The organism is Bradyrhizobium sp. Pha-3 (genome assembly GCF_042258325.1).
Taxonomy (GTDB): domain Bacteria; phylum Pseudomonadota; class Alphaproteobacteria; order Rhizobiales; family Xanthobacteraceae; genus Bradyrhizobium; species Bradyrhizobium elkanii.
In genome coordinates, this window is record NZ_CP170151.1 from 9,195,542 (window position 1) to 9,252,625 (window position 57,084).

A 57,084-nucleotide genomic window follows, 5' to 3' on the forward strand; every position below is an offset into this window, starting at 1 on the left:
TCCCGCCGCAATATTCGGCGATCAAGGTGCAGGGCGAGCGCGCCTATGACCTGGCGCGCGACGGCGAGACCGTGGAACTGAAGCCCCGCCCGGTCGAGATCCATGAATTAACCCTTCTGGAACATGGAGATAACGGCCAGTCCGTGTTCGAGGCCGAGTGCGGCAAGGGAACCTATGTCCGGGCGCTGGCCCGCGATATGGGCCGGATTCTGGGCTGCTTCGGCCACATCTGCGCCCTGCGGCGGACCCTTGTCGGTCCGTTTACCGAACGGGACATGATTCCGCTGGAACAGTTGGAGGCTTTATGCAATAGAGCCGCGTCTGGCGAGGGCAGCCTCGCCGACGCGCTTTTGCCCGTTGAGACCGCGCTGGACGACATCCCGGCACTGGCCGTCACACGGGCTGATGCGGCAAGGCTCCACAGGGGCCAGGCCGTTTTGTTGCGCGGACGGGATGCGCCCAATACCAGCGGCACAGTCTATGTCACGGTGGCAGGCCGGCTTCTCGCGCTTGCCGAAATTGGCAATGGCGAACTCATCCCCAAGCGCGTGTTCAACCTGAACGGACTGACTGCCGGTCCGGCTCGCAACAATGAAAGTAACTGACGATGTCGATTACCGCCGAACGCAAAGCGGAAGTCATCAAGACGAATGCCAACAAAGCCGGCGACACCGGCTCGCCCGAGGTTCAGGTCGCGATCCTGTCGGAACGCATCAATAACCTCACCGAGCACTTCAAGAGCCATGTGAAGGACAACCATTCCCGCCGCGGCCTCCTGAAGCTCGTGTCGACGCGTCGCTCCCTGCTTGACTACATCAAGCGCAAGGACGAGGCGCGCTACAAGGCGCTGCTCGAAAAGCACAACATCCGTCGTTGATTTGAGAAGCACGCGCGCGAGGGTTCGCGCGCGTTTTCGCATGGTCGTCCGCGAACTCGGACTTTCGAATTGCCGAAAGATGATCATGCGCAGCATGGCAATAGTGCCATGCCAACTAGCGTCCAGCAGCAATCCGGCCGCTGGACCGGGCAAGATGCCCAGATGACCGAAAGGATGGACGCCATCCGAAATCCAGGGACCATGGCAGGATCGCCGGATACTGATCGCAACCGCGTGTCAGTGTCTCGCCGTCTTGGCATGGTCTTTGTGTTTCAGGGCGCCATGCTTTCGTGAAACCATGAAAGAAGACCGAAATGTTCAACACGCATTCCGTCGAGATCGACTGGGGTGGACGTCCCCTCAAACTTGAAACCGGCAAGATCGCCCGCCAGGCCGACGGCGCCGTGATGGCGACCTACGGCGAGACCGTAGTGCTTGCCACCGTCGTCGCGGCGAAGGCACCGCGCGAAGGCGTCGACTTCCTGCCGCTCACGGTCGACTACCAGGAGAAGACCTACGCTGCCGGCCGCATTCCCGGCGGCTATTTCAAGCGCGAAGGCCGGCCGACCGAGAAGGAGACGCTGGTCTCCCGCCTGATCGACCGCCCGATCCGTCCGCTGTTCGTCGACGGCTGGCGCAACGAGACCCAGGTGATCGTCACCGTCCTGTCGCACGACATGGAGAACGATCCGGACATCGTCTCGCTGGTCGCCGCCTCCGCCGCCCTGACCCTGTCGGGCGCGCCGTTCAAGGGCCCGATCGGCGCTGCGCGCGTCGGCTTTGCCAATGACGAATACGTGCTCAACCCGACGCTCGACGAGATGACCGAGACCCAGCTCGATCTCGTCGTCGCCGGCACCGCCGACGCCGTGCTGATGGTGGAATCGGAAGCCAAGGAGCTCAACGAAGACGTGATGCTCGGCGCGGTCATGTTCGGCCACCGCCACTTCCAGCCCGTCATCAACGCGATCATCGAGCTCGCCGAGAAGGCCGCCAAGGAGCCGCGCGAAGTCACCACGATCGACAATTCGGAGATCGAGAAGGAGATGCTCGGCATCGCCGAGCAGGAGCTCCGCAATGCCTACGCGATCCCGGTCAAGCAGGAACGCTATGCCGCGGTCGGCGCCGTCAAGGAGAAGGTGCTCGCGCACTTCTTCCCGGAAGGCCAGGAGCCGAAATACGACAAGCTGCGCGTCGCCGGCGTATTCAAGGAACTGGAAGCCAAGATCGTTCGCTGGAACATCCTCGACACCGGCAAGCGCATCGACGGCCGCGACGCCAAGACCGTGCGCAACATCATCGCCGAAGCCGGCGTGCTGCCGCGCGCCCACGGCTCGGCGCTGTTCACCCGCGGTGAAACCCAGGCGATGGTCGTGACCACGCTCGGCACCGGCGAGGACGAGCAGTACATCGATGCACTGTCGGGGACCTACAAGGAAACGTTCCTGCTGCACTACAACTTCCCGCCCTACTCGGTCGGCGAGACCGGCCGCCTCGGCGGCACCAAGCGTCGCGAGATCGGCCACGGCAAGCTCGCCTGGCGCGCGATCCACCCGGTGCTGCCGCCGCACCACGAGTTCCCGTACACGATCCGCGTGGTCTCCGAGATCACCGAGTCGAACGGCTCGTCCTCGATGGCTTCGGTCTGCGGCGCCTCGCTGTCGCTGATGGACGCCGGCGTGCCGCTGAAGCGGCCGACCGCCGGTATCGCCATGGGCCTGATCCTCGAAGGTCAGCGTTTCGCGGTGCTGTCGGACATCCTCGGTGACGAGGATCATCTCGGCGACATGGACTTCAAGGTCGCCGGCACCGACCAGGGCATCACCTCGCTCCAGATGGACATCAAGATCGAGGGTATCACCGAGGAGATCATGAAGGTTGCGCTTGGCCAGGCCAAGGAAGGGCGCATCCACATCCTCGGCGAGATGGCCAAGGCGCTGACCGCGGCGCGCGCCGAGCTCGGCGAATACGCACCGCGCATCGAGACCTTCAAGATCGCCACCGACAAGATCCGCGAAGTGATCGGCACCGGCGGCAAGGTGATCCGCGAGATCGTCGAGAAGACCGGCGCCAAGGTCAACATCGAGGACGACGGCACCGTGAAGGTCGCCTCCAACGATGGCGAGGCGATGAAGGCTGCGATCAAGTGGATCAAGTCGATCGCCTCCGATCCGGAGGTCGGCCAGATCTACGAGGGCACCGTCGTCAAGGTGATGGAGTTCGGCGCGTTCGTGAACTTCTTCGGCGCCAAGGACGGCCTCGTCCACATCAGCCAGCTCGCGGCCAACCGCGTGCAGAAGACCTCCGACGTCGTCAAGGAAGGCGACAAGGTCAAGGTCAAGCTGCTCGGCTTCGACGATCGCGGCAAGACCCGCCTGTCGATGAAGGCCGTCGATCAGACGACCGGCGAGGACCTCGAGGCCACGCAGAAGACCGAGGCTTCGGCGCCGCGCGAAGCTGCCGGCGAGTAAGTCCAGGCCAATCGACTGGCAAATCGACTGTTACGAAAAGGGCGGCCCTGGGGCCGTCCTTTTTGGTTTGCCGAGGTCGGACGCAAATCAATCTCCGCTGATCGGCATGCGCGGTTTTGACCCGGCATTGTGATCGGGATTTGTTGGAACCCGTTCACAACTCGGGCCTAACATCAGGATGCTTTCCTAGCACGGAGAACCACGATGTCCTCGATGTCCCGACGCCATTTGATCATCGCAGCAGGCGGCATCGCTGCGGCCGCCGCCTCGTCGCGCGCTGCGTTCGCGCAGGCCACGGCGCAGGCCCCGGCCGGACCATTCAAGATCGATCCGCTGACCTATCCCACCAATGCGCTGGAGCCGCATATCGATGCCAAGACGATGGAGATCCATCACGACCGGCATCATCAGGCCTACGTCACCAATCTCAACAATTTCGCCAAGGACAATCCGCAGATCGCCGAGAAGCCGGTGGTGGAAGTGCTCGCCAATCTCGGCAGCGTGCCGGACGCGATCCGCACCGGCGTGCGCAACAACATGGGCGGCCACGCCAACCACACCATGTTCTGGCAGATCATGGGACCGAACGGCGGCAAGGCGGACGGCGAGGTGCTCGCCGCGATCGATCGCGACCTCGGCGGCATGGAGAAATTCCAGACCGATTTCAACGCCGCCGGCGGGCGCGTGTTTGGCTCCGGCTGGGTGTTCGTCACCGTCACCAAGGATGGCAATCTCGCGATCGAGACGCGGCCGAACCAGGACAATCCGATCATGGACGGCAAGCGCGCGCTGCTCGGCAACGATGTCTGGGAGCACGCCTATTATCTGACCTACCAGAACCGCCGCCCCGACTATCTCAAGGCGTGGTGGAATACGGTGAACTGGAAGGCCGTGGCCGAGCGCTATGCGGCGGCGAAGGCCGGGACGCTCGGCGTGTGAACCGCCGGGCTCGCCGGTCGCGAGGAACTGCGTTACCTTCGAAAGCTCCGCGATCGCTTCGTGGGGCTTTCACCTTTATGTATCCACAGCGTCGCACCGCCGGTGTCGAACGCCATGAGGATCGACGATGACGCCGCCGACCATCCGCGCCGCACGCTCCGACGAACATGATGCGATCGCGCGCGCCTGGATGGCGAGCTGGGCCTCGACCGGGCTCTCGCAAGCCAGCGACAGTCTGTTGAACGATCTGCGTGGCCGCCTGCCGCGCGAGATCGCGGGTGGCTGGAGCCTGTTCGTCGCCGACGATCGCGGCAGCATCGCCGCCATGCTGGCGCTGCACCTGCCGACCTTGCTGCTCGACCAGCTGATGGTCGTCCCCGCCTATCAGGGCCGGAGCCTGGGACGTCACCTGCTTGCCTTCACGCGCCGGCAGATGCCCGACGAGATCCGGCTGAAATGCGTCCGCGAGAACGAGAAGGCCTGGCGCTGGTACGAGCGCGAAGGCTTTGTGTTCGAGAAGGAAGCGCCCAATCCGGTCACCGGCTTCATGATGAAGCACTATCGGTGGACGAGAACAAACCGCATATTTTAGGCTAAGCCATGATCAAGCTGTACTGGTCGCCGCGCTCGCGCTCGTTCTCCGCCATCTGGCTGCTGGAGGAATCCGGCCTGCCATACGAGCGGGTGCTGACCGACATCAGCACCGGCGCGCAGAAATCGCCGGAGTTTCTCAAGATCAACCCGATGGGCAAGGTGCCGGCGTTGACCGACGGCGACGCGCAGCTCGCCGAGGCCGCCGCGATCTGCGCCTATGTCGCCGACCGCTATCCCGAGACCAAACTCGCGCCGGCAGCGACGGACCCGAAGCGGGCGCGCTATCTGCAGTGGCTGTTCTTCTCGCCGAGCTGCATCGAGCCGGCGCTGATCCAGCTCTTCACCAAGCTCGAGGTGCCGACCAGCACCGCTGCATGGGGCAGCGCCGCGCAGGTGTTCGACGTGCTCGACGCCGAATTGCAGAAGGGGCCGTGGATCCTCGGCGATCAATTCTCCGCCGCCGACATCGCGATCGGCGCGGGACTGAACTTTGCGGTGCGCGTGTTCAAGATGGTGCCGCAGCGGCCATCGTTCGAGGCCTATATCGACCGCTGCGTGGCCCGGCCCGCGTTCCAGCGCGCAGAGAAGATCGCGGCGGGGTGAGCGTCGGATCTTGTAGCCCGGATGGAGCGAAGAGAAATCCGGGAAAAGTCGCTGACGTAGAAAGAGCTCTCCCGGATTACGCTTCGCTCCATCCGGGCTACTAACCTCCACTTGGAAAGGGGAGGTCGCTTTGCTCGCCAGGGCAAAGCGGGTGGGGATCATCTCTCTCCGCTAGCTAGCGGCATCGCCTGCGGCTGACCCCTATCCCGACCTTCCCCCTTTCAGGGGGAAGGAGAAGGCCGGTCTGTAACCGCTCACGCAGTTTTCCGAACGGCTTAACCCGGCACGACGCGGGGATCGACGTCCTGTGTGTAGTCGACGCCGTCGATGCCGAAGCCGAACAGGCGCAAAAACTGGCTCTTGTACTCGCCGAGATCGGCCAGTTCGCCGAGCGTCTCGGTGGTGAGCAGCGGCCAGCGCCGCGACACTTCCGTCTGCACTTCGGGCGAAAGCTCCCAGTCGTCGACCCTGACGCGCTGCGCGTCATCGAGCGCGACGCCCTTACCGAGCTTCGTCCGGAACAGGCGGTCGATCTGCTCGATGCAGCCTTCATGGAGACCGAGCTGCTTCATCACCTTGAACAGCACGGTGCCATAGAGCGGCACCACCGGAATGGCCGAGCTCGCCTGGGTGACCACGGCCTTCAGCGCGACGACGCGCGCCGCGTCAGGTCCGAGCCGGCCGCGGATCGCTTCTGCCTTGCTGTCGAGATCGACCTTGGCGCGGCCGAGCGTGCCGTTCCAGTAGATCGGCCAGGTCAGCTCGCTGCCGATATAGGTGTAGTTGAGCGTCTGGAAGCCCGGCGCCAAAACGCCGGCATCCGCGAGTTGATCGATCCAGCGCTTCCAGTCGTCGCCGCCCATCACCGCGACGGTGGCCGCAGTTTGTTCCTCGCTCGCCGGCTCGAGCGTCGTCTGGAACACCTCACCGGTCTCGGTGTCGAGCGTCTTGATCTCGACCGGGGCGCCCAGCGGCTTGATCACCGAACGATAGGTCTTGCCGGTGTCGGGATCGGTCCGGACCGGAGCCGCCATGCTGTAGACCAGCAGATCGAGCTGTCCGAATTTCTCACGCACGCGCTCGATGAAGGTCGCCTTCAGCTCGTCGGAGAAGGCGTCGCCTTCGAGCGTGAGCGGCGAGCGTCCGATCTTCTGGGCCTCGATCTCGAAGGCGCGGTTGTTGTACCAGCCGGCGCTGGCGCTTCTCTTTTCCGACGGCTCGCGCTCCAGCGACACTCCGATGGTGTCAGCGCCGCCGGCGAAGGTCGCGACGATGCGGCTCGCGAGGCCATACCCCGTCGAGCAGCCGAGCACGGCAACCCGTTTCGGGCAGTCGGCGACCGGGCCCTGCTTCAGAACATAGGCGATCTGTTCGCGGACATTCGTGGCGCAGCCGACGGGATGTGCCGTCGTGCAGATGAAGCCTCGCACGCGCGGTTCAATAATCATTCCCACCCCATTCCGGATCGTTGCACTGTTCCCATTCGCTGCCTGCGGACCTCCCTCGGCAAGCGAGGAGAGGCGAAATCACGCGTCAAGCCGCCTGAACACCAGCGTGGCGTTGGTGCCGCCGAAGCCGAACGAGTTCGACAGCACGGTGTTGAGCTTGACGTTGTCGATGCGCTTGCGCACGATCGGCATGTCGGCAAACACCGGATCGAGTTCGGTGATATGCGCGCTCTCGCAGATGAAGCCGTTGTTCAGCATCAGCAGCGAATAGATCGCTTCCTGCACGCCGGTGGCGCCGAGCGAGTGGCCGGTCAGCGCCTTGGTGGCCGAGATCGGCGGGCACTTGTCGCCGGTGCCGAACACCTTGCGGATCGCCTCGATCTCCGGCGGATCGCCGGCGGGCGTCGAAGTGGCATGCGGATTGATGTAATCGACCGGCGTGTTCACCGTCGACATCGCCATGCGCATGCAGCGCTCGGCGCCCTCGCCCGACGGCGCCACCATGTCGTAGCCGTCGGAGGTCGCGCCGTAGCCGACGACCTCGGCATAGATCCTGGCGCCGCGCGCCTTGGCGCGCTCGAGCTCTTCCAGCACCACGACACCCGCGCCGCCGGCGATGACGAAGCCGTCGCGGTTGAGATCGTAGGGACGCGAGGCTGTGGCGGGCGTGTCGTTGTATTTCGAGGACATCGCGCCCATGGCGTCGAACAGCACCGACAGCGTCCAGTCGAGTTCCTCGCAGCCGCCGGCGAAGATGACATCCTGCTTGCCGATCTGGATCGTCTCATAGGCGTTGCCGATGCAGTGGTTCGACGTCGCGCAGGCCGACGAGATCGAATAGTTCACGCCCTTGATCTTGAACCAGGTCGCGAGCGTCGCCGACGCGGTCGAGGACATGCCCTTCGGCACCGCGAACGGACCGACGCGCTTCGGGCCCTTGGCGCGCGCGATGTCGGCGGCCTCCACCAGCGTGCGCGTCGACGGTCCACCGGATCCCATGATGATGCCGGTGCGGATGTTGGAAACTTCATTCTCCTCGAGGCCGGAGTCGCGGATCGCCTGTTCCATCGCAACGTGATTCCACGCCGCACCTTCGGCAAGGAACCGCATCGCGCGGCGATCGATCACCTCGGCAGGATTGAGTGTCGGCGCACCGTGCACCTGCGAACGGAAGCCGAGTTCGGCGGCCTTCTCCGCGCGCGAAATGCCCGACTTCGCCTCGTAGAGGCTCGCAAGCACTTCCTGGGTGTTGTTACCGATGGACGAGACAATTCCCATCCCCGTGATGACAACCCGCCTCATGTTCGCCTCGCCCTGCCTTTATGTTGCCGCATGATGATCCTGCTCAAGATGGCGCCGTGCCCTGCTTGAACAAACCGACCTTCAAGTCCTTGGCGCGATAGATAATCTCGTCGTCCATGGAAAGCCACCCATCGGCAATTCCAAGCACGAGCTTTGACCGCATCACGCGCTTGATATCGATGTTGTACACAACCTTGCGCGCGTGCGGCAGGACCTGTCCGGAGAACTTCAGCTCGCCGAGGCCGAGCGCGCGGCCACGACCTTCGCCACCGATCCAGCCGAGGTAAAAGCCGACCATTTGCCACATGGCATCGAGGCCGAGGCAGCCCGGCATCACCGGATCGTTCTTGAAATGACAGCCGAAGAACCAGAGATCCGGCTTCACTTCGAGCTCGGCGCGCACCAGCCCCTTGCCGTACTCGCCGCTATTTTCCGAAATCTCGCTGATGCGATCGAACATCAGCATCGGCGGCAGCGGCAACTGGGCGTTGCCGGGACCGAAAAGCTCGCCCCGCCCGCAAGCCAGCAAATCCTCGTATTCGTAACCGCCGCGCCGATCCAGCATCCTCTTTCCACCTCTGATGTCCCGATGAAGCGCTTTGCTTGGTCGGACCTTGATCTACCCACGGGAACCGGAATAACCCGTCCCGCATCTTGGCGCTACCTGGGTACGCTACGGCCTGTTATCTCTGCCGAAAGCGCATATGTGGTCCGCGCGCTCTCTAACATACGGCTAACTGGGCGGCAAAGCGGCATTCCGATGATAAATGACCGCTTCTCCTTGGGTTTCTACCGCAGCTTGGATTCGTTCTAGTTGCGAAAAACTTGCATCTGATAGGCATCCTTTTTATATTTATGAGGAATATTGCCTGAGTTGGGTGCATAGAGTGGATATGAACGAGGAAGTACCGGCTGTGAATGATGATGCCGTGCACCCGGCTGCCCGGGGCGCTGGGCACCACCCTGCCCTGACCGGCTGTCCGTGGCATGACGTCAACGAAATGTTGCAGTCTGCCGGTCTGCGGCCGACCCGCCAGCGCATGGCGCTGGGCTGGCTGCTGTTCGGTAAGGGTGCCCGCCACCTGACCGCTGAAATGCTGTACGAGGAAGCCACGCTGGCCAAGGTTCCGGTGTCGCTGGCGACCGTCTACAACACCCTGAACCAGTTGACCGATGCCGGCCTGCTGCGCCAGGTCAGCGTCGACGGCACGAAAACCTATTTCGACACCAACGTGTCGACGCATCACCACTTCTATCTCGAGCACAACCACGAGCTGGTCGACATTCCCGACCCGAACCTCGTGCTGTCGAAAATGCCCGACGTGCCCGAAGGCTACGAGATCTCCCGCGTCGACATGGTTGTGCGGTTGCGCAAGAAGCGCTGAGTTCTGTCGTCCCTGCGAAAGCAGGGACCCATAACCACAAATCTTGGTTGCTGGCTAAAGGCGTCTCCTACCGCGCGCCAACGATAAATCACGCGGTATGGGTCCCTGCTTTCGCAGGGACGACAAACCTCAGTCCACCTTCTCGTCGGCGTAGACACCCCAGAGGCGCTGCTGCTCGATCCAGCCGTCGAACCCGTTGCCGGTGACCCGGCACCAGTTGTTGGCGCATTTCTTCACCTGCGCGACGACGCCGGCCTGCAGGCGCGCCGCGACGGCGCTGGTGGCATCGGGACGATCGTACAGTGAGGCCAGATCGTCCTTGTTCTTCATGGTGACGACGGCGGTGCGGCGGCCGGACAGCAGGGAATGATAGACCCAGCCTTCGGCGCCCTCGGAATCGCGCACCCGGCGCCAGTTCTCGAACTCGGCGGTGATTTCGACCGGCAGCCCCGACCGCGTGTAGACCCAGGCGACGTCATTGTCCTTGGTCGGGCCGGCCCGGACGTTCACGTGATCCGACTTCAGGCTGACATAGCGCGGGATCGGCAGGCCGCTGGTGGTGGGGCTCAAATCCTTGGCGGAATGTCCGGGCATGACCGACGCACTCAGCATGCTTCCGACCAGCGCCACCAATGAACTGAAACGCCAGAACGCCACCATCAACTCGTCTCCTGCCGAGATGCCCAACCCGCATTCGGCGAACTGCAACCCCAACCACGCCCGAAGGCCCCCTGCGCCTGCGCCCGTTCGCTCCCGCACTGCAAGTCCGGGGGGTTCTTGTCTTGGCCCGGCCTTCTGCTAGAGAGGACGGAACGCCTGAGAGCCAGAACACCCGAATTTCCCGTTGTTTCGCCTTGGCGAAAAGCCGGGGCAAGTATCGGGGAACCCTAGGAAACGCGAAGGAAACGCCGGGACAGCGCGGCTATCAGCAGTGTCGAACAACCGGGTTAATGAGGCCTGAACGGTTTGTTTTTTGGCACGCCGCGCGCCCCATGAAAGTAGGACATGTCGGTGAAGAAAAAGCCTCTCGTCGTCGTCACCCGCAAGCTGCCGGACTCGATCGAGACCCGGATGCGCGAGCTGTTCGACGCCAGATTGAATCTCGACGACACGCCGATGACGCCGGAGCAGATCGCCGAGGCGGCACGAACCGCCGACGTGCTGGTGCCGACCGTGACCGACATGGTCCGCGAGGACGTGATCAATCAGCCCGACTGCAAGCTGAAGATGATCGCCAATTTCGGCAACGGCGTCGACAATATCGACGTCGCCGCGGCGCATGCGCGCGGCATCACGGTGACCAACACCCCGAAGGTGCTGACCGAGGACACCGCCGACATGACCATGGCGCTGATCCTTGCGGTGCCGCGCCGCATGATCGAGGGCGCCTCGATCCTGACCGAAGGCAAGCAGCACTGGGCGGGCTGGTCGCCGACCTGGATGCTCGGCCACCGCATCGGTGGAAAGAGGCTCGGCATCGTCGGCATGGGCCGCATCGGCCAGGCCGTGGCGCGCCGTGCCCGCGCCTTCGGCCTGCAGATCCACTATCACAACCGCCGCCCGGTGGCGCCTATGATCGCCGAAGAGCTCGGGGCGACCTATTGGGAAAGCCTCGACCAGATGCTGGCGCGGATGGACATCATCTCGGTGAACTGCCCGCACACGCCGGCGACCTATCATCTGCTCTCGGCGCGGCGGCTCAAGCTGATCCGCAAGGAGGCCTATGTCGTCAACACCGCGCGCGGCGAGGTGATCGACGAGGACACGTTGATCAAGCTGATCGAAGCCGGCGAGATCGGCGGCGCAGCCCTCGACGTCTATGAGCACGAGCCCGCGGTGAACCCAAAGCTGGTGCGGCTCGCCCGGGCCGGCAAGGTCACGCTGCTGCCCCACATGGGCTCGGCCACCATCGAGGGCCGCGTCGAGATGGGCGAGAAGGTGATCATCAACATCCGAACCTTCCTCGACGCCCACAAGCCGCCGGATCGCGTGCTGCCGAGCATGCTGTAAGTGCTCGTAGCCGGGATTACGCCGCGCTCCATCTACGCCACGCAGCTCCAACCTCCCCCTTGAAAAGGGGAGGTCGCTTTGCTCGCCAGAGCAAAGCGAGTGGGGATCATCTCTCTCCACGAGCGACGGTGCGTGTGGCCGACCCCCATCCCGACCTTCCCCCTTTCAGGGGGAAGGGGAAGAGAGACCTGTAGCCCGGATGGAGCGCAGCGCAATCCGGGACAGCATCACCGCGTCAAGACCGCCCCGGATTATGCTTCGCTCCATCCGGGCTACGGCACCGCCAAAATATCGAAAACAACCCCATGCAAAGTAGCCGGAGCGACCGGCGCTCGACCAGGCAACTTCACGCGTCGGGCCACGGGATTGCCGAGCATGCTCTGAGACCAACATTCGGTGTCGTCCCTGCGAAAGCAGGGACCCATAACCACCGCTGTTCATGGTTGCGCTGAGCTGGAGCTCCAGCCTTCGTCATTGTGAGAGCTGTGATTATGGGTCCCGGCTCAAGGCCGGGACGACGATGTGGTGAGAGCTCGACCTATCTCTTCCGCCGCGCCTGCTTGCGCCAGTCGGCGACGAACGACACGAACGCGGCGAGCGCGGGCGGCGGCTGGCGACGGCTCGGATAATAGAGGAACGGTCCGTCGAACGGCGGGCACCAGTCGTCGAGCACGCTGACCAGCGCGCCGGATTTGACGCCGTAGCGGACATAACCCTCGAACGTCGCCCAGTAGCCGACGCCGTCATGGACCGCGCGCAACGCAAGGCCGAGATGGGTCGCGGTCAGCTTGGCCGGCGGCGAAATCTTCACCACGCGGCCGTTCTTCTCGAACTCCCAATCGAACATCACGCCGTTGCTGGAGCGGCTGCGGATGCAGGGGTGCGCCAGCAGATCCTTCGGATGCATCGGCCGGCCGTGCTTTGCGACATACTCACTGGACGCCACGATCGCGTAACGCTGCGGCGCGCCGAGCGGGACCGCGACCATGTCCTGTGCCAGGTGCTCGCCGTAACGCACGCCGGCGTCAAAGCCCTGCGCGACGATGTCGACGAACGCACTCTCCGCGACGACGTCGAGATCGACCCGCGGATATCTGGCAAGGAACGGCGCGATCATCGGCGCCAGCACGAGATCGACCGCAGGCGGCGGCGCGTTGATGCGCAACCGCCCCGACGGCTCGGCGCGCAGGCCGCGCACCTCGGTGATCGCATCGGCGACGTTGACCATGGCCGGCGCGACGCGGGCGAGCAGCAGTTCGCCGGCTTCCGTTAGCGCGACGCTGCGGGTGGTGCGGTTCATCAGGCGGACGCCGAGCCGCTCCTCCATGTCGCGCAGGCGCTGGCTGAGGCTGGAGACCGAGACGCGCTGCTCGAGCGCGGCACGCCGGAAATTGCGCGTGCGCGCCACCGCCACGAAGGCGTCGAGGTCGCGAAGGTCGAAATCCTGCATTGTTCGATATAGTGAACAAGCCATTCGCGATTGTCCAGCTTATCGCCCGAACCCGACCGGCCCATATCACCTCGGCATTTGGCGACGGATTTTCCGCCGCAAACGTTCGAGGAACATCCACATGGACACACGCAAACTCGGCTCAACGGGGCCCGCCGTCTCGGCCCTCGGCCTCGGCTGCATGGGCATGTCCGAGGTCTATGGCCCGGCCGATCGCGGCGAGAGCATCGCCACGGTGCACGCGGCGCTCGATGCCGGCATCACGCTGCTGGATACTGGCGACTTCTACGCCATGGGCCACAACGAGATGCTGGTGCGCGAAGCCCTGAAGGACGTCGCGCGCGACCGGCTGCAGATCAGCGTCAAGTTCGGCGCGCTGCGCGGCCCGGCGGGTGAATTCGCCGGAATGGACACCCGGCCGGCCGCGACGAAGAATTTCCTCGCCTATTCGCTGCAACGTCTCGGCACCGACTACATCGACATCTACCGCCCGGCACGTCTCGATCCCAACGTTCCGATCGAGGAGACGATCGGCGGCCTCGCCGATCTGGTGAAGTCCGGCTACATCAGACATATCGGCCTGTCCGAGGTCGGCCCCGACACCATCCGCCGTGCGCATGCCGTGCATCCGATCGTCGATCTCCAGATCGAATACTCGCTGATCGAGCGTGGCATCGAGCGCGACATCCTGGCGACCTGCCGCGAGCTTGGCATCGGCATCACAGCCTACGGCGTGCTGGCGCGCGGACTGATCAGCGGCCACTGGTCGAAGGAGTCCGGCAAGGTCGGCAGGGATTACCGGCTGATGACGCCGCGCTTCCAGGGCGCGAACCTCGATGCCAATCTCGCGCTGGTGGAGCAGTTGCGCGCCATTGCCGCCGAGATCGGAGCAACGCCGGCGCAGGTCGCGATCGCCTGGGTCGCGGCGCAGGGCAAGGAGATCGTGCCGCTGGTCGGCGCCCGCACCCCCAACCGTCTCACCGAAGCGCTCGGCGCGACCGGGCTGACGCTGACGCAAGCTCATCTCGCGGCACTGGCGAAAGCCTTCCCGCCGGATATCGCGGCCGGCACGCGCTATACGGCCGAGCAGATGGCGCATCTCGACAGCGAGAAGCCGGCCACCAGGTAACGGGGGCAATCAGGTGCGATGGGCGCCGAGGTCGGCGATGACAGGCCCATCGCCATTGAGCGGGTTCTGCGGATCGCGCGCGTAGCGCAGGGTTTCGAACCGCATCGCGCGCGCATCCACCATCAGGAGCCGGCCGACCAGGCCCTCGCCGAAGCCGACGATCTCGCGGATCGCCTCCAGCGCCATCATCGATCCCAGGACGCCGGCGAGCGCGCCCATCACGCCGGCCTCGGCGCAGGCCGGCACCGTGCCCGGCGGCGGCGCCTCCGGAAACAGGCAGCGATAGGTCGGATTGAACAGGCCGTCCGCATTCTTCTCGTGCGCGCGGATCGTGGTCAGCGAACCATCGAACTGGCCCAGCGCCGCCGTGATCAGCGGCCGCTTCGCGAGGAAGCAGGCATCGGCGACGAGATAGCGGGTCTCGAAATTGTCGGAGCCGTCGAGCACGAGATCGTAACGCGCGATCAGCGCCATCGCATTGTCGGCGGTGAGCCGCATCGGATGCGCCTCGAACGTCACATGCGGATTGAGCGCATGGATCTGCGCCGCCGCGCTGTCGACCTTGCGCTTGCCGATGTCAGACGTCGCATGGATGATCTGGCGCTGCAGGTTGGAGAGCGAGACGATATCGTCATCGATCACGCCGAGCCGGCCCACGCCGGCGGCGGCCAGATACATCAGCACCGGCGCGCCGAGGCCGCCGGCGCCGATCACCAGCACCGACGCTTCTTTCAGCGCATTCTGGCCGGGGCCGCCCACCTCGCGCAGCACGATGTGGCGGGCATAGCGTTCAAGTTCGTCGGCACTCAGCATTGTTTCATCTATCCTACCCGTGACCCTCATGGTGAGGAGCGCGGCACGCGCGTCTCGAACCATGAGGCCCGGTCCGTGGCCTCATCCTTCGAGACGCGGCTCTCGCCGCTCCTCAGGATGAGGGTTGACGCGCTCCCTGAACCGGAGCGCGGTTGTTGCCGACCAAGCAGATGTGCTTAATTGCCTGGACGTCAATGGTGTCAGTCATTCCCCCCGGATTTGTCATGAGATCGGTGCTTTCGGCAACATTGATGGCCGCTGCCACGGGCATGGCGCAGGCCCAGATGACGCCGCCCTCGACGGCCGGGACCAAGCCGAAGACCGTGACGACGGTGCCGATCCGCCCCGCGCTGCAGAAGCCGAAGGATACCGCTGGCGCGATGGCGCAGGCCGAGCGGCTGGCGCTGCAATCCGACCTCGCCTGGGTCGGCGAATATAACGGCGCCATTACGGGCGACGTCAGCGAGCGCATGGTCGATGCGATCAAGGAATTCCAGAAGAAGCGCGGCGGCAAGCCGACCGGCGTGCTGAACCCGCAGGAGCGCGGCGTGCTCGCCGACACTGCGCGGCGGAAGCAGGAAAGTGTCGGCTGGCGGATCGTCACCGAGCCGGCCACCGGGGCGCGGCTCGGCATTCCCACCAAGCTGGTACCGCAGCTCTCCAGCGACGCTTCCGGGGCCAAATGGACCTCGCCGACCGGCACCGTCCAGGTGCTGCTGACCCGCCGCAAGGAAGCAAGTCCGACCACCGCAAAGCTTGCCGAGCAGGAAAAGAAGGAGCCGGCCGGCCGCACCATCGACTACACCGTGGTGAAGCCGGATTTCTTCGTGCTGTCGGGCATGCAGGGGCTGAAGAAGTTCTATCTGCGCGGCACCTTGAAGGGCGACGAGGTCCGCATCCTCACCATCCTCTATGACCAGGCGATGCAGACCACCATCGAGCCGGTGGTGATCGCGATGTCGAGTGCCTTCAATGCATTTCCGGCCGCCGTGCAGGCCGGTCCGCCGCCGCGCAAGACCGTCGAATATGCCACCGGCGTCGTGGTCAGCGACGACGGCGCCACCGTGACCGATCGCGTGGCGACCGACGACTGCATCGCGCTGACGATCCCGGGCTACGGCAATGCCGATCGGGTCGCCGAGGACAGGGATCACGATCTCGCGCTGCTGCGCATCTATGGTGCGCGGGGGCTGAAGCCACTCAACATCGCAGGCCAGGCGACGCAGACCGCGCTCGACATCACCGGCATCGCCGATCCGCAGAACCAGGGCGGCGGCGCGGCCGCGAGCAGCGTGAAGGCTTCGGTCGCATAGATCGGCGGCGGCGATCAGGCGCTGTCACCGGCGCCTGCGCTCGGGTTCTCCGGCGCAGCGGCGACCGATAGTGGCGGCAGGTTTGCCGGCATCGCGACGCTGAAACCCGTCATCGTTGCAGGCCCCGCAAACGCGGCGCCGCCGGCGCAAGCCGCGCTGGTGCCGGCCGACACGGTGCGCAGCTTCCTGAAGGCGCATGGCGTCACCGCGTCGGGCGACTCGGCCGACGCCAAGGCCGCCGTTGTCCGCGTGATCTGCGTCAGGAAGTAGGATGCTGTCATCGCCCACGCATGAGGACGACCGGGTATGCAAGAGACTCCTGTGATTAGCCATGGCTCTTCCCATACGTCGTCCTGGCGAAAGCCAGGACCCCATAACCACCGCATTCAGCGATGAAACCGGATCGCGGCCCCGGCGTCGCACAGCAATGAGATTGGGGGTAATGGGTCCTGGCTTTCGCCAGGACGACGTTGAGGATGGTTCTCGGTTCACCCGGTCAAACAGCGTAGTCGGCGTCACCTCAACGCAAACCGCACCCCGGCGCGGGCGAGACCGCCGGCAATGCCGACCGGGGTGCCGTCGGCGCGCCAGCAGGCTGCGCCCGACATCGTGCCGTCGGCGTGAAACTGGATCGCGTTCATGCCGCCGGCCACCGTCGGCACGACTTGCACCTTGTGACCCTTGGCCGATAGCGCGGCGCGGACGGCCTCCGGCACCGCCTGCTCGACCTCCAGCGCATTGCCCTCGGTCCAGACCCGTGGCGCCTCGACCGCCTCCTGCAGGCTCATGCCGTGGTCGATCAGATTGATCAGCGCCTGCATCGCGCTCGGGAAGATGCGCTTGCCGCCGGGCAGGCCGAGCGCGTAAGCGAGCTTGCCGTCGCGCAGTGCCATCATCGGCGACATCGAGGTGGTGACGCGCTTGCCGGCGGCCAGCGACAGCGCGTGTCCCGGCCGCGGATCGAACAGGTTCATGTAGTTGTTCGGCACGGTGCCGAGGCCCGGGATCAGGATCTTGGCACCGAACAGATTGTTGATGGTCTGGGTGGTCGCGACCACATTGCCCATCGCATCCGCCGCGGTCATGTGCGTGGTGTGCGCGCTTTCGAGCTGGGTGACACCGGCGCTCCAGACTTGTGCAGCGGTGGGATCGATCGCGCGGCGGCGCTCCTCGGCATAGGCCTTCGAGGTCAGCCGTTCCACCGGCACGTTGATATAGGCGGGATCGCCGCTCGCGGCCGCGCGGTCGGCAAAGGCGATCTTCAGCACCTCGGCGAGATAGTGGATGGTCTCGACCGTGCCGAAGCCGAGGCGCGCGATGTCATAGCCTTCGAGGATATTGAGCATCTGCGTGATGTGCACGCCTGACGCCGCCGGCGGCGGGGGCCCGAGGATTTCCCAGCCGCGGTAGTCGCAGCGGATCGGCTGCCGCTCGACGGTCTTGTAGGTCGCGAGATCCTGTTGTGCGATGAAGCCGCCGTTCTTCTTCATGTAGTCAACCAGGATGTCGCCGAGCGGTCCCTGGTAGAGTGCGTTGTCGCCATGATCGGCGATGTATTTCAGCGTCTCAGCATATTCCGCCTGCACCACGCGCTCGCCGGGCTTCAGCGGGGTGCCATCAGGCAGATAGAGCGCCGAGATCGGCTTGTCCTTCAGCATCTCCTCGGCGCCGTCGGTGATGCATTCGTGCAAATAGGGCGTCGCCGCATAGCCGCGCGCGGCGTGCTTGATCGCCGGCTGTATCACGTCGGCAAGGCTCATGGTGCCGAAGCGGCGCAGCGTTTCGCACCAGGCCTTCAGCGAGCCCGGCACCGCGACCGCCTTCGGCCCGTTCAAATTCTCGTTGCCGACGGTGTCGAACACGTCGTGCGCCGAACCGGGCTTCGAGGTGTAGGTATCCGGCTTTACCGCCTGCGGCACCGTGCTTTGGCCATCGATGAAGCGATGGCTGCCGTCGGCGAGGCGAATATGCGCCATGCCGCCGCCGATGATGCCGACCATCATCGGCTCGACCACGGTCAGCGTGAACAAGGTGGCGATCGCCGCATCGATCGCGTTGCCGCCGGCAGCTAACATCTCGGCGCCCGCGCTCGATGCCAGCGGATGATTGCTCACCACCATGCCGCGGCTGCTGGTGGCCGGTTGCTTCTCGCATTGAAAACGAGTCGCGGCGCGGTCGCGCCAGGCGCCATTCATCGACATGCCGTTCATCGCCATTGTGTTCTCGTTCTTGATGGAGCGATGGGACCTATGTTCGCCAGCCTCGCATGCGCGGTCAAGCTATCGCATTCGTCATGGCCGCATTCGCAAAAGCGATGTCAGCGTCGATCGCGCAGCCAGGTCTCGCGCGTAACCTTCCACCTCTCCGCTCTGGATTCGCCGTTGTGGTGCGGAAGCTCGACGAAGCCGACGAATTCGGCGCCGGTCTTCTGCTTGACCCGGCGCGAGGCGACGTTGGACTGGGCGTTGCAGACATGGAAGCTGGCAAGGCCGAGCGTCAGGAAGGCGAAGTCATTCACCGCCGCGATCGCCTCCGTCATGAGGCCCTGATTCCAGTACGGCTCGGCGAGCCAGAACCCGCGATTGCCCTTGCGGCCGTCGGCGCGCGGCCGGAAATTGATCTTGCCGACCGCCTCGCCATCGCCGGCACGCAACACCAGCACCCATTGATAGCTTTCCTCGCCGGCCGCGATCTTGCTCAGCTCCCGCCTGATAAAACTTTCCGCACCGTCGCCGGGATATGGCCACGGCACGACTGTTGCGAGATTTTTGATCACATTCCAATTGTTGAAGTGACGCTGGATCGCGGCGGCATCCGACAGCGCAAGCGGCCGCAGGATCAGGCGCTGGGTCTCGATGCGCGGGGTCTCGAACATGTTACTTCTGACACTTCGGGCACCAGAACGTCGAACGGCCGTTCTGGGTGAAGCGCCTGACGATACCCTCGCAGCCCGACGTGTGGCACGTCTCGCCCTCGCGGTCGTAGACCTGGAACGAATGCTGGAAATAGCCGAGATCGCCATTGGTCAATCGATGGTCGCTGATCGAGGAGCCGCCGGCCTTGATCGCCTGGTTGAGCACCGAATGGATCGCGTCGACCAATCGCCTGGCGTGGTCGGTGGGCTCCGCCTTCTTCGTTGCAAGCGTCGCGGCCAATCGCCGCGGCGACAGATGCGAACGAAACAGCGCCTCGCAGACATAGATGTTGCCAAGTCCCGCCACCACGCGCTGATCGAGCAGCGCGGCCTTCAGGCTGGTCTTCTTGTTGTGGGAGGAGCGCGCCAGCATCGCCGCGTCGAACTCGTTGCCGAGCGGCTCGGGACCGAGCCCTTTCAGCAGCGGCTCATCCTCGATCGCGTTGCGCGCGATGATCTTCATGTAGCCGAAGCGCCGCGGATCGTTGAAGACGACGGCCGCGCCCGACGACATGTGGAACACGACGTGATCATGCGCGCGATCCTCGCTGCGCGGATGGTGGAATTGTCCCGGCGCCGCCGCGCCTTCGCCCTTCAGCACGCGGAACGAGCCCGACATGCCCAGATGCATCAGCAGCACGTCGCCGGAGTTCAGGTCCGCCATCAGATATTTGGCACGGCGGCCGAGCCCCGTGATGGTCCGGCCCTCGAGCCGGGCGATAAAGTCTTTTTGAAACGGAAACCGCAAATCCTTGCGGCGGGCCTCGGCTTTGAGGATCTTGGACCCCTCCATGGCCGGCTGCAGGCCGCGGCGGACGGTCTCGACTTCGGGTAATTCCGGCATAGCAGGCATTCACCTTTTGGAAGTGACGTGATAGCGCCATTGCGGCCGCCGCGCTATGGTCTGGCTGGAGCGTTTTCGAGCGAAGAAAACGCGACCAAAAAGGGTAAGAGTTCTGAGTGATGGATCGGCCGGATCAAACCACCCATTTCGGCTTCAGGGACGTGCCCCTGGGCGAGAAGCAGACGCTGGTGAACGACGTGTTTCACAGCGTGGCGTCCCGCTACGACCTGATGAACGACCTGATGTCGGCAGGCCTGCACCGGGCCTGGAAGGACGTCATGATCACGACGCTCGACCCGCCGAAGGGCGACCGGCCGTTCGCGCTGCTCGACGTCGCCGGCGGCACCGGCGACATCGCATTCCGGGCCGCCAAGACCGCGGGCGCGGGCTTTCATGCCACGGTCTGCGACATCAATACCGACATGCTCGCCGTCGGCCGCGAGCGTGCCGCGAAGCAGCACCTCGATGACCGCGTGTCGTTCGTCGAGGGCAACGCCGAAGCGCTGGGCTTCGCCGACCGCGCGTTCGACGCCTACACCATTGCGTTCGGCATCCGCAACGTGCCGCAGATCGACCTCGCGCTGCGCGAGGCCTATCGCGTGCTCAAGCCCGGCAGCCGCTTCCTGTGCCTGGAATTCTCCACCGTCGACGTGCCCGGCCTCGACAAGATCTACGATCTGTTTTCCTTCAAGGTGATCCCGCCGCTCGGCCGCGCCGTCACCGGTGACGCCGAGTCCTATCAATATCTCGTCGAGTCGATCCGCAAATTCCCGCGGCCGAACGCGTTCGCCGAGATGATCGGCGCCGCCGGCTTTGCCCGCGTGAAGTGGCAGAGCCTCTCCGGCGGCATCGTGGCGCTGCATTCGGGCTGGCGTTTGTGATCTCTGCACTGACCCACATCACGCGCCTCGCCCGCGCCGGTTTCGTGTTTGCGCGCGAGGGCGTGTTCGGCGTCGTCGATCCCGCGCTGGTGCCGCCGCCCGGGCAGCTCGCGCTGAAGCTGGCGCGGCTGATCGAGCGCCGCTCGGCCAAGTCAGGTCCGCGGCTGTCGCGCGCACTGACGCGGCTCGGACCGGCCTATCTCAAGCTCGGGCAATTCCTCGCCACCCGGCCCGACGTGGTCGGCGTGACGATGGCGCTCGATCTCGAAGCCCTGCAGGACCGGCTGCCGCCATTTGCGCAGGAAGCGGCCGAAGCCGTCATCACGCAATCGCTGGAACGGCCGCTGTCGCAGGCCTTTGTGCATCTGGGCCCTGCGGTTGCCGCAGCCTCGATCGCGCAGGTGCATCGCGCCGAAGTCGAGCGCGACGGCGTCCGGCAGCAGGTGGCGGTCAAGGTGCTCCGGCCCAATGTCGCCGCGCGCTTCCGCCGCGACCTCAGCGACTTCTTCTTTGTCGCGCACAAGGCCGAGGCGCATTCCGCCGAGGCGCGGCGCTTGAGGCTGATCGAGGTCATCAACACGATGTCGCGCTCGGTCGCGATGGAGATGGACCTGCGGCTCGAGGCAGCCGCGCTGTCCGAGATGGCCGAGAACACCCGCGACGATCCGGACTTCCGCGTCCCCGCGGTGGATTGGGATCGCACCGCGCACAGCGTGCTGACGATGGAGTGGATCGACGGCATCGCGCTGAACGATCACGTCCGGCTGGCGCAGGCCAAGGTCGACCTGCCCGATCTCGGCCGCAAGGTGATCCAGAGCTTCCTGCGGCACGCGCTGCGCGACGGCTTCTTCCATGCCGACATGCATCCCGGCAATTTGTTCCTCGACGAGGCCGGCCGGCTGGTCGCGGTCGATTTCGGCATCATGGGACGGCTCGGGCTGAAGGAGCGGCGCTTCCTGGCCGAGATCCTGCTCGGCTTCATCACCCGCGACTATCGCCGCGTCGCCGAGGTGCATTTCGAGGCCGGCTACGTGCCGGGCCACCATTCGGTGGAGAATTTCGCGCAAGCGATCCGCGCCATCGGCGAGCCGATCCACAACCGCACCGCCGAGGAAATCTCGATGGCGAAGCTGCTCACGCTTCTGCTCGAGGTCACCGGCCTGTTCGACATGCAGACGCGCCCCGAGCTGATCCTGCTGCAGAAGACCATGGTGGTGGTCGAGGGCGTGGCGCGCGGCTTCGACCCGAAGCTCGACATCTGGAAGATCGCAGATCCCGTGGTGCGCGAATGGATCGCGCATAATCTCGGCCCGATCGGCCGCATCCAGGGCGCGATGTCGGGCGCGGGCGAGCTCGGCCGCGTCATCTCCAACCTGCCGACGATCGCCAGCCGCGCCATCACGGTGCTCGAGCAGCTGGAGACCATGACCCGGGAGGGCCACATGCTGTCGTCGGACACGATCGACGAAATGGCCCGCGCCGAAGCCCGCAAGGAGCGGATCCAGACGATCGGCCTATGGGTCATTGCCGCCGCCCTGATCGGGATCTTCTTCGCCATCCGCGCCCATTGATTGCAATGCATGCATCATGTGCTAGCATCGCTATCATTTTGCATGACCTTTCTCGGAGAGCCGCTTCGCGCTTTTCCGGACCATGCTTTGAGGGCACGCCATGGCCAGCCTGACCGTCCGCAAACTCGACGACACGCTGAAGGCCTATCTGCGGCTGCGCTCCGCCAAAAACGGCCGCTCGGTCGAGGAGGAGGTCCGGGTGATCCTCAGGGAGCTCGCGGACGGCGGACCGGAGCCTGCCGAGGCGCCCGGCCCGGGTTCCGCGACAGTGGCAGCCCCTGCTCCAAGGGCCGCCAGCGCGGCCGGCGAGCCGCGCGTCACCCTGATCATCGGCGGGGGGATTGCGGCCTACAAGGCGCTGGATCTGATCCGGCGGCTTAAGGAACGGCACATCCAGGTCCGCTGCGTGCTGACCAAGGCGGCCCAGCAATTCGTCACCCCGCTCGCCGCCAGCGCGCTGTCGCATGAGCGCGTCTACACCGACCTGTTCGACGCCGAGAGCGAATTCGACGCCGGCCATATCCGCCTGGCCCGGGACTGCGACCTGATCGTGGTGGCGCCGGCGACCGCCGACCTGATGGCCAAGATGGCGCAGGGCCACGCTGACGATCTCGCCACCGCCACCTTGCTGGCGGCCAACCGGCCGATCCTGCTGGCGCCGGCGATGAACCCGCTGATGTGGAACAATCCGGCCACCCGCCGCAACGTGCTGCAGCTCCGCCGCGACGGCGTCCATACCGTCGGCCCCAACGCCGGAGAGATGGCGGAAGCCGGCGAAGCCGGCGTCGGCCGGATGGCCGAGCCGACCGAGATCGCCGCAGCCGCCGACCGCATGCTGCGTCCGCCACAGCCGCGTCCGCTGGCCGGCAAGCGGGTGCTGATCACCGCGGGACCGACCCATGAGGCGATCGATCCGGTCCGCTACATCGCCAACCGCTCGTCCGGCAAGCAGGGCTTTGCCATTGCCGCCGCCGCGCGCGTCGCCGGTGCCGAGGTGGTGCTGGTGACCGGCCCGGTCGAGCTCGACGACCCCCAGGGCATCTCGGTGATGCGCGTCGAGTCCGCGCGCGACATGCTGCACCGGGTCGAGGCCGCGCTGCCGGTCGACGTCGCGATCTTCGCCGCCGCGGTCGCCGACTGGCGGGTCGCCACCGAGGGCAGCCAGAAGCTGAAGAAGACCGCGGCCGGCATGCCGCCGCTGCAGCTGGTCGAGAACCCCGACATCCTCGCGACAATTTCCAAGCTGAAGGAGCAGCGGCCGCCGCTGGTGATCGGCTTCGCCGCCGAGACCGAGCACCTGATCGAGAATGCCAAGGCGAAGTTCGCGCGCAAGGGCTGCGACTGGATCGTCGCCAACGACGTCTCGCCGGCGACCGGCGTGATGGGCGGCGACCGCAACACCGTTCACCTGCTCTCGCGCGAGGGCAAGGACGTCACCGTCGACTCCTGGCCGGTCATGACCAAGGAGGAAGTCGCGACCGCGCTGGTGTCGCGCATCGCCAGAGCCGTAGGAACCGCATCGTGAGCGCCACCATCAAGGTCGAAGTCCACCAATTGCCGCACGGCGCCGATCTCCTGCTGCCGATCTATCAGACCGCCGACGCCGCCGGCCTCGATTTGCTTGCGGCGGTGCCACAGTCAGCGCCGCTGCTGCTTCTGCCGGGCCGCTACGAGATGGTTCCGACCGGACTGACGATCGCGCTGCCGCCGGGCTACGAGGCCCAGGTGCGGCCGCGCTCCGGCCTTGCCGCCAAATACGGCGTCACGGTGCTGAACTCGCCCGGCACGATCGACGCCGACTATCGCGGCGAGATCAACGTGCTGCTGATCAATCACGGCCATGAGGTGTTTTCGATCCGGCGCGGCGAGCGCATCGCGCAGATGGTGATCGCGCCGGTCACGCGGGCCGAGCTGGTTCCGGTCGACGTGCTGTCGGCGACCGGCCGCGGCAGCGGCGGCTTCGGCTCGACCGGACGCTAGAGAGCGTCGGAGAAGTGTGCGGACGAGCTCCGGGAGATCACGCTTCGTGCGCTCTCCGCACGACTACGGAGTCAATTCGCGTAAAATCCACGCCACCCGGCGGCATTTTTTCACAGGGGATTCTGCGTTCACGGTCTGGACTCTTACTCGCCGAGTCCCGTTGGGACTATTCTGTTTTGATTCGAGCGCGACGGGGGGTCTTCGTCGGGCTGACTGGTCCTGCTTGGGCATGATCGGCGGACAAACGTTGTACGTTTGCCGTGAGGGAACACCGGTCTCCTCTTTTCCGGATCATGCCTGGGGTTTGTGCGTTCTGGGGCAACATATGTCGGGCGTAGTCGCGGCAATGCGTCGAACCCTGCTGTCATGCACCTCACTGGCGCGCGACGGCATGATTGGGCTCGCCATCACCGCGCTGCTGCCGGCTCGCACAGCGTTTGCCGCCGAAAGCCCGGTCGCCCAGGCGATGTCGGATCATTTCGGCTTCAATCACCAGGAGGTCGCGGTCCTCGCGACGTCGCTTGCGCTTGTCGGCTTCTCGGCCGTCGCCGCGATCCTCTTGATGCGCACCCGCGTGCGCGCGACGAGGGCCGAGGAGCAGTTGCAGTCCGAGATCACGGACCTGCAGGCGCAATCGGACCGGCTGCGCGCGCTGCTGTTCGTCGAGCCGCAGGTCCTGATCTCCTGGGCCGCGGGCGACAACCGGCCACAGATCTCGGGCGACATCTCGCTGGTGATGTCGCAGGAAGGATCGCCGCAACGCGTCCTCGCCTTCGGAACTTGGCTGCCGCCCGAGCCGGCGCTGCAGATGGACCGCGCCGTCGACGCGCTGCGCGAGAAGGGCGAGGCGTTCCTGCTCAACCTCTCGACATCGGCCGGCCGCGCCATCGAGGCGATGGGCCGCGCGATCGGCGGCCAGGCCATCGTGCGGATCCGCGAGCTCGGCGGCCTGCGCCGCGAGCTCGCCGAGTCCAACCTGCGCTACAAGACGCTGCAGGAGGAGACCGAGCTGCTGCGCGATTTCGCCGCCGCCGCGCCATGGCCGATCTGGGCCAAGAGCCTCGAGGGCAATCTGCGCTACGCCAACGCGGCCTATGTCCGCGCCACCGAGGGCAAGAGCGTGTCGGACGCGCTACAGCGCAATCTCGAACTGCTCGAAAGCGACCAGCGCGGCGAGCTGACCCGCGCGCTGAACGACAACGCCAGTTACGCCGCACGGCTGCCGATCGTGGTCAGCGGCGAGCGGCGGATCTACGACGTGCAGGCGCTCAAGCTAGGCGGCGGCAGCGCCGGCATCGCGATCGACGCCAGCGAAGCTGCGGCGCTGCGCGCGGCGATCGCGCGGATGGTCGAGGCGCACCGGCGCACCCTCGACCAATTGTCGTCGGGCGTCGCGGTATTCGATGCCGACCGGCGGCTCACCTTCTACAACGAGTCCTATCGGCGGCTGTGGGGGCTGGACCAGGCCTTCCTCGACGGCAACCCCGACGATTCCAGCGTGCTGGACCGGCTGCGCGCCAACCGCAAGCTGCCCGAGCAGCCGGATTTCCGCGCCTGGAAGGCCAAGCTGCACGAGGCCTATCGCGCGGTCGAATCCGAGACCTTTACTTGGTTCCTGCCCGACGGCCGCGCCATCAGCGTGGTCACCACGCCGAACCTCGAGGGCGGCGTCACCTATCTGTTCGACAACGTCACCGAGAGCCTCGACCTCGCGCGCCGCTACGACCGCCTGACGCGGGTGCAGCGCGAGACCCTGGACAATCTCGGCGAAGCGGTCGCGGTGTTCGGCAGCAACGGCCGCGCGGAACTGTTCAACCCGCCCTTCGCCAAGATGTGGAAGCTGCCAGCCGACGCGCTGCAGGGCGAACCGCACATCGAGGCGGTCGAAGCGCTGTGCCGGCCGCTGTTCGACGACGCCCTGACCTGGCGCACGCTGCGCGAGCAGATCACCGCGATCGAGAACCGCGCCCAGGTCGCGCTCAAGCTCGAGCGCAAGGACGGCAGCGTGCTGAATTGCATGACCATCCCGCTGCCCGACGGCAAGACCCTGCTCGCCTTCCAGGACATCACCGACACCGAAAATGTCGAGCGGGCGCTGCGCGAGCGCAACGAGGCGCTGGAAGCCGCCGACCAGATGAAGGTCGATTTCGTCCACCATGTCTCCTACGAGCTGCGCGCACCGCTCACCACCATCATCGGCTTCGCGCATTTCCTCAGCGATCCCTCGACCGGACCGCTGACGCCGAAGCAGGCCGAATATCTCGACTATGTCACCAAATCGACCAACGCGCTGCTGGCGCTGACCAACAACATTCTCGATCTCGCCACCATCGACGCCGGTGCGATGAAGCTCGAGCTCGGTCCGGTCAATATCGGCCAGGCGATCGAGGCCGCCGCCGAAGGCATCCAGGATCGCCTCGCGACCGACCGCATCACCCTCAAGGTCGATATCGAGCCCGACATCGGCGCCTTCGTCGGCGACGAGCGGCGCGTGGTGCAGGTGCTGTATAATCTGCTCGCCAACGCGGTCGGCTTCTCGCCGCATGACGCCACCGTCACGATCAGCGCGCACCGCACCGAGCACAGCGTGGTGTTTGCGGTGACCGACGCCGGTCCCGGCATTCCGGCCGAGATGCGCGACAAGGTGTTCAACTGGTTCGAGAGCCATTCGCACGGCTCGCGGCATCGCGGCGCGGGGCTTGGCCTGTCGCTGGTCCGCTCCTTTGTCGAACTGCATGGCGGACGGGTGCGGGTCGATTCGACCGTAGGCCGCGGCACGACCGTGACCTGCGACTTCCCGATCGACCAGACCGCACATCGCAACGCTGCTGAATGACGGCGACCTCGACATTCTCGGTGGCGCTCGCGAACGAGACCGCGACAGCGGAGCTAATGGCCGACCTCGCGCTCCTGATCGGCGCCGGCGACGTCATTACGCTGTCCGGCGACCTCGGCGCCGGCAAGACCACAGCCGCGCGCGCGCTGATCCGTTACCTCGCCGCCGACGATGCGCTGGAGGTACCGAGCCCGACCTTCACGCTGGCGCAGAGCTACGAGCTGCCGTCGTTTCCGCTTGTTCATGCCGACCTCTACCGCATCAACGACGCCGGCGAGCTCGAGGAGATCGGGCTGTCGCCGCTGCCCGACGACATCGTGGCGCTGATCGAGTGGCCGGAACGCGCGCCCGACGCGATGCCCGCCGACCGCATCGACATCGCGTTCAGCCATCGCCCGGCGCTCGGATCGGCGGCGCGCGCTGCCGAGATCACCGGCCACGGCAAGGGCGCGGCGAAGGTCGCGCGGCTCAACGAGCTGCGCCAGTTCCTCGATCGCGCGGGCTTTCTCAATGCCCGGCGCGAACGCATGCCGGGCGACGCCTCGACGCGCTCCTATGCGCGGCTGCGCAACGACGACAGCACCGTCATCCTGATGAACTCGCCGCGCCGTCCCGACGGCCCGGCGATCTACAGCGGCCAGTCCTACAGCGCAGCGGTGCATCTCGCCGAAGACGTCAGGCCGTTCGTCGCGATCGGAAACGGCCTGCGCAAGCATGGCTTCTCCGCGCCCGCGATCCGTCACACCGACCTCGAATTCGGCTTCCTCATCACCGAGGATTTCGGCGCCGAAGGCATCATCGATGGCGATCCACCGCAGCCGATCGCCGAGCGTTACGAGGCCGCCGTCGACATGCTGGCGGCGCTGCATCGTGAAGTGCTGCCGGACACGCTGCCGCTGACGCCGGACGAGAACTACGACATCCCGGTGTTCGACATCGACGCCTGGCTGATCGAGATCGGGCTGATGCTGGAATGGTACCTGCCCGACCGCGGCGTGCAGCCGAGCGAGGAGCTTCGCGCCGAGTTTCTCGGGATGTGGCGCGGCCTGCTGGAGAAGCCCGCAGCCGCGCCGCGGACCTGGGTGATCCGCGACTTCCATTCGCCGAACATCATCTGGCTTGCCGAACGCACCGGCATCCTGCGCGTCGGCGTCATCGACTTCCAGGACGCGCTGCTCGGCCCCGCGGCCTATGACGTGGTGTCGCTGCTGCAGGACGCGCGGATCGATGTGCCGGAGCAGCTCGAGCTGTCGCTCTTGACCCGCTACATCAAGGCGCGGCGCGCGACCGATGAAGGCTTCGATCCGGCCGGCTTCGCCGAGCTCTATGCGATCATGTCGGCGCAGCGCAACACCCGCCTGCTCGGCACCTTTGCGCGGCTCAACCGCCGCGACGGCAAGCCGCAATATCTCAAGCACCAGCCGCGGATCTGGACCTATCTCGAGCGGTCGCTGGCGCATCCGGCGCTGACCAGCTTCCGCATCTGGTACACAGCCAACGTCCCTCCTCCAGTACCGTAGTTTACGGGTTATTAGCCTCAGGTCCCCTAAGGTTGCGGAGCCCGCACCTGATCCATGGCGCGGCCGGATCTGGAGCGGGACCACACGATGGGGACGGAACGACGCAAGGGCGATCGTGTCACGTTTGAGCGCGGCATAGCGGCGCACATGATGGGCATCGACGGCACCTGGCGGCGCGACTGCACAATGGAAGACGTGTCGGAAACGGGCGCCAAGCTCTCCGTCGACGGCTCGGTCGAGGGCCTGAACCTGAAGGAGTTCTTTCTGCTGCTGTCGTCCACAGGATTGGCCTATCGCCGCTGCGAGCTGGCATGGGTCAATGGCGACCAGATCGGCGTCAACTTTCTCAAACAAGGCGACAAGAAGAAGAAAACTGCCAAACGCGGCACGCAAGCTGCCGACGTCTAGGCCCGGGTCGTCATTGCCGTCTTACGGCCGTCATGTCCGATGACTATGGCGTCTGATTGATGTGCTTGCCGAATCGCCGTGATATGATCGGCGCATGAGAGATGATGACCGAGAATATCCGGAAGATGCCCGTCACACCCCATAAGGCCATGGTGCTCGCTGCGGGCCTCGGCGTCCGCATGCGCCCCCTGACCAACACGATGCCGAAGCCGCTGGTCAGCGTCGCCGGCCAGCCGCTGCTCGACCATGTGCTCGACAAGCTCGCCGGCGCCGGCGTCAGCGAAGCCGTCGTCAACGTGCACTATTTGCCCGATCAGATCATCGAGCACGTCAAGAGCCGCAGCCGTCCGCGCGTGATCATCTCCGATGAGCGCGACCATGTGCTCGGCACCGGCGGCGCTGTCGTCAAGGCGTTGCCGCTGCTCGGCGATACGCCGTTCTTCCATCTCAATGCCGACACGATGTGGATCGACGGCGTGCGCTCCAATCTGGCGCGGCTCGCGGAAACCTTCGATCCCGCGCGGATGGATATCCTGCTGCTGATGGCGCCGACCGCTACGAGCATCGGCTATGGCGGGCGCGGCGACTATTCGATGTTGCCGGATGGCGCCTTGCGCAAACTGCGCGAGCACCAGGTGGTGCCGTTCGTCTATGCCGGCGCCGCGATCATGTCGCCGGCGCTGTTCGCCGACGCGCCGGCCGGCGAGTTCTCGCTGACCAAGATCTTCGACCGCGCCAACGAGCAGGAGCGGCTGTTCGGCCTGCGCCTCGACGGCGTCTGGATGCATGTCGGAACTCCGGACGCGATCCAGGCTGCGGAAGAAGCGTACCTGGAAAGCGTCGCTTAGGCGGCGCCCGTCGTCAGCCATCGGCGTCGATCGCGAGCACCGCGAAGCTCGCAAGCCAGTGTTCACCCATATAGTCGCTCGCGATATGCGGCAGGCCGGCGTCGAGATGGCGGCGCGCAGCATCCTGCAGGATCGGACGGCGCGTATCGGCCGCCGGCAACGCACCGGCCAGCGCCCGCCAGCACCATGCGCGGCTGAGATTGAGCCCGTCGAGATGTGCCAGCTTGCCGTCCGTACGATCGGTGACCGTTGCGGGTCGGAAGAGGGTTGCGGGTTCGCGCAGTTCGAGCCGCGGCAGGAAGCGGTCGAACCAGGGTAGGAAATCACCCGGTGCCAGCAGCCGGCGCATGCACTCCGCTTCGATCAGCGCGGACGACTGGAAGTCGTCGCCGCTCGGCTCACCCCAGGCAGGGCAATCCTGATCGGCGCCGTACCAGCGCAGCGCCGTGTCGCGCAACAGCGCGCCGAACGCATCGTCCTGTGTCACTGCGGCGTAGTCGGCCGCCATGCGCAGCCCGAACGCGGTGTTGAAATGGGTGCCGACCCGCACCGGATACGTGGCGAGCGGCAGGAAATCGCGGTAGCGCTGCGCGAAGATCCCGGCAAGTGGAGCGATCCGGTCGCGCCAGTTGTTGTTCTCGAGGAGCGAGAGCTCTGCCGCGAGCTTCAACAGCCAGCCCCAGCCGTAAGGCCGCTTGAAGCCGCGTGCGGTCGTGGCGGCGAGATAGCTGCATTCCGCCGCGATCTTCTCCGCAACCAACTGCGCGTCGAACAGGGCGCGGATGTCGTCCGCCGCCTCGGATGAGGGATAGCGGCGCAGCAGCCGGGCAAGCAACCAGTAGCTGTGGACGCAGGAGTGCCAGTCATAGCTGCCGAAGAACACCGGATGTAGCTCGCGCGGCGTGCGCGCGTCCTGCGGCCCCGCCAGCACGTGATCCGGCTTGTTCGGATATTCGCGCGTGACATGGCCAAGCGCGATGCGCGCGAAACGGACGGCGAGGTCTTCGGTCAGGATCGTCGCGCTCATGGTGAGGCATCCTCCTTGCGCTCGCGGCGAACGAGCATCTCGATCAGCCGCGGCGTCATATAGATCGGAAACTGCGTGGCGGCGAAGAACAACGCCGTCATCGGCGACACCGCAGCGCCCATCGCCGACCAGACCAGTCCGACATTGCGGTTGCCGAGAATGAGGCCACTGGTCAGCCGTGCAGCCAGATTGCCCGGCGTGAGCAGCGCGCCGCACAATTGCAGGGCGAGATTGCACGCGAAGGCAAGGCCGACGCAGGTGAACGCGGCGGCCGGTTGCGCTTCGATCTGGGTGCGCACCCCGGCCATGGTGGCGATCGCGAACAGCAGCAGCGAGGCGAGCACGAGTGCGTCGATGATGCGCGCGTGCTGCGCCAATCGTGCAGCGGCCTGATTGCGCAGCAGCAACGCCAGCGCGCCGGCGCCGCCGACCAGCAGCGCAAGCCGCGCCGCAAGCGCCAGCGGATCGAGCGCGAGATCGGCAAATCCCGCGGCGATCAGCGGCACGGTGACCGGCGCCAGCGCCATCGACAGCAGCGTCACCGCAAGCGGAATGGTTGCGTCGAAGCCGAGCATGCGCGCGACGGCCGCCGTGCCGCTCGACGGCGGCGCACACACCGACAGCACCAATGCGACGATCAGCTCGGGTCGAAATCCGGCGCCGCGCGCGGCAAAGCCGACGGCAAGCGGGCTTGCCAGCATGGCGAGCGCCGGCAACAGCAGCCAGACCAGCGGCCGCCGCAGTGCGCGCCGGAACGCCATCCCGTCGACCTGGAGGAAGGTGCCGAGCACCAGAACGAAGATCGCCGCCGCCATCAGCGGGCGCACGCCGTCCGCCAGGGCAGGAAAAGCCAATCCTGCCAGCACGCCGATGATCAGCAGTGTCGGCCCGCGCGGCACCAACCTCGCAAATCTCACCAAATTCCTGGGTCCCGTCGTCATGTCCGGCCAAACAGCATAGGCCGGGGCAAATCATTGTTGAAATCGATTATTCTTATAGGCACTATTGCTACGATGAATTTAGCTGCCATCGATCTCAACCTGCTGGTCGCCTTCGAGGCGCTGATGGAGGAGCGCCACGTCACCCGGGCGGCCGAGCGCATCGGGCTCGCCCAGCCGTCCATGAGCAGCGCGTTGCGGCGGCTGCGTGCGCTGTTTGCCGACGAATTGTTCCTGCGTGCCGGCGCGGGCATGCAGCCGACCGAAAAGGCGCTGGCGCTGGCCGGGCCGATCGGCGAAGCGCTGCGGCAGATCCGGAGCGCGCTGGTGCCCGATCAGGGCTTCGATCCGGCGATCGCGCGACGGCGCATCACCATCGCCGCGACCGACTACGGCGATCTCGTTGTGGTGCCGGAGCTGACCCGGCTGCTGCGCATCGAAGCGCCCGGCATTGACCTTGCCGTGCGCCCGCTCACCGATGCGACCGTGGCGCTGGCGAAGCTGGAGCGCGGCGAACTCGATGCGCTGATCGGCGGGCACCTGCCGAAGTCGCCGCGCTGCGTCCGGCACCGGCTATTCGAGGAGCGCTTCGTCTGCGTCCGCGATGCACGCGCGAACCGATCGGAGCGACTCAGTCTGAAAGATTACGCAACCCTGCCGCACGCGCTGTTCTCGGCGGCCGGCGGCGACGGCCTGCCGAGCGTGATCGACGCGCTGCTGGCACGCCATGGACTGAAGCGACGAGTGGCGGTGACGCTTGCGCATGTGGTGGCCGTTCCGTTCGCCGTGGCCGGCACCGATCTCATCGCCACGATGGCCGAGCGCGTCGCCCGGCGCTTCACGCATCTGGCCGACATTGCCGTCGTCGCACCGCCGCTCGACATCCCCGCCTTCGCGATCGACCTGATCCATACAAGCCGCGCCGCCCGGGATCCGGCGCTGCGCTGGTTCCTGGATGCCGCCGATCGCTGCGCCGGCCGATTGCGATATTGAGCGGTGACGGTTCTTCGACAGGGGTGGCTAACGACGGCCGCCGCTCCCTATATTGGCGCCGGATTCGAATCAGGCAGCCCATGCGCGTCTTCAGTGTTCCCGTTTCTGCACCGTTCCTGCGCACCGTCATCTCGGCGCTGGTCGATGGCCGGCTGGTCGCGGGATTCGAGGTACGCAACGATCCGGCAAGGCTCGCCAACGCCACGCTGTATCTGCCGACCCGCCGTGCCGGACGGCTGGCGCGGGAAATCTTCCTCGATGTGCTCGAGTCCGACGCCGCCGTGCTGCCGCGCATCGTCGCGCTTGGCGATATCGATGAGGACGAACTTGCCTTCGCCGACCAAAGCGAGGACGTCGGCGGCGCCGCGCCGCTGGAGATTCCGCCAAGGCTCGGCGAGCTCGAGCGCCGGCTGACGCTGGCGCATCTAGTCGCGGCCTGGGCGAAGACGCCGGTGTCGGCGCCGCTGGTGGTCGGCGGCCCGGCTTCGACGCTGCAACTCGCCGGCGATCTGGCGCGGCTGATGGACGACATGGTGACGCGCGGCGTCGACTGGCGCGCGCTCGACCGCCTGGTGCCGGACCAGCTCGACAAATATTGGCAGCACTCGCTCGACTTCCTGCGCATCGCGCGCGACGCCTGGCCGAACTACCTCAAGGAGATCGGCCGGATCGAGCCCGCGGCGCGGCGCGATCTGCTGATCGAGGCGGAAGCGGCGCGGCTCACCGCGCATCCCGCGGGCCCGGTGATCGCCGCCGGTTCGACCGGCTCGATGCCGGCGACGGCGAAATTCCTGCACGCGGTGGCGAAGCTGCCAAACGGCGCCGTGGTGCTGCCCGGGCTCGACACCGATCTCGACGAGGACTCCTGGGACACGATCGGCGGCGAGCGCGGCGATGACGGCAGGTTCGTAACGCCGCCCTCGTCGAACCATCCGCAATTCGCGATGCACGCTTTGCTCGACCGTTTCGGCATCAAGCGCCGCGATGTCGAGAGCCTTGCCGAGCCCGCGCCGCTCGGCCGCGAGGTGCTGGTGTCTGAGACGATGCGTCCCTCGACCGCGACCGCGCAGTGGCATGACCGGCTGGTACGGCCGGAGATCGTGGCGCGGATTTCCGCCGGGATGACCAATCTCACCGTGGTCGAAGCGCCCAATCCGGAAATGGAGGCGCTGGCGATCGCGGTTGCGATGCGCGAGGCGCGGCATCTCGGCAAATCGGCCGCGCTGGTGACGCCGGATCGCGCGCTGGCGCGCCGCGTGATGGCGTCGCTGACGCGCTGGCAGCTCGAGTTCGACGATTCCGGCGGCGATGCGCTGATCGAAACGCCGGCCGGCGTGTTTGCCCGCCTGACCGCGGAGGCTGCGGCCAAGGGGCTGGAGCCGCCGACGCTGCTCGCGCTGCTCAAGCATCCACTGTTCCGGCTCGGCGGTTCGCATGGCGCACTCCGGGGTACGATCGAGGTGCTGGAGATCGCGCTGCTGCGCGGCACGCGGCCGCAAGCCGGGACCGGCGGCCTCGCCCGCGACTTCGCGCGCTTCCGCGCCGAGCTGGTCAAGCTGCACGGCGGCGAGACCTCGTCGCTGCACGCCATGGAGCCGCGCGCCCGGCTGCGCGACAACGAGCTCAACCAGGCCGAGGGCCTGATCGCCAGATTGCAGGCGGCGCTGGCGCCGCTCGAAGGCATGGCGTCGTCAAAGCCCTACGACTTCGCGGAGTTAGCGGCGCGCCATCGCGAGGCGCTGATCGCGCTGTCGGCCGATCAAAACGGCGTCGCCATCGTGTTCGACGAGCGCGCCGGGGCGTCGCTGGCGTCCGCGTTTGACGAGCTGCTCGCCAGACAGCAGCCGAGCGGGCTGATGACGCCGCTCGCCGATTATCCCGAGGTATTCCAGACCGCGTTCGCCGACCGCATGGTGCGGCGACCGGAATCGGCGCGCGCGCAGCTCAACATCTTCGGCCAGCTCGAAGCACGTCTCACCGAATCCGATCGCGTCATCCTCGGCGGACTGGTCGAGGGCGTCTGGCCGCCGGCGCCGCGGATCGATCCCTGGCTGAGCCGGCCGATGCGGCACGAGCTCGGGCTCGATCTTCCCGAGCGGCGCATCGGCCTGTCCGCGCACGACTTTGCGCAGCTGCTCGGCCATCACGAGGTGATCCTCACCCACGCCGCAAAGGTCGGCGGCGCGCCGGCGGTCGCCTCGCGCTTCCTGCATCGGCTCGAAGCCGTTGCCGGCGAAGCGCGCTGGAAGGCCGCGACATCTGCCGGCGAAACTTACGTGCAATATGCCGCCGAGCTCGACCGGCCCGACAAGGCGGAGCCGATCCCGCAACCGGAGCCGCGGCCGCCGCGCGAGGCACGGCCGCTGAAAATGTCCGTCACCGCGATCGAGGACTGGCTGCGCGATCCCTACACGATCTATGCGCGCTACATCCTCAAGCTCGATCCGCTCGACCCCGTCGACATGCCGCTGTCGGCGGCCGATCGCGGCTCGGCGATTCACGAGGCGCTCGGCGAGTTCACGCAGGTCTATGCCGACGCGCTGCCCGCCGACACCCTGCGCACGCTGCGCGAGATCGGGGCTAAATATTTTGCACCGCTGATGGAGCGACCCGAGGCGCGGGCGCTGTGGTGGCCCCGCTTCCAGCGCATCGCGGGGTGGTTTGCCGAATGGGAGCAGGCCCGGCGCGGCAATATTGCTGCGATCAAGGCCGAAATCCGCGGCGAGATTGGTATCCCGCTCGACGATGCCAGGACCTTCACCCTCTCGGCGCGCGCCGACCGCATCGAGCGGCGTGACGACGGCAGCTTTGCGATCCTCGACTACAAGACCGGCCAGCCGCCGACCGGCAAGCAGGTGCGCATGGGCCTGTCGCCGCAGCTGACGCTGGAAGCCGCGATCCTGCGCGAGGGCGGCTTCGCTGACATTCCGGCGGACTCCTCGGTCGGCGACCTCGTCTATGTCAGGCTGAGCGGCAACAACCCGCCGGGCGAGCATCGTTCGCTGGAGCTGAAGATCAAGACCAGCGACACGCCGCAGCCGCCCGACGAGGCCGCCGACAGCGCGCGGCGCAAGCTCGAAGCCTTGATCCGCGCCTTCGACGACGAGCAGCAGGCCTACACCTCGCTGAACCTCTCGATGTGGGCGAACCGCTACGGCGCCTATGACGACCTCGCACGCATCAAGGAATGGTCCGCCGCCGGCGGCCTGGGGATCGAGGAATGGTGAAGGCTATCAGGCCCATCCCGCCCGCCGTGCGCGACGCGCAGGCGCGTGCGTCCGATCCGAAGGCGTCGACCTTCGTGTCGGCCAATGCCGGCTCGGGCAAGACGCATGTGCTGGTGCAGCGCGTGATCCGCCTGCTGCTGTCAGGCGTGCCGCCGGAAAAGATCCTCTGCATCACCTTCACCAAGGCCGCCGCGGCGAACATGGCCGAGCGCGTGTTTACGACGCTCGGCCATTGGGTGACGCTCGACGACGCCGGGCTCGATGCCGCGATCCGCGAGGCCGGCATCGCCCATCCTTCCGCCACGCTGCGGCGCGAGGCGCGCAAACTGTTTGCCTGCGCGCTGGAGACGCCCGGCGGCCTGAAGGTGCAGACCATCCACGCGCTGTGCACCCGCCTGCTGCAGCAGTTTCCGTTCGAGGCCAACGTGCCGGCACGCTTTGCCGTGCTCGATGACCGCGACCAGAACGAGATGATGGAGCGCGCCAATCTCGCGGTGTTCCTCGAAGCGTCGCGGATTCCCGACAGTCCCATCGGCCGCGCGCTGCGGACGGCGATGGCAAATGCCGCCGACGTCACCTTCAAGGAGGTGGTCCGCGAGGCCTGCCTCAGCCGCGACCATTTCATGGCCTGGACCGATGCCGCCGGCAACGCCGCGGCCGCCGCCGCGCAGATGTCGGCCGCGCTCGACGTCTCCGCCGATGATCGCATCGAGGATGTCGAGCGCGAGATCGTCGACGGGCCGAACCTGCCGCGGTCGAGCTGGAAGGAGATGGCGACGCTTCTCGACACCAGCAGCAAGGCGGATCAGAAGCAGGCCGAGCGGCTGCGGGCCGCGCTGACCTTCACCGGTGCGGCCCAGGTCGAGGAGTATCTCGGCGTCTTCCTGACCGATGACCGCGCGCCGCGCGCGTCTGTCGTCACCAACAACTTCATCAAGAAGAATGCGGTCGCAGGCCATCGGTTCGAGGCGGAGATCGACCGTCTCGGTCCGTTGATCGAGCGCCGCCGCGCCGTGGTCGCGCGCGACCGCACCGAGGCGCTGATCCATATCGCGACCGCGGCGGCCGCGCATTACCGGCGCGAGAAGCTGGAGCGCGGCCTGCTCGACTATGACGATTTGATCGACAAGACGCTGGCGATGCTCGACCGCGTCTCCTCGGGCTGGGTGCATTACAAGCTCGACCGCGGCGTCGATCACGTCCTGATCGACGAGGCGCAGGATACGAGCCCGCGGCAATGGGACATCGTCGCGCACATCATCTCGGAATTCACCTCCGGCGTCGGCGCGCGCGACGGCCTGGTGCGCACCGTATTCGCGGTCGGCGACGAGAAGCAATCGATCTTCTCGTTCCAGGGCGCGGCGCCGCGCGAATTCGACCTGCGCCGGCGCGAGCTGAAGCGGCGGTTCGAGGAAGCCGGGCTGAAATTCGACCCGGTGTCGTTCACCTATTCGTTCCGCTCCGGGCCGGTGATCCTGCATTCGGTCGACCATGTGTTCCGCGAGCAGGAGATCTTCCGCAGCATCCATGCGGTCGAGAACGGCTACCCGATCCACAACGCGATGACCGATGCCGGCCCCAGCCTGATCGAGCTCTGGGATCTCGCGGTTGCCGACGATCGCCAGGACATCGAGGGCTGGCGCGCGCCGTTCGACGGCGTCTCGGTGACCAGCCCCGAGGTGAAGCTGGCAAGGCGCATCCAGGCCGAGATCAAGCGCCTCGTTGCCAGCGGCACCATGACCGGCAGCACCGGCGGACGGCGACCGCTCAGCTACGGCGACATGCTGATCCTGGTGCGGCGGCGCGGCAACGCCTTCGACGCGGTGATCCAGGCGCTGAAGCACGCCGGCATCCCGGTCGCCGGCGCCGACCGGCTGAAGCTGACCGAGCACATCGCGATCATCGACCTGATGAACCTCGCCGACGCTCTGCTGCTGCCGCAGGACGATCTCGCGCTGGCGGTGGCGTTGAAGAGCCCGCTATTCGGCCTCGACGACGACGATCTGTTCAAGCTGGCGTACCAGCGTCGCGGCTCGCTGCGCGAGGCATTGGCTGCGCAGGCGCCGACCGACGCGCGCTTCGCGACCGCGCTGCGTCGCCTCGAACAATGCGAGCGCCGCTTCACCCAGGAGACGCCGTTCGCGTTCTACGCCTGGCTGCTCGGCGGCGATGGCGGGCGGGCGCGCATCCTGCGCCGGCTCGGCCATGAGGCCAACGACGCGCTCGACGAGTTTCTCGAGCTTGCGCTGAGCTATGAGCGCAAGGCGCCGGCCTCGCTGCAAGGCTTCGTCGCCTGGCTGCGCGCCGCCGACACCGAGGTGAAGCGCGACATGGAGATTTCGCGCGACGAGGTCCGCGTCATGACCGTGCACGGCGCCAAGGGCCTCGAGGCATCGGTGGTGTTCCTGGTCGACACCACGACCTCGCCGTCGGACACGCAGCGGCTGCGGCTGATCCATCTGCCGCAAGGCAATGCCGCGCCGAACGCGCCCGGCGTCGTGGTGTGGGCCGGCAAGAAGGCCGAAGATCCGCCCAACGTCGCCGATGCGCGCAAGGCGATGCTCGGCGACACCGAGGACGAGTATCGCCGCCTGCTCTATGTCGCGATGACCCGCGCCGCCGACCGGCTGATCGTCGGCGGCTGCATGCCGGGCAACATGAACACGGTGCGGAAATCGTCCTGGTACGATCTGATCACGAAGGGGCTCGCCAATTCCGGGCTCAAGCTCGAGGAGCTGGAGACGCCAAGCGGCAAGGTGATGCGCTATTCGCGGCCGGATGACGTCGCCGATCTCACCGGTGCGACTGCGTCAGCGGCCGCGGTGCCGATCGCATTGCCGTCCTGGCTGCGTGCACCGGCCGCACCGGAAGCATCGACGGCGGGCATGCTGCGTCCGTCCGATCCGGTTGACGGCGACAGCCATCCGATCCGAACCGGCGAATCGGTGCTGCTGCGCGCCCGCGCCCTGCAACGCGGCACGCTGGTGCATCGCCTGCTGCAATCGCTGCCCGACGTGGCCCTTGAGCGGCGGCGCGCCGCCGCGCTCGGCTACCTCGCACGCAATGCCGACGGCTGGTCCGAACAGGAGCAGGCCGCGCTCGCGGATCAGGTGCTCGCCCTGATCGCCGATCCGCGCTTTGCCGCCGTGTTCGCACCCGGCAGCCGCGCGGAAGTCTCGATCGTCGGGCGGCTGGAGCGGCCGGGCCAGCCGAAGGCGCTGGTCTCGGGCCAGATCGACCGGCTGGTGGTGACGCCGACCGACGTCCTGATCGTCGATTTCAAGACCAATCATGCCCCGCCCAGGACCGCCGCCGAGGCGCCGCGGGGCTATGTCCGGCAGCTCGCGCTGTACCGCGCGGTGCTGGCGAAGCTTTATCCCCCGCTGCCCGTGCGGGCCGCCCTGCTCTGGACCGAAACGACTGAAATCATGGAGATTTCCGCCTCCGCGCTGGACGCCGCCCTGGCATAAGTTCATGTCGGCGTGAGCAACCTTGACCCGGCAAGGGGGCGTTCATAGGTTTGACGCATGCTCCCGGGCGCGATTCTCAACCGCGCCCCTTTTGTCTCAACCGAACGAGGTACTGACATGGCCGTTGGCAAGGTTTCTGACGCCGATTTCGAAGCCGAAGTGCTCAAGGCGACCGGGCCGGTGGTCGTCGACTTCTGGGCCGAATGGTGCGGCCCCTGCCGCATGATCGCGCCCGCTCTCGATGAGATTTCCGGCGCGATGGGCGACAAGGTCAAGATCGTGAAGCTCAATGTCGACGAGAGCCCGAAGACCGCGTCGAAGTATGGCGTGATGTCGATCCCGACCCTGATGATCTTCAAGGGCGGCGAGATGGCGTCCCGTCAGGTCGGCGCCGCGCCGAAGGCCAAGCTGCAGCAGTGGATCACCGCTGCGGTCTGATCCGTTTCGAATTAGCTGATTTGTGCAAACGGCCGGCGATGAGCCGGCCGTTTTGTTTGCGCGCTTCGTAGCCCGGATGGAGCGCAGCGCAATCCGGGAATGCCATGCCCGCGGATGTCGCGGTCCCGGATTTCGCTGCGCTTCATCCGGGCTACGGATCAGCGAATCCATCCCGTCGCCAGTGCCGAGGCGAGTTCGGCCTGGCCGTGCTGGCGCGCCAGCGCCGCCATTGCCGCGTGGTCGTAGGGGATGTGGCGGAAGGTAACGTCCCAGCCACCATCGACCCGCTCGAGGATCGCGTAGCGCGCATCGGGCGAACCGGCCTCCACGACATGCGGATGCGGCTTGCCGACGCGATAGCCGGGCGAGCCGACGCTGCCGGGATTGACGATCAGCCGGCCGTCGCGAAGCCGCACGGCGCGCGCAGTATGCGTGTGTGCGCAGAGGATCAGCGGCTGCCCCACGCCGGCGGCCCTCGTCTCGATCGCTTCCAGCGAGGACATGCAGACTTCGCCGCCCGGCAATACCGTCTCGAGCCAGTAGGTCTCGTCATCCTGGGGCGTTGCATGACAGAGGAAAACCTCGTCGCGATAGATCGAATTCGCCGGCAGCGTGCGCAGCCAGTCGAGATGCCGCGGCTCGAGCTGGGTATAGGTCAGCCGCTCCCAGGAACCCATTTTGTCGTGCGGACGGTCGATCAGATAGCGGTCGTGATTGCCGAGCAGATGGACCGCATCGAGCGCCATCAGCATATCGATGGTGGGCCGGGCGTCGAGCGGACCGCTCACCATGTCGCCGAGGTCGACGATGTCCCGAATTCCCTGCGCACGAATGTCCGACAGGACGGCTTCGAGCGCGAGATGATTGCCGTGGATGTCGGCGATCGCAGCAAAGCGCATGGTGTGTTGTCCTCCCGTAGCCCGGATCCAGCGAAGCGTAATCCGGGAGGGCTTCCGTGACGGATTGAAAGGCCCCGGATTTCGCGGAGCCTGTCATCGGGCGCGCGTTCGCGCGACCCGTTGGCTCCATCCGGGCTACGACACCGCCATCATGCAGGAGGCGTGCCGTTGGCCGCAAGCACCGGGCCGGCGAGATACAGCGAGCCCGTGATCAGGATGCGCGGCGGCACCTCATAGGCCAGCATCGCAAGCCGTTGCAGCGCGGCGGCGACGCCATCAGCGATCTCGACCCGCATGCCGAGCGCTCGCGCGGCGTCAGCGAGCCTGTCCGGCGCCATGCCGTTGTCGCGGCCGGGCACCGGGACCGCGATGATGTGGCGGGTCAGTCCGGCGAAATTGGCGAGGAAAGCGTTGGCGTCCTTGTTGGCCATCATCCCTGCGATCACGACCAGCGGCCGCGACACGCGCTCCTCGAGATCGCCGAGCGCCGCGGCCGCGACGCGGCCGCCCTCGGCATTGTGCCCGCCATCGAGCCAGACCTCGGAGCCCTGCGGCCCCTGGCCGACCAGCGCGCCGGAAACCAGCCGCTGCATTCGCGCCGGCCATTCCGCATTGACGATGCCGGCTTCAAAGGCCGCGATGTTGAGTTTGAACTTGTCGATCGCGCGCAGCGTCGCAATCGCGAGGCCCGCATTGTCGAACTGGTGCCGGCCGAACAGTTTCGGCGCGGCGAGATCCAGCAGGCCGCGCTCGTCCTGATACACCAGCCGGCCGCGCTCGACGCCGACATGCCATTGCTGGCCGGCCGCATGCAGCGGCGCGCGCATGCGGTTCGCCTCCGCCTCGATCACGGCCATCGCATCCGGCGCCTGCTCGGCCGAGATCACCGGCACCTTGCGCTTGATGATCGCGGCCTTCTCGCCGGCGATCGCCGTCAGATTGTCGCCGAGGAATTCCATGTGGTCCATGCTCACCGGCGCGATCACCGAGGCGAGCGGCGCCTCGACCACATTGGTCGAATCGAGCCGGCCGCCGAGCCCGACCTCGAGCAATGCGACGTCGGCAGGATGCCTGGCGAACAGACAGAACGCCACCGCCGTTTCCATCTCGAAGATGGTGATGGGACTATCGGCGTTGACGTGCTCGCAGTGCTCGAACGTCTCGCGCAGCTCATCGTCACCGACGAGCTTGCCGCCGCCTGTGGCGCCCAGCCGGTAGCATTCGTTGATCCGCACCAGATAGGGCGAGGTGAAGACGTGCACGCGCAGGCCCGACGCCTCCAGGATCGCGCGCAGATAGGCGATGGTCGAGCCCTTGCCGTTGGTGCCGGCGACATGGATCACCGGCGGCAGCTTGCGCTCGGGATGATCGAGCCGCTCTATCAGGCCGCGCATGCGATCGAGGCCGAGATCGATGCGCCTGGGATGCAGCGCCGATATCCGCGCGATCAAGGCCTCGAGGGAGGCCTGCGGTGAGGCGGCGCTGGCGGTCACGCGTGCGGCGCGGCCGGCACCGTCTCCGGCGCCGTGACGATCTGGGCCGGCTCGGTGACTGCGGCCTTGGGCTTCGATGCGGATTCAAGCGGCGGCGCCTTGGTCAGCAGGCGGCACAGTCGCGCCAGCGTGGCCTTCATCTCGTGGCGGTGCACCACCATGTCGACCATACCGTGCTCGCGCAGATATTCGGCGCGCTGAAAGCCGTCCGGCAGTTTTTCGCGGATTGTCTGCTCGATCACGCGCGCGCCGGCAAAGCCGATCAGCGCGCCGGGCTCGGCGATCTGGATGTCGCCGAGCATCGCATAGGACGCGGTGACACCGCCGGTGGTCGGATTGGTCAGCACCACGATGTAGGGCTGGCGCGCCTCGCGCAGCATCTGCACGCCGACGGTGGTGCGCGGCATCTGCATCAGCGACAGAATGCCTTCCTGCATCCGCGCGCCGCCGGATGCGGCGAACACGATGAAGGGCGACTTCTTCTCGACCGCGAGCTCGAGCCCGCGCACCATGGCTTCACCGGCAGCCATGCCGAGCGAGCCGCCCATGAAATCGAAATCCTGCACCGCGACCACGACGCCGGCGCCCTCGAGCTTGCCGTAGCCGACCTTGATCGCGTCGTTCAGCCCGGTCTTGGTGCGGGCGTCCTTGATGCGGTCGACATATTTGCGCTCGTCGCGGAATTTCAGCGGATCGGCCGTCACCTCGGGCAGCGCGACGTCGAACCAGGTCTCGTTGTCGAAGATCGACTTCAGCCGGGCCACCGCGCCCATGCGCATGTGGTAGTTCGAGCCGGGGATGACGAACTGGTTGGCCTCGACGTCCTTGTAGAACACAAGCTGCCCGGAATCCGGACACTTGATCCAGAGGTTTTCCGGCGTCTCGCGGCGCAGGATGTTGCGGATCTTCGGCCGGACGACGTTGGTGAGCCAATTCATGGTTCGCTCCGAAATGCGGATCGGTTCCGCACCAGCTGGATATATGGCGGGCCGGGCGAGCCCGGCAAGCCGCCATTGGCGGCCTTGTCGCCGCAAAATGTGGCTTATTCAGCGGCCTGCTTGGCGCCCCGGACCCCCTGCGCCAGCGCCGACACCAAGTCCGCCACCGCGCTCACGGTCTTCGGCGTCGCGCGGCCCTCGGCATCGAGGTTGGCGCGCACCACATCGACGATCGCAGTGCCAACCACGGCGCCGTTGGCGTTCTCGGCGATCGCGCGCGCCGTCTCCGGGGTGCGGATGCCGAAGCCGACGCAGACCGGCAGCTTGGTGTGCCGCTTGATGCGGGCCACGGCTTCGGCGACCACCTTCGAATCGGCCGTCGCAGCGCCGGTGATGCCGGTGATCGAGACGTAATAGACAAAGCCCGAAGTGTTCGCGAGCACCGCCGGCAGGCGCTTGTCGTCCGTGGTCGGCGTCGCCAGCCGGATGAAGTTCAGCCCGGCCTTCATCGCGGGGATGCAGAGCTCGGTATCTTCTTCCGGCGGCAGGTCGACGATGATCAGGCCGTCGACGCCGGCGGTCTTGGCATCGGCCAGGAAGCTGTCGACGCCGTAGATGTAGATCGGATTGTAGTAGCCCATCAGCACGATCGGCGTGGCGTTGTCCTCCTTGCGGAAGTCGCGGACCATCGCCAGCGTCTTGCGCAAGGTCATGCCGCCCTTGAGCGCGCGCAAACCGGCGGCCTGGATCGAGGGGCCGTCGGCCATCGGATCGGTGAAGGGCATGCCGATCTCGATGACGTCGGCGCCGGCCTTCGGCAGCGCCTTGAGGATGTCGAGCGAGTTCTTGGCGTCGGGATCGCCGGCCATCACGAAGGTGACGAAAGCGGAGCGGCCCTGCTGCTTCAGCTCGGCGAAACGTGCGTCGATACGGGTGGTCATGGTGTGACAGTCGCTGTGCTATACCTCTCCCCTCCGGGGAGAGGTCGGCTGCGCAGCAGCCGGGTGAGGGGGATGGAGCGATTCAAGGCGAGAGCGCGAAGCCTCCGGGCGTCACAGACGAGCGCCGAAGCGAAGCTTTGGCAGGCACTGCGCAACCGAAGATTGGCGCGATGGAAATTTCGTCGCCAGCACCCGATTGACCGGTACATTGTTGATTTCGTTACGCTTGACGGCAAGCTGATCGTTGAAGTCGATGGTGTGACGCATTCAACGTCATCAGAGATGAAACGCGACCAAGCGAGGACGGAAGTCCTTGAAGCTTGCGGCTTTCTCCTCGTTCGGGTCTCCAACACCGACGTGTACAAGAATCTCGAAGGCGTACTTGAGATGATAGAAACATCGCTCCGGTTCGAGTGAGCGGAAAGACCCCTCACCCGGCTGCTGCGCAGCCGACCTCTCCCCAATGGGGAGAGGTAAGAGAAACGTCCCCGGCCTTTCACTTCTTCCTGCCCTTCAAGATGTCGCCGACCTGCGGCACGTCCTTGTCGCCGCGGCCCGAGAGGTTGACCACCATCAGGTGATCCCTGGGCCGCTGCGGTGCGAGCTCGGACAGTTTCGCGATGGCGTGCGCCGATTCCAGCGCGGGGATGATGCCCTCCAGCCGCGACAGCAGTTGGAATGCGGCCAGCGCCTCCTCGTCGGTCGCCGAGAGATACTTCACGCGGCCGGTCTCGTGCAGCCAGGCGTGCTCCGGGCCGATGCCAGGATAATCGAGGCCCGCAGAGATCGAATGCGCTTCCTCGATCTGGCCGTCGGCGTCCATCAAGAGATAGGTGCGGTTGCCATGCAGCACGCCGGGACGCCCGCCGGCGAGCGAAGCGGCATGCAGTTGCGTCAGTCCGTGACCGGCTGCCTCGACGCCGAAGATCTCGATCAAGGGATCGTCGAGGAACGGATGGAACAGGCCCATCGCATTGGAGCCGCCGCCGATGCAGGCGATCAGCGAATCCGGCAGGCGGCCCTCGGCCTCCTGCATCTGCTTGCGGGTTTCGTGGCCGATGATCGACTGGAAATCACGCACCATCATCGGATAGGGGTGCGGACCCGCCACCGTGCCGATGCAATAGAAGGTGTCGTGCACGTTGGTGACCCAATCGCGCAGCGCGTCGTTCATCGCGTCCTTCAGCGTCCGCGCGCCCGACTGCACCGGGACGACCTTGGCGCCCAGCATCTCCATGCGGATCACGTTCGGCTGCTGCCGCTCGACGTCGACCGCGCCCATATAGACCACGCATTCGAGCCCGAACCGCGCGCACAGCGTCGCCGTCGCCACGCCGTGCTGGCCGGCGCCGGTCTCGGCGATGATGCGCTTCTTGCCCATGCGGCGCGCGACCATGATCTGGCCGAGCACATTGTTGACCTTGTGCGAGCCGGTGTGGTTGAGCTCCTCGCGCTTCAGATAGATCTTGGCGCCGCCGAGATGCTGGGTGAGCCGTTCGGCGAAATAGAGCGGCGAGGGCCGGCCGACATAGTCCTTCAGATAGACGTTCATCTCGGCCTGGAACGCCGGATCGGCCTTGGCGTCGGCATAGGCCTTTTCGAGATCGAGGATCAGCGGCATCAGCGTTTCCGCGACGAAGCGTCCGCCGAAAATGCCGAAATGCCCGCGCTCGTCTGGGCCGCTGCGGAATGAATTGGGCAGGTTTGGATTCATCGAACCATCAGTTCTTGGGTTGCGCGCGCGGCGCGGATGAAGGCGCGGATCAATTCGGGATCCTTGACGCCGGGCGTGCCCTCGACGCCCGACGAGACATCGACGCCGCCGGCGCGCGTGACGCGGACAGCTTCAGTGACGTTGTCGGCGTTGAGCCCGCCGGAGACCATGTAGGGCAGCGCGAGATCGAGATTTTCCAGCACGTGCCAATCGAAGGGCGCGCCGAGGCCACCCGGCCGCGTGGCATCCTTCGGCGCGCGGGCATCGAACAGGATACGGTCGGCGACGCCGGCATAGCCCGGCAGCGGGGCGAGATCGGCTGCGGTCTCGACCGGCAGCGCCTTCATCAGCGGCAGGCCGAACTTCGCCTTGATATCGCGCAGCCGCGCCGTGGTCTCCTTGCCGTGCAATTGCAGGATATCCGGCCGCAGCGTCTCGACGATGTTCTCAAGCGTCGCATCGTCGGCATCGACGGTCAGCGCGACCTTGACGGCGCGGCCCTTGGCACGGCTGCCGAGCTCGCGCGCGGTCTCGAGGCTGATGTGACGCGGCGACGGCGGAAAGAACACGAACCCCACCATGTCGGCGCCGCCCTCAAGCGCGACGTCGAGCGTCTCGCACGTGGACAGGCCGCAGATTTTGACGAGCAGGGGCATGGTCTCGAAACGGGCCTCAAAACGGGTTTTCGGGCGGCCGGAACCGGGGTGGACCCCGGTCCGACGGGGCGGGTTCTACAACGTCGCGCCCTGCTTGTCTCGCCCGGCGGCCCCGTAAAAGCCTGATAGGGCCGCGGCGGGACGGCGCTGCGCGTCGTCCCGGGAGGCGGCGGCCCTGAGGTCGGCGAGCTCGGCGCGGACGTGACGGGCGTCGGCCTCGTGCTGCCGGGCGGCGCGGCGCCAGCGCCCTTGCTTGAACCAGGTTCCGATGCCGCCCGCGATCACGCCCAGGATCGCGGAGGCGATGATGACGACGAACAGCGGCAGCGTGACCGCAACCGTGGGGGTCACCGAATTGAAGGGATCGAACGACACCGTCACCCAGTGGCGGTTGGCGACTGCAAAAATGATGAAGATCAGTCCGAGCGGAATGACGACCACTGCCGTGAAAAACTTTCGCATGACCATCTCTCGCAGCGATGGAGCAAATGCGGGCGTATCGCCCGCAACACGGCAACGCCTGACGTCGCGCCTTACGCGTCGACCTTAAGCATCAGCCTTGGGCGCATCGACCTTGGCGGCGCCCGCCTCGGTCACGTCGCGGTTGAGGCGCTCGCGCATTTCCTTGCCGGTCTTGAAGAACGGCACGCTCTTCTGGTCGACCGGCACATGCTCGCCGGTGCGTGGATTGCGGCCGGCGCGCGCCGGGCGGTGCTTCACCGAGAATGCGCCAAAACCGCGCAGTTCGACACGGTCGCCACGAGCCAGCGCCGCGACGATTTCATCGAGAATCGCATTCACAATGTTCTCGACATCCCGCTGGTAGAGATGCGGGTTGTGCTCGGCGATACGCTGAACAAGTTCGGATTTGATCATCGAAAGTGGGATCCGGGCTCTTGCGGAAACCCATTTCCGTGAAAATGCCGTGCACTGTCAAGACGCTAAATCGATTTAGAGCGTCGTGAAATCACGTGACAAATAGCCCAATTGGGGCATGCAGCGATTCCCGCAGAGCGGGAATAGCCTGACGAGCACGCCCTTGGCAGCCGATCAGTTGGTTCCAGCCGGGCTCCACAGCGCCAGCATGCCGTCAAGCCCGAACCGGTCGACTGCCTCGGCCACGCCACCCTGCTCGATCCGCCGCGCGATCGCGCCAAGACCGAACGCATCGAGCGTCACGGACGCCGCCGTGCGCAGGAAGGTCAGGTCGCCGAACCGCGGATTAAGCTTGTAATTGCGCACCGGCAGGTCGCTTTTGACCTTCTTCTCCGCAACCAGCCAGGCGATCGCGGTCTTCTCGTCTCCCAGCTGATCGACCAGCTTGAGATCGACCGCCTGCCGGCCGGTGAAGACGCGTCCGTCCGCGACCTTCTCCAGCAGGGCATCGTCCATGCCGCGCCGTTGCTTCACCAATCCACGGAACCATGCATAGGAGTCCTTGACGAGACCGTCGATCGCGGCGCGAGCCTCCGGGCTGGTCGGCTCGAAGCCGTTGGGCGCCGCCTTCAGCGGGGAAGATTTGATCTCCTCCATTTTCACGCCGACCGTCTTGAGCAATTCCGAAACGTTCGGATACTGGAAGAGCACGCCGATCGAGCCGACCAGCGAGGTCTGCTGGGCGACGATATGATCGGAGGCGATCGCCGTGATGTAGCCGCCCGAGGCGGCCAATCCCTCGACCACGACGACAAGCGGCTTCTTCGCCTTCAGCTGCATCAGCGAGTCGTAAAGCTGCTCGGAGCCCGCCGTGGTGCCGCCGGGCGAATTGATGTGCACGACAACAGCCGCATAGCTCGACTTGCCGAGCCGCTCCAGCGCCTCGACGCGATCCTGGTCGCTGCGGATCAGTCCGTCGATATTGACCCGCGCGATCGTGTTCGATGTCGAAAAGGTGCCGCGTCCGCCGGCGGCAACCACGCCCACGCCGACGATGGCCGCGATCGCAATGACCGCGGCGGCGACGCGCCAGAACGTCAGTTTGCGCCTGATGCGGCGGCGATCGACGATCACGTCTGAATCCAGCGACATCCGATCTCTCCAGAAATGGTCAGCGCGCAATCCGCGCGTTTTGCAGTCGCAGCGTCACTATCAGCTTAGCCAAATACATCAATTGCGACGCAATATGAAGAAAACAAGGCTCCAACCTCCCCTTGAAAAGGGGAGGTCGCTTTGCTCGCGAGAGCAAAGCGGGTGGGGATCTGCGCCCTCCACATACAGCGTCAGTCGCGGCTGACCCCCATCCCGACCTTCCCCCTTTCAGGGGGAAGGAGAAGACAAATCCGTAGCCCGGATGGAGCGAAGCGTAATCCGGGAGGCTTCAGCAGCACGGATAGAAAGTCCCGGATTGCGCTTCGCTCCATCCGGGCTACGCGGCAAGACCCACAAAAAGGGCCCCGGCTTGCGCCGGGGCCCCGATTGTTCGCCTCAATCGCACGAACGCTTACTTGTCGGTGCCGCGGTTCTTCAGCGCGGTGCCGAGGATGTCGCCAAGCGTCGCACCCGAGTCGGAGGAGCCGTACTGCGCGATGGCTTCCTTCTCTTCGGCGACTTCCAGCGCCTTGATCGAGACCTGCACCTTGCGGGCCTTCTTGTCGAACTGGATGACGCGGGCATCGACCTTCTCGCCGACGGCGAAGCGCTCGGCGCGCTGGTCGTTGCGGTCGCGGGCCAGCTCGGACCGCTTGATGAAGGTGGTGAACTCGGTGCCCGAAATCCGGACCTCGATGCCGCTCTCCTTCACTTCGAGCACTTCGCAGGTCACGACCGCGCCCTTCTTGACGTCGCCCGGCTCGGCGAAGGGGTCGCCTTCGAGCTGCTTGACGCCGAGCGAGATCCGCTCCTTCTCGACATCCACATCGAGCACCACGGCCTTGACCATGTCGCCCTTCTTGAAGTTGTCGATGACCTGCTCGCCCGGAAGCTTCCAGTCGAGGTCGGAGAGGTGGACCATGCCGTCGACATCGCCCTCGAGACCCAGGAACAGACCGAACTCGGTCTTGTTCTTGACCTCGCCCTCGACCACCGAACCGACCGGGAACTTCTCGACGAAGACTTCCCAGGGATTACGCATGGTCTGCTTGAGGCCGAGCGAGATGCGGCGCTTGACCGAATCCACTTCCAGCACCTGCACTTCGACTTCCTGCGAGGTCGAAACGATCTTGCCAGGGTGCATGTTCTTTTTGGTCCACGACATCTCGGAGACGTGGATCAGGCCTTCGATGCCCGGCTCGAGCTCGACGAACGCGCCGTAGTCGGTGATGTTGGTGACGCGGCCGGTGAAGCGGGCACCCAGCGGGTACTTGGCTTCGATACCCTGCCACGGATCATCCAAGAGCTGCTTCATGCCGAGCGAGATGCGGTGCGTCTCGTGGTTGATCTTGATGATCTTGACCTTGACCGTCTGGCCGATGGTCAGCACCTCGGTCGGGTGGTTGACGCGGCGCCAGGCGATATCGGTCACGTGCAGCAGGCCGTCGATGCCGCCGAGATCAACGAACGCACCGTAATCGGTGATGTTCTTGACCACGCCGTCGATCACCTGACCCTCTTCGAGGTTCTGCACCAGCTCCTGGCGCTGCTCGGCGCGGGTCTCTTCGAGAACCGTGCGGCGCGACACCACGATGTTGCCGCGGCGGCGGTCCATCTTGAGGATCTGGAACGGCTGCGAATTGTTCATCAGCGGCGCAACGTCGCGGATCGGACGAATGTCGACCTGCGAGCGCGGCAGGAAGGCCACCGCACCGTCGAGGTCGACCGTGAAGCCGCCCTTGACCTGGTTGAAGATGACGCCGTTGACCTTTTCGTTGTTCTGGAACGCTTTCTCGAGCTTGCCCCAGCTTTCCTCGCGGCGCGCCTTGTCGCGCGACAGCACGGCTTCGCCGAGCGCATTCTCGATACGGTCGAGGAACACCTCGACTTCGTCACCGACCTTCAGATCGCTTTCACGGCCGGGGCCGGCGAATTCGCGCAGCGCAACGCGACCTTCGGTCTTCAGGCCGACGTCGATGACGGCCATGTCCTTCTCAATTGCAACCACCTTGCCCTTGATGACGGAGCTTTCCTGCAAATTGCCGCCGGCAAAGGATTCATCAAGCATCGCCGCGAAATCATCGCGGGTGGGAGTATAGGAAGACGCAGAATTCGAAACCATTTGTTCTCCAGATGCGGGATCTCGCCGGCAGTTCGGGTTGATGGGCGCACCGTGCGTGAAGTGTCAGGGCTCCGCAAACCCTGACGACCGCTTATTGCAGGAGGTGCAACAGCGGGCCGGCAGCAAGACTGCACGTTCGGTACGTATGATTGATCCGGAGCCTGAAACGAAAATATCGACTGCAAGACCTGGGAGCGGGCGTTCCTCCAGATGCGGCGTTGGTTTCGTTTGAGATTGGTTCAAACCCATCGCCGGCCCGCTCAGACACGGCCTCGACATGGTCGATGCTGCTCCGAACGGCGCTGATATAGCCCTGCAGGCTGCTTTCGGCAAGCAGGAAATGCCCCATTTTGCTGGGTTTTCGGGCCGAAAGCGCCGCGACGGCCCGCGATTCTAGCGCCTGGCGCGCGCGGCCTCGACGATGGCGATGGCGGCGCGGACGCCGGCCTCGATGTCCAGATTGGAATTGTCCAGCGTGTGGGCGTCCGGAGCCGGCCGCAAGGGTGCAATCGCCCGGTTCTTGTCCCGCTCGTCGCGCTTGAGGATGTCGGCGAGCACCGCCTCTTCGTCGGCGTCCTCGCCGCGGGCGCGCGCCTCCAGTGTGCGCCGCCGCGCCCGCACGCGGGGGTCGGCGACCACGAAGATCTTCACGTCGGCATCGGGGCAGATCACGGTGCCGATGTCGCGTCCATCCAGCACCGCACCGGGCGGATCGGCGGCGAACTGGCGCTGAAAGTTCACCAGCACCTCGCGAACCTGCGGAATGGCCGACACCACCGAGGCGGCATCGCCGACCTTCTGGGTCTTCAGGATCGGATTGCCGAACTTTTCGGGGTCGAGCTCGAGCGCCGCAGCCACGGCCAGCACCTCGTTGCTGAGCTCGGCACCGGCTTGCATCATCGCATAGGCCACCGCGCGGTAGATCACGCCGGTGTCGAGATGGCGGTAGCCGTAGTGGTGGGCGAGCCGCTTGCCGAGCGTGCCCTTGCCCGAGGCGGCGGGTCCGTCGATGGCGATGATCATGCGAAATCAGCTCCGAGCGCGCGCATCATCGGGATGAAATCCGGAAAACTGGTGGCGATGAAGCCGGTATCATCGATCTTCACCGGCCGATCGGAGGCGCAGCCCATCACCAGCGCCGACATCGCGATGCGATGGTCCATATGGGTGGCAACAAGACCGCCGCCTGGAACATGGCCGCGGCCCTCGACGATCAGATCGTCGCCGGACACCTCGACCTTGACGCCGTTGACCCGCAGCATGTCGGCGGTTGCTTCAAGGCGGTCGGATTCCTTGACGCGCAGCTCATGCAGGCCGCGCATGATCGTGGTGCCCTCGGCGAAGGCGGCCGCGACCGCCAGCACCAGATATTCGTCGATCATCGACGGCGCGCGCTCCGGCGGCACCTCGACGCCCTTCAGCTTCGAGGCCCGCACCCGCAGCTGCGCCATCGGCTCGCCGGCATCGCCGCGCACATCGCTCTCCTCGATCGAGGCGCCCATCTCGCGCAGCGTGCTGAACAGGCCGGTGCGCAGCGGATTGGTCATCACGTCGGAGAACACGACGTCGGAGCCTTCGACGATCAGTGCGGCCACGATCGGGAACGACGCGGAGGACGGATCGGCGGGCACCACGACGTTGGCGCCGTGCAGCTCGGGCTCGCCGTTCAGCGAGATTCGCCTGCCGTGGCTGCCTTCCTTCTCGGAGGAGATCTCGGCGCCGAAATGCTTCAGCATCAGCTCGGTGTGGTCGCGGCTCGCCTCCTGCTCGATCACTGTGGTGATGCCGGGCGCGGAGAGCCCCGCCAGCAACACCGCGGACTTGATCTGGGCCGAGGCGACTGGCGTCTTGTAGACGATCGGCACCGGATAGCGGGCGCCGTGCAGGGTGAGCGGCAGCCGGCCGCCCTCCCGGATGTCGCTGGTTCGGGCGCCCATCAGCTCCAGCGGGTCGAGGATGCGGCGCATCGGCCGCGAGCGCAGCGAGGCGTCGCCGTCGAAAATGGCCGCGATCGGGCAGCCGGCCACCGCGCCCATCACCAGCCGGCAGCCGGTGCCGGAATTGCCGAAATCGAGCGGCGCGGCAGGCTGGGCGAAGCCGCCGACGCCGACGCCTGCGACCGACCAGGTAAACGGCGCCGTCCGCTCCACTTTCGCGCCCAGCGCGCGCATGGATTTGGCGGTATTGAGGACGTCCTCGCCCTCCAGAAGGCCGGAAATGCGGGTTTCGCCGACCGAAAGCGCCCCCAAGATCAGCGCACGGTGGGAAATCGATTTGTCGCCGGGAACGCGGACGGTGCCGGCCAGGGGGCCGCACGTGCGCGATTCCAGCGGGGTCGGGGTGTCAGATTGGGCCAAGATTGTGTCCTCTCGCGCCGCGGCAGGTATCACATAGGCAACACCACGTCACGCGCCCGTCACTTGCGCGCAAACCGCTATTGACAGCAGCCTCTCAACTAGCCAAGTGAAGCTCCGTTTTTCAGGAAAATTCTGGGATTACCACGTGGCCAAGTCCGAGCTCGGAACCAAGCGCATTTGCCCGACCACGGGCAAGAAGTTCTACGACCTCAACAAGAATCCGGTGATCTCGCCCTATACCGGCGAAGTCGTGCCGATCGCGCCGGTCGCCCCGCCGCGGGGCCGTGGCGCGACCGTCACTTCGCCTGCGACCGCAGCCGACATGCCGGAGCCCGCCGAGGCCGAGGAGATGGTCTCGCTCGAGGAGGCCGATGCCGAGGAGAACACCGGGAAGGTCAAGGCCCAGGTTCCCGAATCCGAGGACGATATCGAGGTCGATGAGACCATCGACGACGATGACGACGACGATTCGACCTTCATCGCCGACGAGGAAGAGGGCGATGAGGACGTGACCGACATTATTGGTGACGTCGGCGGCGACGAAGAGACTTGAGATCGGTGCCGATCTATGATCAACGGTGCTGCCGCGCGAGTCGTGTAGGCCGCGCGGGCCGGGATTGATCCCCCAGGATCATCCCTACTGGACAAGGGGCCATAGCTCAGCTGGGAGAGCGCTTGCATGGCATGCAAGAGGTCGGCGGTTCGATCCCGCCTGGCTCCACCAGCCTTCGCTCGCTGCGCGAGCTACGGCTCGGCAAGCCCGGAAAGTCCCTCGTAGCGAAGTGAGCGAAGGCTGCCGCGGCGCAGCCGAAAGGGCGAAGCCGCTGCCCGCCCCCTACTCCCCCAGCACCGCGTTCAGCCGGTCGCGCAGCGCGACGATCTCGTCCTTCATCGCCATCAGTTCGCCAACGGTGCAGTCCGAGGCCGCGAGGATCGATTGCGGCACGGCCTTGGCCTTGTCGCGCAGCGCGTGGCCCTGCGGCGTCAGCGCGATCAGCACCACCCGCTCGTCCGCGGTGCTGCGGGTCCGCTTGATCAACTCCGCCGCCTCCAGCCGCTTCAAGAGCGGCGTCAGCGTGCCGGAATCCAGGAACAGGCGCTCGCCGAGGTCCTTCACCGCCACGTCGTCGCGCTCCCACAGCGCCAGCATCACGAGATACTGCGGATAGGTCAGCCCGAGCCGGTCGAGCAGCGGCTTGTAGACACGGTTGAAGGCGTGCGCGGTCGAATAGACCGCAAAGCAGATCTGGTTATCGAGCCGCAGCGCCTGATCCGCCGCCGTCGGTTTCCTGGCCATGATTCCCATCGAATCCATCTCGTTTCCGGGTCATTCTGGGCTCTCGGGACCGCGGATTCAATTGCGAACAATTAAATGTGAGGCCGCATATTTTATATTGTGCACAATCTATTTGCGTGCAATACATGCGTCGTCAAGTTCAAGCCCACCCCACCAAGGGAGACCACGATGTCTGTGAACGTGCTCTACAAGACCAGCGCCAAGGCGACCGGCGGCCGCGACGGCCATGCGGCAACGCTCGACGGCGCGCTCGACGTCAAGCTCACGACCCCGAAGGAGCTCGGTGGCGGCGGCGGTGCCGGCAACAATCCGGAGCAGCTGTTCGCGGCCGGCTATGCCGCCTGCTTCATCGGCGCGATGAAGTTCGTGGCCTCGCAGGGCGGCCCCAAGGTTCCCGCCGACGCTTCGGTGACCTCGACGGTCGGCATCGGCCCGCGCTCGGAAGGCGGCTTCGGCCTCGCCGTCGAGCTCGCGGTGTCGCTGCCCGGCCTTTCCCGCGCCGACGCCGAAGCGCTGGTCGAGAAGGCCCACCATGTGTGCCCCTATTCCAACGCGACCCGCGGCAATGTCGACGTCAAGCTGAGCGTCGTCTAATTCCACATCACGCAATGGTCCGCCGCGACACGTGGCGGACCATTGCTCTTTCAGCGGCTGGTTCGCTTGGCGAACGCATGCGCCGCGTGCTGCATGGGCCTGCGCCGACGGAAGCATTGCTGCCCCGGCTGAAGACCGTTAGCTCTGGGACCCTCGTTATCTGATCCCAACTGAGCGAAGGTTGCTTCCATGAATACCCCAGCGGCTACGGGCGCGATGACCGGCCTGCGCGTGATCGATCTGACGCGCGTGCTCGGCGGTCCGTATTGCACCCAGATTCTCGCCGACCACGGCGCCGACGTGATCAAGGTCGAGCCGCCCGCCGGCGACGAGGTGCGCGACTGGGGTCCTCCGTTCCATGACGAGGATGCGGCCTATTTCGTCGGCATCAACCGCAACAAGCGCTCGATCGGCCTTGACCTCGCTTCCGAGGGCGGACGCGCGGTGCTGATGAAGATGCTCGAGACCGCCGACGTGCTGATCGAGAATTTCAAGCCGGGCACGCTCGACAAATGGGGCATCGGCAACGACGTGCTGCGCGCGAAATTTCCGCGCCTCGTGCACTGCCGGATCTCCGGCTTCGGCGCCGATGGCCCGCGCGGCGGCAATCCCGGTTATGACGCGATCATCCAGGCGATGACCGGCATGATCGCGGCGACCGGCTCGCCGGAAAGCGGCCCGATGCGGATCGGCGTGCCGCTGGTCGACATCACCACCGGGCTCTACGCCACGATCGGCATCCTGATGGCGCTGTCGGAGCGGCAGCGCTCGGGGCTCGGCCAGTTCATCGAGACCACGCTGTACGAGACCGGGCTCGCGATCATGCATCCGCACACCGCGAACTACTTCATGCATGGCAAGCCGCCATCGCTCACCGGCAACGAGCATCCCAACCTCGTTCCGTACGCGATCTTCCCGACCAAGACCGATAACATCTTCATCGGCGTCGGCAATGACGGCACCTTCCGCAAGCTCGCCAAGGAGATCGGCAAGCCCGAGCTAGGCACTGACCCGCGCTTTGCCCGCAACAAGGACCGCATCGCCAACCGCGATGCGCTCCGCGTCGAGCTGGCCGCGGTGTTCAGCCAGCACGAGGCCGAGCCGCTGTGCAACCGGCTGCTCGCCGCCGGCCTGCCGGCAGGCCCGGTGCAGAAGATCGACCAGGCGCTGACCAACCCGCACACCATTCATCGCGGCGACGTCATCGAGAAGGATTGGTACAAGGGCGTCGCCTCGCCGATCCGCCTCGAACGCACCAAGCCGAACCTGCGCCGCACGCCGCCGAAGTTCAGCCAGCACGCCGCGGAAGTGCTCGGCGAGTTCGGCTACTCGAAGGACGAGATCAACGGCCTGGTTGAAAAGGGCGTGGTCTGCGGCCCCCAGCGCAAGCGCTAAAGGCGTCATGAGAGCAGTCGAATAGCGACCACAACGGTGGTCAGCTCCCTCGCCCCGTTCTTACGGGGCGAGGTGATGCGCAGTCCGCTGCGCCGGGAAACGATCAGACCCTGCGGTGCAACGTCGCGTCAGGCGCTGCACCGCACTGAGCCGGCTGCCGTCTTCGCCTTTTTTACCGCTTCCCTTCGCTTCGGCTTCCCCCCTACCATGACTTTCGTTTATACGGTCATTTGAACGTCATCCGGCGCTGATAACGCGCGCAACGAAAGACGACGTTCCAATTGGGAGGGGTTTTGATGTTCTTTCGACGACTAGGTGCTGCCGCGGCAGCCGCTGCCGCGCTTGCATTCGCGTCGCCCGCGTTTGCGGTGACCGAGATCCAGTGGTGGCACGCGATGACCGGCGCCAACAACGACGTCAT

At 65.9% G+C, this 57,084-nt stretch carries 50 protein-coding genes, 1 tRNA gene and 1 pseudogene (2 of these 52 only partly in view); 28 read left to right on the top strand and 24 right to left on the bottom strand.

The genetic code is table 11. The features are described 5' to 3' along the window. The 6 genes from truB to ACE10X_RS43855 all read left to right on the top strand — a co-directional run. A protein-coding gene (gene truB / locus ACE10X_RS43830) for a tRNA pseudouridine(55) synthase TruB (RefSeq protein WP_038382604.1) crosses the window boundary here: on the top strand, positions 1-605 show its 3' portion. The gene continues 505 nt to the left of window position 1, outside the view; 605 of the gene's 1,110 nt are visible here — the last part of the coding sequence; its start codon lies beyond the left edge, outside the window; the stop codon is at positions 603-605. Positions 606-607: 2 nt separating this feature from the next. Next, positions 608-877, top strand: coding sequence for a 30S ribosomal protein S15 (gene rpsO / locus ACE10X_RS43835; protein ID WP_016844725.1), 270 nt, complete (start codon positions 608-610; stop codon positions 875-877). 314 nt (positions 878-1,191) lie between these two features. Next, positions 1,192-3,348 (top strand): polyribonucleotide nucleotidyltransferase, encoded by a 2,157-nt coding sequence (pnp, locus tag ACE10X_RS43840; RefSeq protein ID WP_038382605.1) that lies wholly within the window; start codon positions 1,192-1,194, stop codon positions 3,346-3,348. Between the two features lie 204 nt (positions 3,349-3,552). Next, positions 3,553-4,287: a superoxide dismutase gene (locus ACE10X_RS43845; protein WP_038382606.1), complete on the top strand. Its 735-nt coding sequence runs from the start codon at positions 3,553-3,555 to the stop codon at positions 4,285-4,287. 127 nt (positions 4,288-4,414) lie between these two features. Further along, the gene (locus tag ACE10X_RS43850; RefSeq protein ID WP_375763873.1) at positions 4,415-4,879 is read left to right on the top strand and encodes a GNAT family N-acetyltransferase; all 465 of its coding nucleotides are present in this window, start codon (positions 4,415-4,417) and stop codon (positions 4,877-4,879) included. Positions 4,880-4,887: 8 nt separating this feature from the next. Beyond that, the gene (locus ACE10X_RS43855) at positions 4,888-5,484 is read left to right on the top strand and encodes a glutathione S-transferase family protein (RefSeq protein WP_038382608.1); all 597 of its coding nucleotides are present in this window, start codon (positions 4,888-4,890) and stop codon (positions 5,482-5,484) included. 275 nt (positions 5,485-5,759) lie between these two features. Here ACE10X_RS43855 and fabV read toward each other — a convergent pair whose 3' ends face one another. The 3 genes from fabV to fabA all read right to left on the bottom strand — a co-directional run bounded on the left by fabV (position 5,760) and on the right by fabA (position 8,799). Further along, positions 5,760-6,932: an enoyl-ACP reductase FabV gene (gene fabV, locus ACE10X_RS43860; RefSeq protein WP_038382609.1), complete on the bottom strand. Its 1,173-nt coding sequence runs from the start codon at positions 6,930-6,932 to the stop codon at positions 5,760-5,762. Positions 6,933-7,010: 78 nt separating this feature from the next. Next, a complete protein-coding gene (gene fabB / locus ACE10X_RS43865; protein WP_038382610.1) occupies positions 7,011-8,234 on the bottom strand; it encodes a beta-ketoacyl-ACP synthase I in 1,224 nt (407 codons plus the stop codon). Positions 8,235-8,277: 43 nt separating this feature from the next. Next, positions 8,278-8,799 (bottom strand): bifunctional 3-hydroxydecanoyl-ACP dehydratase/trans-2-decenoyl-ACP isomerase, encoded by a 522-nt coding sequence (fabA, locus tag ACE10X_RS43870; protein ID WP_038382611.1) that lies wholly within the window; start codon positions 8,797-8,799, stop codon positions 8,278-8,280. Between the two features lie 328 nt (positions 8,800-9,127). Between fabA and irrA the strand changes: the two genes are divergently transcribed. Next, positions 9,128-9,619, top strand: a complete 492-nt coding sequence (gene irrA, locus ACE10X_RS43875; protein WP_026192029.1) for an iron response transcriptional regulator IrrA — start codon at positions 9,128-9,130, stop codon at positions 9,617-9,619. A 129-nt stretch (positions 9,620-9,748) separates the two neighbouring features. Here the strand turns inward: irrA and ACE10X_RS43880 are convergent, their stop codons facing one another. Continuing rightward, positions 9,749-10,276, bottom strand: coding sequence for an SH3 domain-containing protein (locus ACE10X_RS43880; RefSeq protein ID WP_028343923.1), 528 nt, complete (start codon positions 10,274-10,276; stop codon positions 9,749-9,751). A 348-nt stretch (positions 10,277-10,624) separates the two neighbouring features. Between ACE10X_RS43880 and ACE10X_RS43885 the strand changes: the two genes are divergently transcribed. Further along, positions 10,625-11,629 (top strand): D-glycerate dehydrogenase, encoded by a 1,005-nt coding sequence (locus tag ACE10X_RS43885; RefSeq protein ID WP_038382612.1) that lies wholly within the window; start codon positions 10,625-10,627, stop codon positions 11,627-11,629. A 538-nt stretch (positions 11,630-12,167) separates the two neighbouring features. On the opposite strand, the gene ACE10X_RS43890 is transcribed toward ACE10X_RS43885, so the two are convergent. After that, positions 12,168-13,079: a LysR family transcriptional regulator gene (locus ACE10X_RS43890; RefSeq protein WP_375764662.1), complete on the bottom strand. Its 912-nt coding sequence runs from the start codon at positions 13,077-13,079 to the stop codon at positions 12,168-12,170. 121 nt (positions 13,080-13,200) lie between these two features. On the opposite strand from ACE10X_RS43890, the gene ACE10X_RS43895 reads away from it, so the two are divergent. Then, the gene (locus ACE10X_RS43895; RefSeq protein ID WP_038382613.1) at positions 13,201-14,208 is read left to right on the top strand and encodes an aldo/keto reductase; all 1,008 of its coding nucleotides are present in this window, start codon (positions 13,201-13,203) and stop codon (positions 14,206-14,208) included. A gap of 9 nt (positions 14,209-14,217) precedes the next feature. Here the strand turns inward: ACE10X_RS43895 and ACE10X_RS43900 are convergent, their stop codons facing one another. Then, positions 14,218-15,021 carry a molybdopterin-synthase adenylyltransferase MoeB gene (locus tag ACE10X_RS43900; protein WP_038382614.1) on the bottom strand — a complete coding sequence of 268 codons (804 nt, stop codon included), beginning with the start codon at positions 15,019-15,021 and terminating at the stop codon, positions 14,218-14,220. 224 nt (positions 15,022-15,245) lie between these two features. Here ACE10X_RS43900 and ACE10X_RS43905 point away from each other — a divergent pair. Next, positions 15,246-16,604, top strand: a pseudogene (locus ACE10X_RS43905) (peptidoglycan-binding protein). A gap of 245 nt (positions 16,605-16,849) precedes the next feature. Here ACE10X_RS43905 and ggt read toward each other — a convergent pair. The 3 genes from ggt to mutM all read right to left on the bottom strand — a co-directional run bounded on the left by ggt (position 16,850) and on the right by mutM (position 20,092). Next, on the bottom strand, positions 16,850-18,529 hold the full coding sequence (ggt, locus tag ACE10X_RS43910; protein ID WP_375764663.1) for a gamma-glutamyltransferase: 1,680 nt from the start codon (positions 18,527-18,529) through the stop codon (positions 16,850-16,852). Positions 18,530-18,651: 122 nt separating this feature from the next. After that, the gene (locus ACE10X_RS43915) at positions 18,652-19,209 is read right to left on the bottom strand and encodes a GNAT family N-acetyltransferase (protein WP_375763874.1); all 558 of its coding nucleotides are present in this window, start codon (positions 19,207-19,209) and stop codon (positions 18,652-18,654) included. Position 19,210: 1 nt separating this feature from the next. Continuing rightward, complete coding sequence (mutM, locus tag ACE10X_RS43920) at positions 19,211-20,092, bottom strand: bifunctional DNA-formamidopyrimidine glycosylase/DNA-(apurinic or apyrimidinic site) lyase (RefSeq protein WP_375763875.1); 882 nt, start codon at positions 20,090-20,092, stop codon at positions 19,211-19,213. 119 nt (positions 20,093-20,211) lie between these two features. Between mutM and ubiE the strand changes: the two genes are divergently transcribed. The 8 genes from ubiE (at position 20,212) to ACE10X_RS43960 (ending at position 30,136) form a co-directional block, all read left to right on the top strand. After that, positions 20,212-20,973, top strand: coding sequence for a bifunctional demethylmenaquinone methyltransferase/2-methoxy-6-polyprenyl-1,4-benzoquinol methylase UbiE (gene ubiE, locus ACE10X_RS43925; RefSeq protein WP_016844705.1), 762 nt, complete (start codon positions 20,212-20,214; stop codon positions 20,971-20,973). Continuing rightward, positions 20,970-22,544 carry a 2-polyprenylphenol 6-hydroxylase gene (gene ubiB, locus ACE10X_RS43930; RefSeq protein ID WP_038382617.1) on the top strand — a complete coding sequence of 525 codons (1,575 nt, stop codon included), beginning with the start codon at positions 20,970-20,972 and terminating at the stop codon, positions 22,542-22,544. The genes ubiE and ubiB overlap by 4 nt, the downstream gene beginning before the upstream one ends. Before the next feature lie 100 nt (positions 22,545-22,644). Further along, positions 22,645-24,069 (top strand): bifunctional phosphopantothenoylcysteine decarboxylase/phosphopantothenate--cysteine ligase CoaBC, encoded by a 1,425-nt coding sequence (coaBC, locus tag ACE10X_RS43935; RefSeq protein WP_038382618.1) that lies wholly within the window; start codon positions 22,645-22,647, stop codon positions 24,067-24,069. Continuing rightward, positions 24,066-24,524 (top strand): dUTP diphosphatase, encoded by a 459-nt coding sequence (gene dut, locus ACE10X_RS43940; protein WP_028341688.1) that lies wholly within the window; start codon positions 24,066-24,068, stop codon positions 24,522-24,524. The genes coaBC and dut overlap by 4 nt, the downstream gene beginning before the upstream one ends. 325 nt (positions 24,525-24,849) lie before the next feature. Next, on the top strand, positions 24,850-27,360 hold the full coding sequence (locus ACE10X_RS43945; RefSeq protein ID WP_038382626.1) for a PAS domain-containing sensor histidine kinase: 2,511 nt from the start codon (positions 24,850-24,852) through the stop codon (positions 27,358-27,360). After that, entirely contained in the window at positions 27,357-28,880 is a 1,524-nt protein-coding gene (gene tsaE, locus ACE10X_RS43950) for a tRNA (adenosine(37)-N6)-threonylcarbamoyltransferase complex ATPase subunit type 1 TsaE (RefSeq protein ID WP_038382627.1), read from the top strand. Before ACE10X_RS43945 ends, tsaE begins: the two co-directional genes overlap by 4 nt. A gap of 87 nt (positions 28,881-28,967) precedes the next feature. Continuing rightward, a complete protein-coding gene (locus ACE10X_RS43955) occupies positions 28,968-29,288 on the top strand; it encodes a PilZ domain-containing protein (protein WP_028341691.1) in 321 nt (106 codons plus the stop codon). A gap of 125 nt (positions 29,289-29,413) precedes the next feature. After that, a complete protein-coding gene (locus ACE10X_RS43960; RefSeq protein WP_375763876.1) occupies positions 29,414-30,136 on the top strand; it encodes a nucleotidyltransferase family protein in 723 nt (240 codons plus the stop codon). A gap of 13 nt (positions 30,137-30,149) precedes the next feature. On the opposite strand, the gene ACE10X_RS43965 is transcribed toward ACE10X_RS43960, so the two are convergent. Together ACE10X_RS43965 and ACE10X_RS43970 are read right to left on the bottom strand one after the other, a co-directional pair. Then, the gene (locus tag ACE10X_RS43965) at positions 30,150-31,163 is read right to left on the bottom strand and encodes a DUF2891 domain-containing protein (RefSeq protein ID WP_304557381.1); all 1,014 of its coding nucleotides are present in this window, start codon (positions 31,161-31,163) and stop codon (positions 30,150-30,152) included. Next, positions 31,160-32,080, bottom strand: a complete 921-nt coding sequence (locus ACE10X_RS43970; protein WP_244435696.1) for a hypothetical protein — start codon at positions 32,078-32,080, stop codon at positions 31,160-31,162. Before ACE10X_RS43970 ends, ACE10X_RS43965 begins: the two co-directional genes overlap by 4 nt. Positions 32,081-32,176: 96 nt before the next feature. Between ACE10X_RS43970 and ACE10X_RS43975 the strand changes: the two genes are divergently transcribed. From ACE10X_RS43975 to trxA, 4 genes are all read left to right on the top strand, one after another. After that, entirely contained in the window at positions 32,177-33,094 is a 918-nt protein-coding gene (locus ACE10X_RS43975) for a LysR family transcriptional regulator (protein ID WP_038382630.1), read from the top strand. Positions 33,095-33,174: 80 nt separating this feature from the next. Then, positions 33,175-36,321 (top strand): double-strand break repair protein AddB, encoded by a 3,147-nt coding sequence (addB, locus tag ACE10X_RS43980; RefSeq protein ID WP_375763877.1) that lies wholly within the window; start codon positions 33,175-33,177, stop codon positions 36,319-36,321. Further along, the gene (gene addA / locus ACE10X_RS43985; protein ID WP_304557382.1) at positions 36,315-39,791 is read left to right on the top strand and encodes a double-strand break repair helicase AddA; all 3,477 of its coding nucleotides are present in this window, start codon (positions 36,315-36,317) and stop codon (positions 39,789-39,791) included. Before addB ends, addA begins: the two co-directional genes overlap by 7 nt. A gap of 117 nt (positions 39,792-39,908) precedes the next feature. Continuing rightward, a complete protein-coding gene (gene trxA, locus ACE10X_RS43990; protein ID WP_016847387.1) occupies positions 39,909-40,229 on the top strand; it encodes a thioredoxin in 321 nt (106 codons plus the stop codon). 158 nt (positions 40,230-40,387) lie between these two features. Here trxA and ACE10X_RS43995 read toward each other — a convergent pair whose 3' ends face one another. The 4 genes from ACE10X_RS43995 to trpA form a co-directional block, all read right to left on the bottom strand. Further along, a complete protein-coding gene (locus ACE10X_RS43995) occupies positions 40,388-41,128 on the bottom strand; it encodes a metallophosphoesterase family protein (RefSeq protein WP_375763878.1) in 741 nt (246 codons plus the stop codon). A 149-nt stretch (positions 41,129-41,277) separates the two neighbouring features. Next, on the bottom strand, positions 41,278-42,621 hold the full coding sequence (locus ACE10X_RS44000; protein ID WP_038382636.1) for a folylpolyglutamate synthase/dihydrofolate synthase family protein: 1,344 nt from the start codon (positions 42,619-42,621) through the stop codon (positions 41,278-41,280). Beyond that, positions 42,618-43,559, bottom strand: coding sequence for an acetyl-CoA carboxylase, carboxyltransferase subunit beta (accD, locus tag ACE10X_RS44005; RefSeq protein WP_038382637.1), 942 nt, complete (start codon positions 43,557-43,559; stop codon positions 42,618-42,620). The genes ACE10X_RS44000 and accD overlap by 4 nt, the downstream gene beginning before the upstream one ends. A 104-nt stretch (positions 43,560-43,663) precedes the next feature. Next, on the bottom strand, positions 43,664-44,500 hold the full coding sequence (trpA, locus tag ACE10X_RS44010) for a tryptophan synthase subunit alpha (protein ID WP_038382638.1): 837 nt from the start codon (positions 44,498-44,500) through the stop codon (positions 43,664-43,666). A 72-nt stretch (positions 44,501-44,572) separates the two neighbouring features. Between trpA and ACE10X_RS44015 the strand changes: the two genes are divergently transcribed. Beyond that, complete coding sequence (locus tag ACE10X_RS44015; RefSeq protein WP_038382639.1) at positions 44,573-44,917, top strand: endonuclease domain-containing protein; 345 nt, start codon at positions 44,573-44,575, stop codon at positions 44,915-44,917. Between the two features lie 79 nt (positions 44,918-44,996). Here ACE10X_RS44015 and trpB read toward each other — a convergent pair whose 3' ends face one another. The 8 genes from trpB to aroA all read right to left on the bottom strand — a co-directional run bounded on the left by trpB (position 44,997) and on the right by aroA (position 53,377). After that, positions 44,997-46,214: a tryptophan synthase subunit beta gene (gene trpB, locus ACE10X_RS44020; RefSeq protein ID WP_038382640.1), complete on the bottom strand. Its 1,218-nt coding sequence runs from the start codon at positions 46,212-46,214 to the stop codon at positions 44,997-44,999. Beyond that, positions 46,211-46,870, bottom strand: coding sequence for a phosphoribosylanthranilate isomerase (locus tag ACE10X_RS44025; RefSeq protein ID WP_038382641.1), 660 nt, complete (start codon positions 46,868-46,870; stop codon positions 46,211-46,213). The genes trpB and ACE10X_RS44025 overlap by 4 nt, the downstream gene beginning before the upstream one ends. A 75-nt stretch (positions 46,871-46,945) precedes the next feature. Further along, entirely contained in the window at positions 46,946-47,332 is a 387-nt protein-coding gene (locus tag ACE10X_RS44030) for a lipopolysaccharide assembly LapA domain-containing protein (protein ID WP_038382643.1), read from the bottom strand. An 84-nt stretch (positions 47,333-47,416) separates the two neighbouring features. Then, complete coding sequence (locus ACE10X_RS44035) at positions 47,417-47,746, bottom strand: integration host factor subunit beta (RefSeq protein WP_016847379.1); 330 nt, start codon at positions 47,744-47,746, stop codon at positions 47,417-47,419. A 174-nt stretch (positions 47,747-47,920) separates the two neighbouring features. Beyond that, positions 47,921-48,898: a signal peptide peptidase SppA gene (sppA, locus tag ACE10X_RS44040; protein WP_028341705.1), complete on the bottom strand. Its 978-nt coding sequence runs from the start codon at positions 48,896-48,898 to the stop codon at positions 47,921-47,923. A 412-nt stretch (positions 48,899-49,310) separates the two neighbouring features. Next, on the bottom strand, positions 49,311-51,020 hold the full coding sequence (gene rpsA / locus ACE10X_RS44045) for a 30S ribosomal protein S1 (RefSeq protein WP_018269280.1): 1,710 nt from the start codon (positions 51,018-51,020) through the stop codon (positions 49,311-49,313). Positions 51,021-51,413: 393 nt separating this feature from the next. Next, positions 51,414-52,043 carry a (d)CMP kinase gene (gene cmk, locus ACE10X_RS44050; protein WP_018269281.1) on the bottom strand — a complete coding sequence of 210 codons (630 nt, stop codon included), beginning with the start codon at positions 52,041-52,043 and terminating at the stop codon, positions 51,414-51,416. Beyond that, the gene (gene aroA / locus ACE10X_RS44055; RefSeq protein ID WP_304557383.1) at positions 52,040-53,377 is read right to left on the bottom strand and encodes a 3-phosphoshikimate 1-carboxyvinyltransferase; all 1,338 of its coding nucleotides are present in this window, start codon (positions 53,375-53,377) and stop codon (positions 52,040-52,042) included. The genes cmk and aroA overlap by 4 nt, the downstream gene beginning before the upstream one ends. A 145-nt stretch (positions 53,378-53,522) precedes the next feature. Between aroA and ACE10X_RS44060 the strand changes: the two genes are divergently transcribed. Both ACE10X_RS44060 and ACE10X_RS44065 read left to right on the top strand, forming a co-directional pair. Beyond that, complete coding sequence (locus ACE10X_RS44060; RefSeq protein ID WP_028341708.1) at positions 53,523-53,930, top strand: TIGR02300 family protein; 408 nt, start codon at positions 53,523-53,525, stop codon at positions 53,928-53,930. A gap of 95 nt (positions 53,931-54,025) precedes the next feature. Continuing rightward, a tRNA-Ala gene (locus tag ACE10X_RS44065) sits at positions 54,026-54,101 on the top strand. A gap of 111 nt (positions 54,102-54,212) precedes the next feature. Here ACE10X_RS44065 and ACE10X_RS44070 read toward each other — a convergent pair. Beyond that, positions 54,213-54,674: a MarR family winged helix-turn-helix transcriptional regulator gene (locus ACE10X_RS44070; RefSeq protein WP_038382647.1), complete on the bottom strand. Its 462-nt coding sequence runs from the start codon at positions 54,672-54,674 to the stop codon at positions 54,213-54,215. Between the two features lie 168 nt (positions 54,675-54,842). Between ACE10X_RS44070 and ACE10X_RS44075 the strand changes: the two genes are divergently transcribed. The 3 genes from ACE10X_RS44075 to ugpB form a co-directional block, all read left to right on the top strand. Next, positions 54,843-55,268: an organic hydroperoxide resistance protein gene (locus ACE10X_RS44075; RefSeq protein ID WP_028341711.1), complete on the top strand. Its 426-nt coding sequence runs from the start codon at positions 54,843-54,845 to the stop codon at positions 55,266-55,268. A gap of 189 nt (positions 55,269-55,457) precedes the next feature. Next, on the top strand, positions 55,458-56,663 hold the full coding sequence (locus ACE10X_RS44080; RefSeq protein WP_038382645.1) for a CaiB/BaiF CoA-transferase family protein: 1,206 nt from the start codon (positions 55,458-55,460) through the stop codon (positions 56,661-56,663). A gap of 296 nt (positions 56,664-56,959) precedes the next feature. Further along, positions 56,960-57,084: the start of a sn-glycerol-3-phosphate ABC transporter substrate-binding protein UgpB gene (gene ugpB / locus ACE10X_RS44085; protein WP_304557384.1), read on the top strand. Its footprint extends 1,192 nt past the window's final position; the window shows 125 of its 1,317 coding nt (coding positions 1-125); the start codon lies at positions 56,960-56,962; the stop codon falls past the right edge of the window.

Excerpts from the sequence above, each read along its gene's own strand:
- rpsA (WP_018269280.1), bottom strand. The coding sequence starts at position 51,020 with ATGGTTTCGAATTCTGCGTCTTCCTATACTCCCACCCGCGATGATTTC.
- ACE10X_RS43885 (WP_038382612.1), top strand. The coding sequence starts at position 10,625 with ATGTCGGTGAAGAAAAAGCCTCTCGTCGTCGTCACCCGCAAGCTGCCG.
- ACE10X_RS44030 (WP_038382643.1), bottom strand. The coding sequence starts at position 47,332 with ATGCGAAAGTTTTTCACGGCAGTGGTCGTCATTCCGCTCGGACTGATC.
- ACE10X_RS43995 (WP_375763878.1), bottom strand. The coding sequence starts at position 41,128 with ATGCGCTTTGCTGCGATCGCCGACATCCACGGCAATCATCTCGCGCTC.
- irrA (WP_026192029.1), top strand. The coding sequence starts at position 9,128 with ATGAACGAGGAAGTACCGGCTGTGAATGATGATGCCGTGCACCCGGCT.
- ACE10X_RS43900 (WP_038382614.1), bottom strand. The coding sequence starts at position 15,021 with ATGCTGAGTGCCGACGAACTTGAACGCTATGCCCGCCACATCGTGCTG.
- ACE10X_RS44075 (WP_028341711.1), top strand. The coding sequence starts at position 54,843 with ATGTCTGTGAACGTGCTCTACAAGACCAGCGCCAAGGCGACCGGCGGC.
- ACE10X_RS43945 (WP_038382626.1), top strand. The coding sequence starts at position 24,850 with ATGTCGGGCGTAGTCGCGGCAATGCGTCGAACCCTGCTGTCATGCACC.
- cmk (WP_018269281.1), bottom strand. The coding sequence starts at position 52,043 with ATGATCATCGCCATCGACGGACCCGCCGCCTCGGGCAAGGGCACGCTC.
- ACE10X_RS44035 (WP_016847379.1), bottom strand. The coding sequence starts at position 47,746 with ATGATCAAATCCGAACTTGTTCAGCGTATCGCCGAGCACAACCCGCAT.
- fabV (WP_038382609.1), bottom strand. The coding sequence starts at position 6,932 with ATGATTATTGAACCGCGCGTGCGAGGCTTCATCTGCACGACGGCACAT.
- ACE10X_RS43965 (WP_304557381.1), bottom strand. The coding sequence starts at position 31,163 with ATGAGCGCGACGATCCTGACCGAAGACCTCGCCGTCCGTTTCGCGCGC.
- ACE10X_RS44025 (WP_038382641.1), bottom strand. The coding sequence starts at position 46,870 with ATGCCCCTGCTCGTCAAAATCTGCGGCCTGTCCACGTGCGAGACGCTC.
- trpB (WP_038382640.1), bottom strand. The coding sequence starts at position 46,214 with ATGAATCCAAACCTGCCCAATTCATTCCGCAGCGGCCCAGACGAGCGC.
- ACE10X_RS44070 (WP_038382647.1), bottom strand. The coding sequence starts at position 54,674 with ATGGCCAGGAAACCGACGGCGGCGGATCAGGCGCTGCGGCTCGATAAC.
- ACE10X_RS43855 (WP_038382608.1), top strand. The coding sequence starts at position 4,888 with ATGATCAAGCTGTACTGGTCGCCGCGCTCGCGCTCGTTCTCCGCCATC.
- addA (WP_304557382.1), top strand. The coding sequence starts at position 36,315 with ATGGTGAAGGCTATCAGGCCCATCCCGCCCGCCGTGCGCGACGCGCAG.
- tsaE (WP_038382627.1), top strand. The coding sequence starts at position 27,357 with ATGACGGCGACCTCGACATTCTCGGTGGCGCTCGCGAACGAGACCGCG.
- ACE10X_RS44080 (WP_038382645.1), top strand. The coding sequence starts at position 55,458 with ATGAATACCCCAGCGGCTACGGGCGCGATGACCGGCCTGCGCGTGATC.
- ACE10X_RS43960 (WP_375763876.1), top strand. The coding sequence starts at position 29,414 with ATGCCCGTCACACCCCATAAGGCCATGGTGCTCGCTGCGGGCCTCGGC.
- rpsO (WP_016844725.1), top strand. The coding sequence starts at position 608 with ATGTCGATTACCGCCGAACGCAAAGCGGAAGTCATCAAGACGAATGCC.
- addB (WP_375763877.1), top strand. The coding sequence starts at position 33,175 with ATGCGCGTCTTCAGTGTTCCCGTTTCTGCACCGTTCCTGCGCACCGTC.
- ACE10X_RS43890 (WP_375764662.1), bottom strand. The coding sequence starts at position 13,079 with ATGCAGGATTTCGACCTTCGCGACCTCGACGCCTTCGTGGCGGTGGCG.
- ACE10X_RS43975 (WP_038382630.1), top strand. The coding sequence starts at position 32,177 with ATGAATTTAGCTGCCATCGATCTCAACCTGCTGGTCGCCTTCGAGGCG.
- sppA (WP_028341705.1), bottom strand. The coding sequence starts at position 48,898 with ATGTCGCTGGATTCAGACGTGATCGTCGATCGCCGCCGCATCAGGCGC.
- ACE10X_RS43895 (WP_038382613.1), top strand. The coding sequence starts at position 13,201 with ATGGACACACGCAAACTCGGCTCAACGGGGCCCGCCGTCTCGGCCCTC.
- coaBC (WP_038382618.1), top strand. The coding sequence starts at position 22,645 with ATGGCCAGCCTGACCGTCCGCAAACTCGACGACACGCTGAAGGCCTAT.
- fabA (WP_038382611.1), bottom strand. The coding sequence starts at position 8,799 with ATGCTGGATCGGCGCGGCGGTTACGAATACGAGGATTTGCTGGCTTGC.
- ACE10X_RS43845 (WP_038382606.1), top strand. The coding sequence starts at position 3,553 with ATGTCCTCGATGTCCCGACGCCATTTGATCATCGCAGCAGGCGGCATC.
- trpA (WP_038382638.1), bottom strand. The coding sequence starts at position 44,500 with ATGACCACCCGTATCGACGCACGTTTCGCCGAGCTGAAGCAGCAGGGC.
- ACE10X_RS43915 (WP_375763874.1), bottom strand. The coding sequence starts at position 19,209 with ATGTTCGAGACCCCGCGCATCGAGACCCAGCGCCTGATCCTGCGGCCG.
- ACE10X_RS43850 (WP_375763873.1), top strand. The coding sequence starts at position 4,415 with ATGACGCCGCCGACCATCCGCGCCGCACGCTCCGACGAACATGATGCG.
- trxA (WP_016847387.1), top strand. The coding sequence starts at position 39,909 with ATGGCCGTTGGCAAGGTTTCTGACGCCGATTTCGAAGCCGAAGTGCTC.
- ggt (WP_375764663.1), bottom strand. The coding sequence starts at position 18,529 with ATGAATGGCGCCTGGCGCGACCGCGCCGCGACTCGTTTTCAATGCGAG.
- fabB (WP_038382610.1), bottom strand. The coding sequence starts at position 8,234 with ATGAGGCGGGTTGTCATCACGGGGATGGGAATTGTCTCGTCCATCGGT.
- ubiE (WP_016844705.1), top strand. The coding sequence starts at position 20,212 with ATGGATCGGCCGGATCAAACCACCCATTTCGGCTTCAGGGACGTGCCC.
- accD (WP_038382637.1), bottom strand. The coding sequence starts at position 43,559 with ATGAATTGGCTCACCAACGTCGTCCGGCCGAAGATCCGCAACATCCTG.
- pnp (WP_038382605.1), top strand. The coding sequence starts at position 1,192 with ATGTTCAACACGCATTCCGTCGAGATCGACTGGGGTGGACGTCCCCTC.
- ACE10X_RS44015 (WP_038382639.1), top strand. The coding sequence starts at position 44,573 with ATGGAGCGATTCAAGGCGAGAGCGCGAAGCCTCCGGGCGTCACAGACG.
- mutM (WP_375763875.1), bottom strand. The coding sequence starts at position 20,092 with ATGCCGGAATTACCCGAAGTCGAGACCGTCCGCCGCGGCCTGCAGCCG.
- ACE10X_RS43955 (WP_028341691.1), top strand. The coding sequence starts at position 28,968 with ATGGGGACGGAACGACGCAAGGGCGATCGTGTCACGTTTGAGCGCGGC.